This window comes from uncultured Aquitalea sp. (assembly GCF_945957525.1).
Taxonomy (GTDB): Bacteria; Pseudomonadota; Gammaproteobacteria; order Burkholderiales; family Chromobacteriaceae; genus Aquitalea.
On the sequence record NZ_CAMFLA010000004.1, the window covers coordinates 166,661 to 222,131 of the forward strand.

The following is a 55,471-nucleotide window of genomic DNA, read 5'->3' on the forward strand; positions in this document are numbered from 1 at the left end:
ATCAAGCGCGGCGAGATTTCCGCCGATGAGGCGCTGGCCGCCGCCCGCGACCGCATTGAGCGGTACAACCCCCGTCTCAACGCTGTGGTGCACCTGCCGGAAAAAGCCGAACCGGTTACCCCTGCGGACGGCCCGCTGGCCGGGGTGCCCGTTCTGATCAAGGACCTGGTGTCCGATGTGGCCGGCTGGCCCACCCTGGCCGGCAGCCGCGCCATGCGCGGGCACGTGGCGCGGCAGGATGGCGAAGTGATCCGGCGCTACCGCGCCGCCGGCTTGCAATTGGTGGGTAAAACCGCCACGCCGGAGTGGGGCTTGCACCCCTTCACCGAGTCGACGCAATACGGCGCTACCCGCAACCCTTGGCAGCCCACACTGACAACCGGCGGTTCCAGCGGCGGTTCCGCTGCCGCGGTGGCGGCCGGCATGACACCGATCGCCCATGGTGGCGACGGCGGCGGCTCAATCCGCATTCCCGCCTCGCATTGCGGCTTGTTCGGACTGAAACCGGGCCGGGGGCGCTCCCCCTGCGGACCGGTGTTTTCCGAATACTGGCAGGGTTTTGTCAGCGAGCACGCGCTGACCCGCTCGGTGCGGGACAGCGCCGCCATGCTGGATATCCTGCTGTCGGGTCACGACCCGCAAGACGTCAGTTATACCCCGCCCCCGGCATCCTCATTTCTGAGCAGCCTGGACACCCCGCCGCCGCGTCTGCGCATCGCCTTTACCCGCCAGCCTTTTCAGGGCGGCGAGCTTGCGCCGGATTGCATGGCGGCGCTGGACGACAGTCTGGCGCTGCTGGCCTCGCTGGGCCACCACGTGGAAGAGGCCCATCCTCCGCTGGCCAGCCCGGAAGCGATACGTCGCGCCATGCTGGTAATGGTTTCAGGGGAAATGGCGGCGCTGGCCGCTACCTTGCGGAAGCCGGACGGCTCGGCGCTGCGCTGGGAAGACATGGAAACCGATAGCTGGACGCTGGCGCGCTATGGCGAACTGCTCAGCGCGGGGGACTTTGCCCGCATGCGCCAGCTGGCGTTCGCCCAAGGCCGGATCATGGCGGCCTTCCACCAGCACTACGATGTGCTGGTAACGCCGGTGCTGAACGATCCGCCGCCGAATATCGGCGCCTTGCGCACCAGCAAGACAGAACAGGCTCTGTCAGACCTGCTGCTGGGCAAGCTCGGCCTGAACTGGACGCTGAAGCTGGGCAATGCGGTGGAAAAGAGCTCCAGACGGGTGATGGAACACATGGGCTGGACCATCCCTTTCAACATGAGCGGTCAGCCCGCCATGAGCGTGCCCCTGTTCTGGACTGAAAGCGGGCTGCCCATCGGCACCCAGTTTGTCGCCGCGCAAGGCCGGGAGGGCTTGTTGCTGCAACTGGCTCGGGAGCTGGAAATCGCCCGGCCCTGGTTTGACAGGCGTCCGCCCAAGGCCTGAGCGGCTCCACGCCTGAAATAGCCCGGCAACCATCAGGCTTGCCGGGCCGACGACCTCCATCAGGCCGAAGCAGCGCCAGGCCGTCTCTCAAAACGCACCTTCCGCCCAAGCCTGCCCGCCAAACAACGCGCCCCGCCACCAAGCATTGCAAGCTGCATGCGATGGATTTGATTTGCCAGTGCGGGTTAATGGGCTGGTTTGAGCCAGTCCGGATGCGCAGACAGCGCGGCGGCCGCTTCTTGCGACAAGCCCGCCAGCAGGGTGGACTGCGCCTTCACCACCTCCTCGGCGGCAGTGCCCGTCACCGGCTGACGCGCATGATATACGCCAGACCGCAGCGGGCGGCTTTGCCCCTTGGCCAACAGGCTCCAGCCGGCCTCCAGCTCCACCTCTTTGCCCGGCGCCAGCCGGAACACCCGCACATCCAGCAGCAAGGACAGATCGGTTTGCGCCAAACCGGCCTGCGGCCAGGCGTATACCGTAGCAAGGCCGGTCTGACGGGAGAGATCCAGCGCCACCGTCTGCGAGACTAGGCGCGGCAGGCTGGCCACCCAACGCTGTTGATCGGCCAACATGAGCCGGCCGTCGGCTTGCTCCAGCACCAGTTGCGGCCGGTCCACCCCGGCTGGCAGCGTCACCGGCCCCACCAGCAGACTGGCGCCGGCAACAAGGTTGGCCGAAGGCGGCGCTGCGGCGGACAAATCATGAAAAGCCGACGGCGCGGAGGCGCAGCCAGCCAGCGTTGTCAGGCACAGGGCGGTCAAGATTGCGAGCCGATGCGTCATTGCGGGTCTCCTTGCTTGCCGCGTATCAGGGCTTCAGGGTGGCGGTCCAGATAATCGGCCAGGGCGCGGAAACTGCGCGCGGTTTCGCTGACCTCCTGCGCTGCGTTGCGCACATCCTGCTGCAAGGGCGAATTGGCCTGCAGCGTTTGCTGGGTGTCGTCCAGGGTTTTCTGCAGTTTGTCCAGCGTTTGCGTGGCCTGCGGCAACACCTTGCCGTCGATATTGCCCATCAACTGACGGGTAGTGCTGAGCATGTCGCGCAGCTCATGAATGGACTGGTCGAGCCCGGTGCCGATCGAGTCCAGCGGCACTTTGTCCAGCTTGCGGGCAATGCGCTGCATCATGGCTTGCAGCTCTTCCAGGTCGCCCGGAATGGTGGGCATTACATCCATGTTTTGCTCATGACCCAACTGCGCCGGCTTGGCGTCTCGGAAGAAATCCAGCGCCACAAACAGCTGCCCCGTAAGCAGACTGCCAGAGCGCAATTGCGCGCGCAGCCCGTTGGCCACCATCTGTTTGAGCGACAGTTGCTTGCGCAGGCTGCGCTCCTTATCCAGATTGCGCGACATGGACAATAAGCGGCTGGGGAAAATACGCACATCCACCAGCATGTTGAAATCCTTGCGCGCCTTGTCATATTCCAGCCCGATGGCGGTGACCTCGCCAATGACGATGCCGCGGAAATCCACCGGCGCGCCCACCGAAAGCCCGCGCACCGACTGCTGGAACTTCAGCCGGATGGGGTACACCTCGTGGTCGGCCGTACGCATGGCCACTTCGCGGTTTTCCGCCAGGCCGAACACCGCGCCAACGGCGGCCGGCTGCTCGTCCTCCCCGGTGGAGGGCGACTCGAACGCAATGCCGCCCAGCGCGATGGCGGTCAACGACTGGGTATTCACTTTCAGCCCGTTGGCCGAAACCGACAGATCCACGCCGCTGGCGTGCCAGAACCGGCTATCGGGCACCACAAAACGGTCATAGGGCGCATTGACGAAGATGGTGAGGTCCACCCCCTGGCCGCTCTTGTCCAACTGGTACGCCACCACCTGCCCTACCGGCACACGGCGGAAATACACCGGCGCGCCGATATCCAGCGAGCCCAGATCGGCGGACTTCAACACAAACTGCCGGCCCGGCAAGTCGCCGGTGATGATGGGCGGCACTTCCAGCCCGGAGAAGTGCTGGCGGGTTTCCTTGCTTTGCCCGGCATCCATGCCGATGTAAGCCCCTGACAGCAGCGTGCCAAGGCCGGACACGCTGCCGCCGGCTATGCGTGGACGCACAATCCAGAAGCGGCTGTCGCTGGTGAGGTAGGACTCGGCTTCCTTGCTCATCTGCGCAGTGGCGACGATATTCTTGCGATCTTCGCTCACTTTCACCGAAGTCACTTCGCCGATATCCACATCCTTGTACTTGATACGCGTCTTGCCCGCTTCCAGGCCCTCGGCGTTGCGAAAGGCGATGGTGATGGTAGGCCCGCGCGACATGACGGCATGCACGGCCAGATAGCCGCCGATCAGTGCGGCCACCACCGGGATCAACCACACCAGCGAAGGTGACCAGCGCCGCCGCTCCACCAGCACGGCCTGCGGCAATTCTTGCTGCGCCGGCTCTTCCGGCGCGTCGTCACGCTTGTCGGTCATCATTTTCCTCAATGGGGTCCCAGATGAGCCTGGGGTCGAAACACATGGCGGACAACATGGTCAGCACCACCACCGCGCCAAAGGCCATAGCGCCGGGGCCGGCCTTGATGCTGGCCAGCGATTGCAATTGCACCAGCGACACCAACAGCGCCACCACGTAAATATCCAGCATCGACCAAGGGCCGATGGTTTCCAGCAAACGGTACAGCCGGGTACGCTGGCGCGGCGCCCAGCGCGAGCGGCACTGCACGGTGATCAGCAGCAACAGCATGGCCAGTATCTTCAACAATGGCACCAGCACACTGGCGATGAACACCACCAGCGCAAGCGGCCAGGAACCGCTTTGCCAGAGAAACACCACGCCGCTCATGATGGTGTCGTTCTGCGTGCCGGACAGCATGGCGGTTTCCATGATGGGCAGCAGGTTGGCGGGCAGATAGCAGATGATTGCCGCCAGCAGGAAGGCCCAGGCGTACTCCACGCTGCGCTTCTTGCGCGCCCTCACCTCGGCCCCGCAACGCGGGCACACAGCAGCCGCCCCGCGCTTTTCGCTGACGCCCCGGCACAGCAGCCCGCAAGCGCCGCAATGCCACCAGCCGCGCGCGGCGGCGGAACTCAGTGGGTAGCGCGACATGACTGATAGCGCTCCCATAGCAAGGCGGCGTCAAACCGGCTGGCGCTGGTGGCCAGCAAAATGATCAGGGCGAAAAACGACCACAAGCCGATGCCCGGATGCACTTGCGCCAAGTGCGCCAGCTTTACCAGCGACACCAGCACGCCCAGCAAAAACACCTCCACCATGCCCCAGGGATGCACCATCTGGATCAGGCGCATCACTTTGGGAAACCCGCGCGGAGCGCGACCCAGCGTCAGCGGCAGCAAGAGATAGAGCAAGGCCAGCAGTTCGATCCCCGGCAACAGCACCCCGGTAAACAGCACCAGCATCGCCACCGGCAGCATGTCCTGCCGCATCAGCTGCGAAGCCGTGCCCAGCAGGGTGGTGGCGGTGCGCACACCGCCCGCCTCCAGCCCGACCACCGGAAACACATTGGCCAATGTGAAGACAAACAGACCGGCCACTACCAGCGCCAGCGAGGTTTGCGGCTGATAGCCCCGGGCGCGGTGCAGCAAGCCGCCGCATCGGCAGCACGCGACGTTTTGCACATCGGAATGCGGCGCGTACTGCAGCAGGTCACACTCGTGGCAGGCGTGCAGCGCAGTCTGATGACGTTGCCCGAAGGAAGGATTCATGGAGCGGTATTGTAAACACAGGCATCAACATGGGAAACCGCCGGCGGGGTCGCCGGGCATGGCTTTGCGCGCTGCGGTGAAGCGCCACCAGGGCAAGGCCTCGCCGGTATCCATGAAATGAGTGACCGACATCAGCGTGTCCAGCACGCAAGGATCTTGCCGGCACTGGGTCAGCACACCCAGCTCGCGATACAGCGCGAGCGCATCCCTGCCCTTCAGCTGTGACGGTTCGTGGATGCCCAGCAATTGCAGATCAACCGCCATGGCCGGGCCGATATTGGGCAACTCTTGCAGATGGCGGGTGTGTTCTGGCGGTTTGCAACGATCCGGATGCATGAGGCGCTATCCAATCAGGCGAAGTGAACCTTCATTATGCATCAGCCGGCGCGGCTTCGCCCCGACCCGTGGCCGCTGGTTTTCTTATCCGCGCTCAAGGATTCGAGCCCGGGTCTTCGGCAAACTCGTGGCCTGTTCGCAACCCACCGGAGTTTCACCATGAGCCTGCCTGACGCCACTTTTGTATTCGACGCGCGCGGCGTCGCCAAACGCTTTCGCCATGCCGCCATCTTTGGCGCGCTGGAGTCGCTGCACAACGGCGAAGCCATGCGTTTCGTCAACGACCATGATCCCCTGCCGCTGCTGGAGCAGATCCGCACCCGCTACGGCCATCAGATCAGCTATCGATATGTTGACCGCACTGCTGACGGCGTGGTGATCGACTTTGCGGTCAGCCTGCCGGAAATCGCCGAACCGCAGAATGCCGGAGGTGGCTGCGGCGGCGGCGCTGGCGGCGGCTGCGGCTGCTCTGGTCACTGATACCCGCCCGGCCGCGCCTTGCGGCGCCGTTTCCACAGGTCAGCCCAAGGGCTGGCCTGTTTGCTTTTCTCACGCAAAAACCCGGTTTCTTTGTAACAACATGTTATCAGTCGCCAATCGGCGACAGAATTTTTTCTTTTTATTTTCAACAAGTTAATTAGAAAAAATCGAGAATGACAAGTCCGGTCCATTTGTAAGCAGCAGATTGCAAAAAAAACTAACATTTCGCCGCTGGCCGCCCGCCAATCCGTCTGCCTACACTGCAGCCATCAAAACAAGGAGGTGCAAATCATGAAAGCGAAAATCCTTACCGCCACCCTGCTGCTCACGCTGGCTGCCAGCGCGGCACAGGCCGGCTCCATGACTACGGACGCCATCCTCGGCGGCGCGCTGGGAGGCGCAGCGGGCGCAGCCGTCGGCTCCGCCGTGGGCGGCCGCAACGGCGCCATCATCGGCAGCGCCATCGGCGGCGCCACCGGTACGGCCATTGCCACCAAGGACGAATACCGCCGCCCGCCTCCGCGCCAATATCAGGTGGACTACCGCGAATCGCGCAACTACTGGGGCGATCGTCGCGAGGAAGAACGCCGCTGGGAAGAGCGTCGCTGGGACCACGACCACCGCGGCCGCTGGCACCATGACAACGGCTGGCACGGCCATCGCGACTGATCTCGCCCCGTCAAGACAAAAGCCCCGGCATGCCGGGGCTTTTTGTTGTGTCTTGGCCTATGGGCTCAAGCCAGCCAAGAAACCGCCATATCCCAGCCCAGCTTGCCGATCAGCACCGAAGTCAGCAGCAAGAACAGGATGCGCACAAAACCGGCGCCCTTTTTCATGGCGATCCAGGAGCCGGCCATCGCACCCAGCACATTGAAACCCGCCATCGGAATGGCGTACTGGAACAGCACATTGCCGGTTGGAATGAAGAAAGTGAGCGCCGCCACATTGGTGGTGAGGTTCACCACCTTGGCCGCGGCGGAGGCGTGGAGAAAATCGAAGGCAAAGCAGCGGATGAACAGGAAAATCAGAAAGCTGCCAGTGCCGGGGCCGAACAAACCGTCGTAAAAACCGATGGCTCCACCGATAGCCATGCCCATCGCCATCTCGCGGCGGCCAATGGCCACCGGCTTGTGCAGTTTGCCGAAGTCCTTTTTCCACAAGGTGTACACCGCCATCACGATCAGCAACACCAGCACCATGGGCCGGATATACGCCTTAGGAATGGCGTTGACCGTGGCCGCGCCGGCAAAGGACATGACGAAGGCGGTGGCCGCCGCCGGCAGCACCAGATTCCACGGCAGTTTCACGCGCTTGAGATAGCTGCGCGCGGCGGACAGCGTGCCCACCGCCGACGACATCTTGTTGGTGCCAAACAAGGTAGCGGCTGAATAATTGGGCAGAAAATTGAACAGGGCCGGGGTCTGGATCAGCCCCCCCCCGCCAACAGCGGCATCGATCATGCCGGCCATGAAAGAAAAGAAACACAAACAACCCAGCGTCAGTAACATGCCGTTCTCCAGAAACATGCCGGCATTGTAAGTCTTGCCGGCGCCGGCATGTTGCAATACCGTATTGCAATATTTGCAATAAAGAGCGCGATCACGATGAAACTGCTATGGGAATTGCGCGTGTTCTGCGCCGTGGTAGAGCGCAAGAGCTTTGTCTCCGCAGCCCGCCAACTAGGCACCTCGCCCAGCAGCGCCACCCGCGCCGTGCAAGCGCTGGAGGAAGCACTGGGTTCGCCCTTGCTGGCCCGCTCGCAAAAACAGGTGAGCCTGACGCTGGCCGGGGAAAGTTATTACGACACGGCCCGCCGCATGCTGGACCTGCAGGAAGAAGCGGAAGACGACCTGGCCGCCATGGCCGCGTCGCCGCAGGGGCTGCTGCGTTTTTCCGCCCCGGAAATCATGGCCAGCCACTTTTTGCCGCCGGTGCTGGATCAACTGGCGCAAGCGCATCCGCAATTGCGCTTCGACATCCTTTACAGCGACACAGTGCTGGAGCCGATTCGCGAGAAGCTGGATTTCAGCATTCGTGGCGCATATCCGGCTTCCAGCGAGCTGATCGGCTTCCCGCTGTGGAGCTATCAGCGCCGCCTGTACGCCAGCCCGGCGTATCTGGCGCGCTTCGGCCAGGCTGATGCGCCGGAGCAACTGACGCGCCATCGCATCCTGATCCACGCCGCGCCGCGCATTCTGAAAGCGTGGAACTTTGTCTCGGCGGAACATGAGATCAGCCTCAACCTCAACGCCGCGCACCGGGTCAGCTCCGGCGCCGCCGTCCTGCACGCCGCCTTGTCCGGCATGGGCATCGCCCGCATGGGCGACTGGCTGGCCGAGCCCCTCGTGCGCGCCGGTCAACTGGTGCGCCTGTGCCCTTCCTACCGCATCGTCTCCAGCAAAGGCGAAGACGCGCAGATGCACGCGGTATTCGCCAGCCGACGCATACCGCGTAAGGCGCGGATGGTGCTGGAGAGCGTGCGAGAGGCGGCGCGGGCGGCGGGTTTCGGCCAAGACTGATCCCGGCACTGCAAACCCGGAACAACAAAAAGGGCCTGCAACAGCAGGCCCTTTCCCGTGATGAAAGCAACAGGCTTACAGCGCGGCACGGTAAATCGCGCAGATCTCCTCATGCGTAGCCTGAACCGGATTGGTAAAGCCGCAGGCGTCTTTCAGCGCATTGTCGGCCAGCACCGGAATGTCGGCTTCCTTCACGCCCAGCTGAGTCAGGCCGGCCGGAATGCCCACTTTTTCCGCCAGCTTGCGGATGGCGGCAATAGCGGCCTCGGCACTGGCTTCGGCGCCCAGCGCCACCGCCACATCGGCCAGGCGCGCAGCAGCCACCTTGCTGTTGAAAGCCTGCACGTGCGGCAGCAATACCGCGTTGCAAACACCGTGCGGCAGATCATAGAAGCCGCCCAACTGGTGGGCCATGGCGTGCACATAACCCAGCGACGCGTTGTTGAACGCCATGCCGGCCAGGAACTGCGCGTAAGCCATCTGTTCGCGGGCTTCCATGTCCTTGCCGTCCGCCACCGCGCGCGGCAGAAAGGCAACGATCAGCGATACCGCTTTCAGCGCGCAGGCATCGGTAATCGGCGTGGCGATGGTGGACACATAGGCCTCAACGGCGTGGGTGAGCGCGTCCATGCCGGTGGCGGCAGTCAGTGCGGCAGGCATGCCCACCATGGTTTCCGGATCGTTTACCGACAGAATCGGCGTGGTGTGTTTGTCTACGATGGCCATTTTGATATGGCGCGATTCGTCCGTGATGATGCAGAAGCGGGTCATCTCACTGGCGGTGCCGGCAGTGGTATTGATGGCTACCAGCGGCAGTTGCGGCTTGGCGGATTTGTCCACGCCTTCGTAGTCCTGGATCTTGCCGCCGTTCACCGCCACCAGGGCGATGGCCTTGGCGCAATCGTGCGGCGAGCCGCCGCCCAGCGAAATCACCACGTCGCACTGCTTGTCCTTGAGGATGGCAAGGCCGGCGTTGACGTTGGCGCAGGTGGGGTTGGGATGCACGCCGTCAAACACGGCGGACTGGATATCCGCTTCGGCCAACAGGCCGGCCACCTTGTCGGCAAGGCCGGCTTTGACCAGGCCGCCATCGGTCACGATCAGCGCGCGGCGATAGCCATGACCCTTCATGGTATCCACCGCCTGCCGCAGACAGCCGGCGCCCATCAGGTTGAGGGAAGGAATAAAGAATGCGGTAGTAGCCATGGCGGATCTCCTGAGTCATTCGAAAGTCTGACCTTGATGATAAGCCGTATCATTTGCAACGATCTTGCCCAATATCAAATGCTGTCGGGATTATCCGCCATCAGCTGCTGCTCACGTTTCAGCGCAAGACGCCAGACTACCAGCTACCCGGGCCGCCCACGCGGTAAACGCACTGCGAAGCCGGGCCCTCAGGGGCGCAGGCTTTGTTTCACTTCGCGGAAAGGCACGCCATGATAGCGGCGGTAAAACCCATCCAGCGTGCCATCCTGCTGGGCGCGCAGCGTCTCCTTGTCCACGGCGTCGCGCCAGGCGGACATGCCGGGGCGAAAGGCGATGGGCTGATTCACGCTGGCCACCAGCGGTTGCAAGCGCTTCACTTTTTGCCCCATCGCCGGCGACAGCCCGGCAAGCGCCGTCGGATCGTCAAACACCACCTCCACCCGGCCATGCGCCAACAGCATGATGGAAGACTCGGTATCTTCGGCGGGCACGCGCCGCCACTTGTCCATCCTGATCAGCAATTGCGGATAGTCATATGCGGTCACCCAGGCCACCCGTTTGCCGGCGAAATCCTCCAGCCCGCGATAGCTGGCCGGCCCGTCCCGCCTCACCCAGGGAAACAACACCCAGGCCACCAGCAACTCGCGGCTGGTCATCCAGCCGGCCGGCACCTGGAGCGGCAGCATGAAACCCACCATATCGGCCCGCCCCTCGCGCATGGCGCGGGCACAGCCATCGGACGAAATGAAGCGATAGTCGAGATCGTCGCCGCGCTGATGCGCCACCTTATTGAGAATATCCACCACCAGTCCCGCCGGCTTGCCCTCCGCACGGTAGATGAAAGGCACCCACGGTTCTGCGCACACATGGTAAGTGGCGGCCTGCGCGGCCGCTGCCCACATCGCCAACATCAGGCTCAGCCATTTCATAGCATTGCGCCTCTGTTTTCTTAGCCTTTCCAAGATATAGCTGAAGCGCGCCTTTTTGCCCAAAGCATCGGATAATGCCGGTTTCAGTCCTGAGAGCGCGTCATGCAGAAACTCGATCATCACGCCTACCCTGCCTCGCCCTGGAAGAATGGCGGCGGCGTCACCCGCCAGGTGCTGATCAGCCCGCAAGGAGCCAGCCTGGATGACTTCGACTTTCGCATCAGCATCGCCGACGTCGGCAGCGACGGGCCGTTTTCACGCTTCGACGGCGTGGACCGCCACTTGCTGGTACTGTCCGGTGCCGGCATCGCACTGGAGACGCCGCAAGGAGAAATCCGGCTGGACTGCGCCAGCGCGCCCTATGCCTTCGCCGGCGAAACGCCCATTCGCAGCCGTTTGCCAGATGGCCGCATTACCGACTTCAACGTCATGACCCGGCGCGGTCGTGCTACGCAAACGGTACGTCAGTTCCAGCTGCACGGCCAGCTGACGCTCAAGGGCGACGGCCTCCCATGGCTCTTGCTGTTGGCCGAAGGACAAGCACTGCAGGCACGCAACGCTCACGGCCAAACCGCATCGCTCTCCCGTCTGGACGCGCTGCTGCTGACAAACCCTGATGAGCTGACCCTGAACGGCAACGGCTGCCGCGTCATCGTGGCCGAACTGAAACCGGCCACCGCTCCGAACGGCGACGCCGCGTGAACTACCTCGCGCACCTGCACCTGGCGCCGGACCATCCTGCGGCACGGGTAGGCAATCTGCTGGGGGACTTTCTCAAGCCCTCTGGGGCCGGGCACCTCCCGCCCGACCTGCAAGCGGGCATGGCCCTGCACCGGCGCATTGACGCCCTCACCGACAGCCACCCGCTGGTGCTGGCCAGCAAGGCGCGCATTGCGCCGGCCAGACGCCGCTACGCCGGCATTCTGGTGGACATCTTTTACGATCATTTCCTGGCCCGGCACTGGCGCCGCTTCGATGTACGGCCTCTGCCGGACTTCACCCGCCAGTGTTATGCGGAATTGCGCGACTTCCACCCCTGGCTGCCGCCGCGCCTGCGCGACATCCTGCCCTTGATGTCGGCCGAAGACTGGCTGCTGTCCTACCGCCGCACCGAGGGCATCGCCGATGTGCTGGCCCGCTTTTCGCGTCACCGCATCCAGCGCGCCAACCCGGTGGCGGACGGCATCATCGACCTGCTGGAAAACTACGACGGCCTGGAACAGGATTTTCTCGACTTCTATCCCAGCCTTATCGCCATGGACAAAACACCGTAAGCGCCGCATGGCTGCCCGCAGGAGCCAAAGAAAAGGCAAGCGATGAAGCCGGACAGCGCCATAGCGCCATCCTTCTCCAGCCGCCTGCCTTCAGTTTTCCCGGAATGCTTTATTTGTGCAGCAAGCCCGCATTGTTCTGCAGCAGTTCCACCAGCAGTTGCTCCGCGCCTTCCCACATGATCTGCACGCCCAGGCACATCAGAATGAAGGCCGACAGGCGCAGGAACACTACCGAGCCGGTCTGGCCCAGATAGCCCAACAGGCGGTCCGCATGGCGGTAGCACATGTACACCAGCACCGAGAGCGACAGCACGGCGGCCAGACTGGCCATGGGCACCAACACGAATTTCACCACCGGCTTGCCGGAAACAATCATCGACGCGCCCACCGTGATGGACACCGATACCGAACCCGGCCCCACCGTCAGTGGAAAGGTAAGCGGGTAAAACGCCCGCTGCTTCAGCTCGTCCTTGTTCTCCTGCCGCACCGGCTCGCTGGAAGGCTGGGTGGATTCGGCCGGGTTGTCGTTCAACATGCGCCAGGCGGCCATGCTGATGATCAGACCGCCGGACAACTGCACCACCGGCAACGATACGCCAAAGAATTCCAGCACAAAGCTGCCCACATACATGCTGCCCAACAGCAGCAAGAAGCAATAGATGGCGATACGGCGGGCCAGGTACGCACGCTGCTCGCGGGTATTGCGCGCCGTCATGGAAATGAAAATGGGCACCAGACCAGGCGGATTGATGATGGGCAGCAAGGCCGCCACCACAAACAGGTACTTGCTGATGAAAAGAGACACGAGGGGCATGTTGTTATTCTCCGGGCTTGTCGCCCTGTTTTAGACGGTGGATGTGGCGTGATTCTAGCACTGGCGCGGCAGGCGGCAACGTCCACGCGCAACGACTGGCAAGCAATCGGGGCAGGAAAAACAAAAAAGGGAAAGTCCGGGGACTTTCCCTTTTTCCACGGGCGCTCAAACCGGCCCGACCAAGTGCCGTTCTGTCAGCAGGCCGGCATCACCGTGCTTGCCTCATCTGGCGGACTCTGTCGCCAACTCACCCTGCTGGCGATCTAGCGACAGGCGCTGGTGATATTCGCGGTAATCGATATCCTCCAGCTTCACCATGCGCGTGCCGTGCTTCATTTTGTAGCTCAGCCACAGCACGACAAAGAGCGGGATACCCAGATAGGTAGCCACCACGCCATTCCAGTCCACCTTGGCGGCGGTGAAGGCGGCGTAGTTTTGCCCCAGCATGATCAGCAAGCACAATACAAACGCAAACATCGGGCCCAGCGGGAACCAGCGCGCGCGGTAAGGCAGATCGTCCAGGCTGTAGCCCTGCTTCACGTAGCCGCGACGGAAACGGTAATGGCTGATCGCCACCCCCAGCCAGGCGATGAAGCCGGTCATGCCCGAGGAATTGAGCAGCCACATGTAGACGGCGTCGCTCTTGAACAAGGAGGTCAGGAAGCACAGACAGGCCACCACCGTGGTGGCGTACAAGGCGTTGCGCGGCACCCCGTTGGCGCTGACGCGCCCAAACAGTCTGGGCGCCATGCCGTTGTGGGCCATGGCGTACAGCATGCGGGTGGAAGCGTACATGCCGGAGTTGCCAGCGGAGAGGATGGCGGACAGGATCACGGCGTTCATCACGCTGGCGGCCGCGGCAAGGCCGGCGCGGGTGAATACCAAGGTGAACGGGCTGGCGCCGACGTCCTTCATGTCGTTCTTCAGCAGCGAAGGATCATTGTGCGGCAGGATCAGGCCGATGATCAGGATGGACAGCATGTAGAACATCAGAATGCGCCAGAAAATCTGCCGCACGGCGCGCGGAATGGTGCGCCCGGGGTTGGCCGACTCGCCGGCGGCGACGCCGATCAACTCGGTGCCCTGGAAGGAGAAGCCCACCACCATGGCCACGCCGACAAAAGCTGCCAGCCCGCCGACAAAAGCGCCATCGCCTTGGGTCATCACTTGCAAACCAGGCGCCAGACGGTGCGGATCTGGCTCGGTCATGATGCCGAAGATCATCAGGAAACCAATGACAATGAAGGCAAGGATGGTGCCCACTTTCAGCATGGAACACCAGAATTCCGCTTCGCCGAACCCCTTCACCGAGAAGTAGTTCAACACGAAGATCACCGCCAGAAAGCCCCCGCTCCACACCACGCCGGGTATGTCGGGAAACCAGTAATGCATGATGATGGCGGCCGCGGCCAACTCCACCGCCACGGTAATAGCCCAGTTGTACCAGTAGTTCCAGCCTTGGGCGAAGCCGAAGGCCGGGTCCACGAAACGGGAGCCGTAAACCTGAAAAGAGCCGGATACCGGCATGAAGGCCGCCATTTCCCCGAGGCTGGTCATGAGGAAGTACACCATCACGCCCACCAGCGCATACGCCAGCAAGGCCCCGCCCGCACCTGCGCCGGAAATGGTAGCGCCGGACGCCAGAAACAGCCCGGTGCCGATGGAACCGCCAATGGCGATCATGGATAAGTGGCGAGCTTGCAGACTGCGACGCAGCCCTTGCTCTTCTTGATTGTTTTGCATAGTCCGTCCCAACTCTTTGTGTCTAATGGGGGAGTCGCTTGCTGGCCTGGCGGGTTTCTATATTACGCCCTGCTTATAAAGCCAGAAAGGTTCAAACCAGACACAATGACAGTTCACAACAGAATAATCCAGCCTGATTTTGTGTAATTTTGTAATCTTCCGAACATTCGCAATCCAACAATGACGAATGGCAACCCGGCTCGGCCCGCCTTGCCGCGCATCACCGGCCACATGCCGTCGGCCTGAGCCCCCGTCCCTCACCGCTCAGCCGCGTTTGGCGGCGGCTTGCTGCAAGCCGCGCAGGGCCGCCATGGCGTCTTGCGCACGCGCCAGCGGCACGAATATATGGTCGTGATGGTAGGCGGCCGCCACATTGGCGCTGATGCCACACCTGGTCAGTTCCGCAGCCATCGCCGCCGTCAGCCCCACCGCCTCAAGGCTGGAATGCACGCTGATGGTGATGCAGGCAAACGGCGGCGACGCCGCCAGACCATGCGCGCGGGCCGCGCTCTCCGTCAGCACTACGGTCAACCCCTCTTCTTCGGCAAACGTCATCAAGGGAGTGAATTGCGCCGCCTCGGCCAAGCCGGCGCCGGGTAAACAGCAAAACACATAAGGTTGTTCCCGCAGCGCGGGCGAGAGGCTGGCCAACAGTTGCTCCAGATCGGTGATTCCGCTCATGATGCTCTCCTGAATGAATACGTTTGGTTGAACAGTCTGGATCAGACAAGAAGAAGGCCATGCTGAACCCATCGCCACCATCAATCAAACTGATTATTTTCATAAGTCATTAGTGAAATTGATATCTCACGCAAGCAGCGGTGCCATGACCGCCCGCTCATCAACAGGAAAACCGACATGAACATCGCCCTTGCCATTCACGGCGGCGCAGGCACCCTGCGCCGGCAAGACATGAGCGCCGAACAGGAACAAGCCTACCTGGCCGGCCTGAACGCGGCGCTGGATGCGGGACTGACCATTCTGCAAAAAGGCGGCAAAGCGCTGGATGCCGTCAGCGCCGCCGTCTGCTCACTGGAAGACAATCCTCTCTTCAACGCCGGCAAGGGTGCCGTATTTACGCTGGGCGGCCGCATCGAAATGGAGGCTGCAGTCATGGACGGAGCGACGCAGGCCTGCGGCAGCGTCACCGGCGTCACCTCCGCCCGCAACCCGGTGTTGCTGGCCCGCGCGGTGATGGAGCACACCCCGCACGTGACCTTGGGATTCGACGCGGCGGACCGCTTCGCTCACGAGCGCGGCCTGCCCTGCGCAACGCCGGATTACTTCTTTACCGAACGCCGCTGGCAAGCCTTGCAGGAAGAAAAGCAGAGGTTGGCCGAAGGCGGCAAGGAAGAGGACGCGCCGGAAGACCGCAAGCACGGCACCGTGGGTGCCGTAGCGCTGGACAGCCAGGGTCGGTTGGCGGCGGCCACCTCCACCGGAGGGCGAACCGCAAAAATGGATGGCCGTGTGGGCGACACACCAGTATTCGGCGCCGGTACCTGGGCCGACGCGCATTGCGCGGTGTCCGGCACCGGACATGGCGAATACTTCGTGCGCATCGCCGCCGCGCATGATATCTCCGCCCGTCTCCGCTACGCAGGACAGGACATCGCCACCGCCGCGGAGGCGGTGGTCAACGGCAGCCTGAGAGCGCAGGGAGGCACTGGCGGCGTGGTTGCCGTGGACCATCAAGGCCGCGTCGCCATGCCGTTTAATTGCGAAGGCATGTACCGCGCCATGGTGGATGGCGCGGGTCGCCGCGAGGTCGCCATCTACCGCTGAAACGGGCTTGCGAAAGGTCATATGCCTTTCGCAGACAAATCAGCCATTTAGCGGTATAATGCGCGCCATCCTTCCGGACTACCCTTTATGGGTGGCGTCCAACCGCCTTGTCTCGGCTATGACGTCTGTCGCGTCTCCTGCCCTGCCTGGTTACCGAATCGAAGAGAATTCCGGCAATGGCCCGACGGCGTTCGCTTAGCGAACGTCCAGTCGCCTATTGCCGCACAGTCATACAGAAAGGAAAGCCATGTCTAAAGAAGACATGATCGAACTGCAAGGTGTTGTTATCGAAATGCTGCCGGAATCGCGCTACCGCGTGCGTCTGGACAACAATGTTGAAATCCTGGCCTACGGCTCCGGCAAGATGAAGATGCACCGCATCCGCGTACTGGTGGGCGACCGCGTTACCGTGGAAATGTCCCCGTACGACCTGACCAAGGGCCGCATCAACTTCCGTCACCCGACCGCTCCGGCCGGCGGCGTGCCCCACACCGGCGGCAAGCGTCGCTGATTCGGCGACAGGCCGCAGCGGCCTGCCGCTCTTGCGCCGGCGATGCGATGCCGCAGCCCCATTCGGGCATGCCGTCGCCTCCCGGCCCGCCGGCTGTTGCGAAAAGCAGCCACCTTTCCTCTCCTGCACGGCCCCAACCCTGTAAGCGCTTCATCTTGCAAGACTGCTTAAAACTGCGCAGTCAACCACCCCTGCTCCGAAACATCTGCTAATAAGTAGGGAAAAGCACGCAGACAATGCTGGAATCGACTCATGCCATGTGCTTAGATAAAAGTCGATCTTGCCTTGCGAGTCCGCCATGCCTCCCACGCCAAGCCGCCAGATACTGCTGGCCGAAGACAGCAGCAGCCAGCGCGCCTACCTCAAGGAGCTGTGCCTGTCCCTGCCGGACGTCGTCGTGCATGAAGCCGCCGACGGCAGCTGGGCCTTGCAATTAAGCCGCAAATTGCCGCAACTGGATCTGGTGATCACCGACCTGAGCATGCCCGGCATGGATGGTATCGAGCTGGTTGAACGCTTGTCGCGCCAGGCCAGACTCCCTTCGCTGCTGCTGATCAGCGGCCATGCGCCGGAACTGCTGAGCAACTGCATGCGGGCCGCCAAGGAGCTGGGCTTTACCGGCATCGGCTACCTGGCCAAACCCTTCAGCGACGATGCTTTTCTGGCGGAATTAGGCCGGCTGCTCGCCACCATCAGCCCTGCCGAGCAGGTGGAATACGGCATGCCGCTGATTGATATCATTACCGGCCTTGCCCACAACCAGTTCTGCGCCTTCTATCAGCCCATTTACGACCTGGGCACCGGCAAGGCAGTACAAATCGAGGCGCTGGCCCGCTGGCGCCATCCCAACAAGGGCATTCTCACGCCCGGCCACTTCATCAGCATGCTGGAGCATGAAGGCTTCATCCAACTGCTGACCAACCGCATCGTGCAAACCGGGCTGGATCTGCTTATCCGCAACCCTGCCGCGCGCGATTTGCGCCTGTCCATCAACTTGTCGCGCAGCCTGCTGGACGACCGGGAATGCCTGGATTGGCTGGTGAATCAGGTAGAGGCGCGCGGGCTGGAGTTCAACCGCGTGGTGCTGGAAATCACCGAAACCATGGCCTTTGCCGATTTCGGCCATACGCTGGCCACGCTGCTGCGACTGCGCATGCGCGGTTTCGAATTGTCGCTGGATGATTTCGGCACCGGCCACACCACCCTGGAACACGTGAAGAATCTGCCGTTGACAGAACTGAAATTTGACCGGGTGCTGATCAAGGATATTCATCAGGACACGCGCAGCCAGAGCATCATCGCCGGCATGGCGCGCATTGCGCGCGAGCTGAATCTGCGCATGGTGGCGGAAGGCATAGACGACGAGAACGACCTGGACTACCTCTGTCAGCACCATCCGGATATCGAACTGCAGGGTTTCCTGCTGTGCAAACCGGTGCCCGCGGAAGAGCTGCACAAACACCTCTACCCCTGCTGCCAGCAACGCAGCGCCTGAGCGCTGGCGCTGCGACAGGGCTCAGAAATCCACTTTGCCGCGCAGCGATTTCACATCGGCGCGCTGCTTCTTGCCTTCCAGACGCCGCAAACGCGAGGCCCGTGTGGGCTTGGTGGCCACGCGGGCGGGCTGCACCACCGCCGCTGCGTCCACAATACGCTGCAGTCGCTCCAGCGCGTCCTGCCGGTTCATGTCCTGAGTGCGGTGTTGCTGCGCCTTGAGAATGATCACGCCATCCTTGCTCAGGCGATGATCCGCCATGCTGAGCAAGCGCTGCTTGATCCACTCCGGCAAGGACGACGCCCGCACGTCAAAACGCAGATGGATGGCGCTGGATACCTTGTTAACGTTTTGCCCGCCCGCGCCCTGCGCCCGCATGGCGCTCAGCTCCACCTCGGCCGGGTCAAGCTGGTAACGCCCGCTCATGAGGCTGTCGCTTGCAGGGCGGCAATCACCGCCGCTGTCTCGCGCACCCGGCCAATGCGCGGAAAGATGTGCTTGACGGAGAAGGCGTGGCACTCGGCCAGCGGGCAGCTCATCGCGTCTTCGGCCAACACCAGTTCATAGCCATGCTCCCAGGCGCTGCGCGCGGTGGAATCCACGCCCACATGGGTGGAGATGCCGCCCAGCACCAGCGTGCGAATGCCGCGCCGGCGCAGTTGCAGATCCAGCTCGGTGCCGTAAAAGGCGCTCCATTGTCGCTTCAGGATGAAAAGATCGCGCGAGGTGTCGCCCAACTCGGCCGGCTGAGTCAACCAGTTGCCGGGCAACGGCGTGGCCGGGGTCGGCGCGTCCACCGGCGGCATCAGGCGGTCGCCGTCGTCGGGAGACCAGCCCACTCTCACCTGCACCACCAGCGCGCCCGCCTGGCGGAAGGCCTTCGCCAACCGTCCGGCCTTGTCCAGCACCGCCGCGCTGTCATAGGGCTCGCGCGCGAAACCGAGAATGCCTTGCTGCAGATCGATCAGCAGCAGCGCCGTCGTCCGGGGATCGAGTCTGTCCGCCATCAAGCTTCTCCCGTAAAAGATCAAAGGCGCATCTTAACACCGCGCCACCATGAAAAACGGCCATGTCTCGAAAGACACGGCCGTGGAGGAATGCTGCGAGGCGCGCCTGGAGCCGCCAACAGAACCTCGCCGAGAGCCTGACCAAGCGGCGCCGAGGCGGGCAAGGCAGGGCCGGGAGTTGTCAGCCGGCATTATTCCGGCAGCGCTACCTTGCCGTCCTTGCTGAACTGGTAATCGTGGAACACATGCTCGGCACTGAGGATGCGATAGCTGCCATCTTCATTACGGCGGGTGGTGTCCTTCAGGCGGTAGGTGTAGTGGCCGCAAGTCCAGCAGTCGAAATTGCGCATGTGCGTGCACAGACAGGTCTTGTCCCACACTTTGATGCGGCGCTCGCCCGGGTGGGCGGCCACTTCGCGGTTGTAAGCCTGGATGTAGGCGCAGCTGCCGTTGGCGTCCAGCAGGTAGCCGTAGGCTTCGCAGTTGGGGCGAATGCCATCGCCAATGGCCGGGCAGGACTTGATCATGCGCATCGGATAGCCGGTGGGCGACAGCTGGTTGACTTCGATATCGTCTTCGCTGGCCTTGAAGTATTCCTGCTGCACCTTCTCCGGCAAACCGCACTCGCTGGTGACGGTAAAGCGGGTGGCCACCTGCACGGCGGAGGCGCCGTTTTCCAGGAAGCCCACCGCGTCGGTGCCGGTGAAAATGCCACCAGCCGGAATCAGCGGGATATCCAGCTTCTCAGCGATCATCCAGTCGCGGATTTCCGCGACGATGGTGGCCAGATCGTACTCGCGCCAGTCCATGCCGAAGCCGAGGTGGCCGCCGGCCAGCGGGCCTTCCACCACCACGTAATCGGGCAGGCGGTTGGTACGGGAGGACTTTTTCAGGAACAGTTGCAGCGCGCGCAGCGAGGACACGATGATGCCGAGCTTGGCGTCGCGGAAGCGCGGGTGGTCTTCCATCAGCGCGAACGAACCCAAATGCAAGCCGGCCGCCAGCGTGATGCCGTCGATGCCGGCGTCCAGCGCCGCGTGCAGGCGAACGCGCAAGGTATCCTTGGGCGCGTTCATGGTGAGCTTCTCCATGCAGTTGATGAAGATCAGCCCGTCGCCGCGCTTGGCTTCCATGGCGCTGCCTACGTGCATCTTGGTGGCTTCCGCCAGCAGGCCGAGGTCGAACTTCACCACGGACTTGTCGGCGTTCTCCACGTTGAACTTGTACTGCTTGAGCTTATCCTTGACGTACTTGGTGTTGAAGCGGCGATCGGTAACGGTCGGCACCATGGCGTCGGAAATATGACCGACGCCACCCAGACGGGCAGCCTCCAGCGACAGTGCCACGGTCGAGATATCGACCCCCATGCCGCCCACCATGATGGGCACCAGCTCGTGCTTGCCCAGGCGCAGGCGAAAATCGTCAACACACTTCATTACAGGGACTCTCCTTATGCTGGGCGGCATTATCCCCGAGGCGGAGAACAAAATCCATTATTTTAGAGTTTTTGCTCGCAGCAGGTAAAAAGGCCGGCGGAGCAAGGCGGAGGGCTGAATGACGGGCAGTAGCGGCGGACATGTCTTGCCAGACTACGCCGACGCCGTGACAGAAAAAAGACAGCGCCCCACCCGCCCTCTCAAGGGCGCTCCGGCAACGGCAGCCGGCGCTCGTCCTTGAGCGTCTTCATGACGATGTGCGAGCAGATATCGCGCATCCCCGGCACCTTGTTGAGCTTGTCCACAATAAAAGCGGAAAAAGCCGCCAGCGAACGGGTGCGCACCAGCAATACATAGTTGCAGGGCCCGGTCACCACCCAGGCGGCCGTCACTTCGGGAAACGCCGCCACCTGCGACTGGAAATCCTCATGCCAGTTGTCGCGGCTGCGATCGAGCGTCACCTGCACCACCGCCTCCAGTTCAAAGCCCAGCGCAGCGGCGTCCAGCTCCGCGCGATAGCCCTTGATCATGCCCGCCTCCTCCAGCGACCTCACCCGCCGCAGGCAAGCCGACGGCGACAAGGCAACCTTGTCGGCCAGATCCTGATTGCTCAGGCGCCCGTTCTCCTGCAAGGCGGACAGAATCCGCCAGTCGATCGCATCTAGCTGCATACGCAAGAATCTTTCATACGAGCAATCAAAAACAGAATAGTCTGCGAAACCATTCAACTTCACAACATCAACTTGCAATTATTCCTGACAAAGCCAGTGCTAGCATAGTCTTCGTAGCGGCCCACCCCACCCGCCGTCCACCACCCTTGGAGCCAGCTCATGCTCTATGACATCAGCCCACCGCTTTATACCGGCATGCCGGTATGGCCCAGTGACACGCCCTTCGGCCAACATCCCGGCTGGCGCATCGGCCAGGACTGTCCGGTGAATGTGGGACGCCTTTCCCTGTCTGGGCACAGCGGCGCGCACGCCGACGCCCCGCTGCACTACCAGGCAGACGGCGCCCCCATCGGCGCCGTGCCGCTGGACGCCTATCTCGGCCCTTGCCGGGTGACGCACTGTCTGGACGCCGGCCCGCTGCTGGGCATGACGGCATTGCAGGAGGCGCTGGATCGTCAGCCCCACCCGCTGCCGGCCCGGGTGTTGATCCGCACTTGCCGCGCCATGCCGCAAACGCAATGGCAAGACGATTTCTGCGCCGTGTCCGCCGATGCGGTGCGCTGGCTGGCTGCGGCAGGCGTGCGGCTGATCGGCATCGACAGCGCCTCGCTCGACCCGATGCGGAGCAAAACCCTGGATGCCCACCACGCCGTGCGCCGGCACGGCATGGCCATACTGGAAAACCTGTTGCTGGATGATGTGCCGGAAGGCGATTACGAACTGATCGCCCTGCCCCTCAAACTGATGGAAGCCGATGCCAGCCCGGTGCGCGCCGTACTGCGCCGGCTGCCGGCAAACAACACAAAGGAGACAATATGATTAGCCGAGAACACTGCCTGGCCGCAGATGCCCGTGATCCGCTGGCCAGCCTGAAGTCGCGCTTCAGCCTGCCGGACGGGGTCATCTATCTGGACGGCAATTCGCTGGGCGTGCTGCCGCGCAGCGCCCGCGAACGCAGCCTGGAGGTGCTGGAGCAGGAATGGGGCAGCGGCCTCATCCGCAGCTGGAATACCGCCGGCTGGTTCGAGCTGCCGGGCCGCCTCGGCAACAAGCTGGGCCGCCTGCTGGGCGCGGGCGAGGATGAAGTAGTGATTACCGACACCACCTCGCTCAACCTGTTCAAGGCATTGGCCGCCGCCGTGCGCATCCAGCGCGAGCAGGCCCCGCAACGCAAGGTGATTGTCTCCGAACGCGACAATTTCCCCACCGACCTCTACATGATGCAGGGCATGATCGACTTCCTGCAGCAAGGCTACGAGCTGATGCTGGTGGATGACGATCATCCGCTGGAAAGCCTGCTGGACGACTCGGTGGCCGTGCTGGCGCTGTCCCACGTCAACTATCGTACCGGCGCCATGTACGACATGGCCGCGGTCAGCCGCCTTGCGCATCGCCACGGCGCGCTGGTGCTGTGGGATCTGGCCCACGCCGCCGGCGCGGTGCCGGTGGACCTCAATGGCGCGGAAGCCGACTTCGCCGTTGGCTGCACCTACAAATATCTCAACGGCGGCCCCGGCTCCCCGGCCTTCATCTGGGTGGCTCGCCGCCATCAGGACCGCTTCTGGCAGCCGCTGTCCGGCTGGTGGGGCCATGCAGCCCCCTTCGCCATGCAAAGCGACTACCAGCCGGCCGCCGGCATCCGCCGCTACCTGTGCGGCACGCAGCCGATTCTGTCCATGTCGCTGGTGGAGTGCGGCCTGGACGTGGCGCTGGAAGCCGACATGCAGGCCCTGCGTGAAAAATCGCTGGCGCTGACCGACCTCTTCATCCAGTTGGTGGAAGCCCGCTGCGGCCAGCACCCGCTGACGCTGATCACCCCCCGCGACCACGCCGCGCGCGGCAGCCATGTCAGCTTCCGCCATCCTGAAGGCTATGCCGTGATGCAGGCGCTGATTGCGCGCGGCGTGATCGGTGACTACCGCGAGCCGGAAGTGCTGCGCTTCGGCATCACTCCGCTCTATCTGGGCCATGCCGATATCTGGGACGCCGTGGAAGTGCTGCGCGACATCCTCGACAGCCGCAGCTGGGACCGCCCCGAGTTCCGCCAGCGCGCTTCGGTGACCTGATCCCGCCTCGCCGCCTTCGGCCAAGCTTCGAAGGCGGCGTTTTCCTGCAGCAACCCGCAACAACGGACTTGAGTGCATCCGGGGAGAGTCGCGTCCCGAGAAAAAGGCGCCAGTCCGTCAGGCTCGACACACATGGAGGAGAAACCATGAGCTTTGACAAGATCCAGGCGCGCGAAAGCGGCCTGCAACGCCGCCTGTCCGCGCGGCAAATGAGCATGATCGCCATTGGCGGCGCCATCGGCACCGGCCTGTTTCTGGGCAGCAAGTTCGCCATCGGCTTTGCCGGCCCCTCGGTGCTGCTGAGTTACGCCATAGGCGGCTTCATCACCTTGCTGCTGATGGGCTGCCTGGCGGAGATGACCATCGCCCACGCCACCTCAGGCTCCTTCGGTGCCTACGCCGAGCACTACATCAGCCCGCTGGCGGGCTTCCTGGTGCGCTACGCCTACTGGTCCTGCATTGTCATGGCGGTTGGCACGGAAGTGACGGCAGTGGCCGAGTACATGCGTTACTGGTTTCCGGCCGTGCCGTCGTGGAGCTGGATCGTCCTGTTTTCCGGCGCGCTGATCGGCGTCAACGCCATGAGCGTCAAGGCCTTCGGCTCGGTGGAGTACACCTTTTCCGCCATCAAGGTGTTTGCCATCCTCGCCTTCATCATTCTGGGCGCCTGGGTCGTGTTTGGCGGCGGTCATGCGGAATACGGCCTACATCTCTACACGGCCAATGGCGGTTTCTTCCCGCATGGCAGCTGGGGCATGTGGGTGGCGGTGGTGATCTCCATCTTCAGCTACCTCAGCGTGGAAATGATCGCCGTGGCCGCTGCGGAGGCGGAAAACCCGGAAGCCGCAGTGCGGCAGGCTTTCCGCGCCACCATTGTCCGCCTGGTGCTGTTCTATCTGGGCTCGCTGGCGCTGATCGTGGCTATCGTGCCCTGGGCTGACATCGGCAAGGGCAACAGCCCCTTCGTCACGGTGATGCAGGTGCTGAACATCCCCTACGCCGCCGGCATCCTCAATTTCGTGGTGATCGTGGCCGCGCTCTCCGCCATGAACAGCCAGCTCTACATCACCACCCGCATGATGTTCAGCCTGTCTCGCGGCGGCGACGCGCCGGCGGCGCTGGGCCGTCTCACCCCCAGCGGCGTACCGCGCAACGCGCTGTTGTTGTCCTGCAGCGGCATCGCGCTTGCCGCCGCCGTGTACGCGCTGTTTCCGGATCAGGCCTTTACGCTAATGATGTCGCTGTCGATGTTTGGCGCGCTGTTCACCTGGATGATGATCTTCCTCACCCACTGGTTCTTCCGCCGTCATCACGACAGCCACCCGGCACAGCCGTTGTCCTTCCGTCTGCCGCTGTTCCCCGCCTCCACGCTGCTAGGCTTGCTGCTGATGCTGGCCATTCTGGTCACCACCGCCTTTACCGACGTGTTCCGCATGACTCTGGTGTTCGGCCTGCCCTTCCTGATACTGCTGGTGGCGCTGTTTTATCTGGTGCGCAAGCCGGCTCAGGCAGAGCTGGCCCGGCAAGGCGGATAAACCCTGCCGACCCAAGGTTGGCCGATGAGCTTTACCGCTGTTCCGCATAAACAAAAAGCCACCCTTGCGGGTGGCTTTTTCATGGCCTGGCCGCTATGCCTTCGGCCAACCTTTGCCTGAGGCCATCAGGCGCGCAGGCGGCGCAGCACTTCTTCCTTGCCGATCAGCGCCAGGACGGCGTCCACGGACGGGGTCTGGGTGGTGCCGCACACCAGCACGCGCAAGGGCATGCCCAGCTGGCCCATCTTGATGCCTTCTTCGGCGCAGAACGGTTTGAACAGCTCGTGGATGCTTTCGGCAGTCCAACTGTCCAGCGCGGCCAGCTTGTCCGCAAAGCGGCCCATGCGCGCCACGGCGTCGCCGGCCAGATGTTTTTCCACATCGGCGGCAGCCGGTTCGCGTTTCTTGTAGAAGTAATCCACCTCAACCGCCAGTGCGTTCAGGTCCTGGATGCGTTCTTTCACCAGCGCCACCACATCCGCCAGAAGCGGGCCGGCAGCGGTATCCACCGCAGCGGCGGCCAGGCGCGGCGCAATCAGGTCGGCCAGACGCTGATTGTCGGCGGCCTTGATGTGCTGGGCGTTCAGCCACATGAATTTTTCCTGGTTGAAGCGGCTGGCCGAAGGGCTGACTGCTTCCAGGGTGAACCATTCGACAAATTGCTCCATGGAGAAGAATTCGTCGTCGCCATGGCCCCAGCCCAGGCGCGCCAGATAATTGAGCAGCGCTTCGGGCAAGATGCCCTTGTCGGCGTAGTCCACCACGCTGACGGCGTCGCGCCGCTTGGACATCTTCTGGCCATCCTCGTTGAGGATCATCGGCAGATGGCCGTACACCGGCAGCGGCGCGTTCAGCGCCTTGAGGATGTTGATCTGCCGTGGGGTGTTGTTGACGTGGTCGTCGCCGCGGATCACGTGGGTGATCTGCATGTCCCAGTCGTCCACCACCACACAAAAGTTGTACGTGGGGCTGCCGTCCGGGCGAGCGATGATGAGGTCGTCCAGCTCGGTATTGGAAAATTCGATGCGACCCTTCACCGCGTCGTCCCACGCCACCACGCCGTCCAGCGGGGTGCGGAAACGAATCACCGGCTCTACGCCTGCGGGCGGCTGCGGCAAGGACTTGCCGTCTTCCGGACGCCAGCGGCGATCGTAGCGCGGCTTCTCGCCGCGGGCTTCCTGCTCGGCACGCATGGTTTCCAACTCTTCCTTGCTGCAGTAGCAACGATAGGCGTGCCCGCTTTCCAGCAGTTGCTGGATCACTTCCTTGTAACGGTCAAAGCGCTGGGTCTGGTAAAACGGGCCTTCGTCGTAATCCAGACCCACCCAGTGCATGCCGTCCATGATGGCCTTCACCGACTCGGGAGTAGAGCGTTCCAGGTCAGTGTCTTCAATGCGCAGCACGAAAACGCCGTTGTTCTTGCGGGCATAGGCCCAGGAGAAGAGCGCGGTGCGCACGCCACCGATGTGCAGATAGCCGGTGGGGCTGGGAGCGAAGCGGGTACGGATCATGATGTGTCGGGTCCGGCAATGTCAGCGAAAGACCGCTATTGTACGCCGCCAACAAAAAAGCCCGCAAATGCGGGCCCGGCGGAAAACGTGCGCGGCATAGCGCCAGCGGGTCAGATAACGCCAGCCAGCATCGGCGCGGGCAGCATTTGCGCCAGCAGCCACAGCGCAGTGCCGGCCAGCATGGCGGCCATGCCGCAATTGAACACGCGCAAACGGCGCGGCGAATCCAGCCAGCGACGAATGGCAACGCCGCTGCCGGCCCACACCGCAATGCAAGGCAAGCCGACGACAAAAGTCAGCAGGGCAAACAGGAAGCCGGCCTTGAGCGGGTCCATGTGCGCCGGCAGAAACACCACAGCAATATTGAAACCCATCAGCCACACCTTGGGATTGAGCCAGTTGAACACCAGACCGCCGGCAAAACCCATCGGCCTGCTGTCGCTGTCGCCGTCCTGCGCACGGCCGGCGCGCGCCATCCCCCAGGACAGCCACAACAAATAGAGGCAACCCGCCACCGCCAGCCATACCTGCACCGCCGCAATCAGCGACACCAGGCTACCCAGAAACACCGTGAGAATGCCCACTTGCAATGACAAACCCAAGGCCATGCCCAGCATGGCCGGCATGGTGCGCGAGAAACCGTGATTCACGCTGGACGTGGCCAGCACCAGATTATTGGGACCAGGGGTGATGGACATCACCAGAAGATAGGTGGCAAGTGCGATGAAATTCATGATGCATTCCGGACAAGGGCTGCGTCCCGCCCGGCGCCCGGCGGCTTGTGGCCCCGGCGCACCCCGATAATTACCGGCGGCGACGCTTGATGTTTGTGACAACCGGCATGGTACGCCCCCGGCACAACCAGTAACAGATTCAGAAAAATTGAATTGAAACCATAACAGTTTTATATTGCGCAAACTGTTATGGTCAAATTGCCGGCAAACTGTGCCGATGCCACGCCCGGAGCCCTCATGAGCGAACAAACAGAGCCGCTGTACCAACAGCTGGTCAATGAATGGATCACCCTGATCCAGAACGGCGCCATGCAGCCGGGCCAGCGCCTGCCCTCGGTGCGCAAGGCCTGCGACATGCACAAGGTCAGCCCGTCCACCATCCTGCAGGCTTACCGCACGCTGGAAGACCGTGGTTTCATCGAAGCCAGGCCGCAATCCGGTTTTTATGTGAAGGCTTCGGCCAACCTACCCCTGCCGCGCATGCGCCGCCAGAGCGAAGCCGCCCCCACCGGCGAGGTGGTGGACCACATCGAGGCGGTGATGCGCCTGCAAACCTCGGCCGACTTCATCGACCTGTCGCTGGCCAGCCCGCGTGGCAGCGACTTCTACCCCACCACCCGCTTCAAGCACATCATGGGCCGCCTGTTGCGCCAGCAGCCCGAGCTGACCACCGACTATCCTTTCCCGCCGGGTTCGGAAAGGCTGCGCCGGCAAATCGCCCAGCGCGCCGTCAGCTGGGGCTGCGTGCTGGCGCCGGACGATATCGTCATCACCAACGGTTGCTCCGAGGCCCTCCAACTGGCGCTGCGCGCCGTCTGCAAGCCGGGCGACACCGTGGGGCTGGAATCGCCCACCTATTTCTATCTGCTGCCCCTGCTCAAGAGCCTGGGCTTGTCGGTGATCGAAATTCCTACCCACCCCGGCAGCGGGCTGGCGCTGGACGCGCTGGAACTGCTGTTGTCGGAAAAGCGCCTGCAAGCGGTCGTCGCCATGCCGACGGTACACAACCCGCTGGGCTGCACCATGCCGCCGGAAGCCAAGCAGCGACTGGCGAAGCTGATGAACGACTACCGCGTGCCGCTGATCGAGGACGCGCCGCACGCCGACCTGCACTACGGCGCGCAAACACCGGATGCGGTCAAGGCTTTCGACCACGATGGCTGGGTGCTACTGTGCTCCAGCTACAGCAAGACGCTAGCCCCGGGCTTTCGCATTGGCTGGATTGCCGCCGGCCGCTTTGCCGGCGAAGTGTTGCGGCTCAAGTGCGCCAGCTCCCTGGCGCAGCCGCGCCTGCTGGAAGAAACGTTGGCCGAATATCTGGAAACCGGCGGCTACGACCACCACCTGCGGCTGATCCGTCGCCACTTCATGAGCCAGATGGAGCGCCTGCGCGGCACCGTGGCCGCCCGCTTTCCGCAAGGCACCCGCGCCACCCTGCCCTCTGGCGGCTGCCTGCTATGGGTGGAGCTGCCATCCGGCATCGACACGCTGGATCTGTTCCACGCCGCCCTTGCCGAGCGCATCACCGTGGTGCCCGGCGTGATGTACTCCGCGCGCGGCCGTTACCGCAACTGCCTGCGCTTGTCCTGCTGCTACCCCTGGAACGAAGCCTACGAAAGAGCGCTGGTACGCGTAGGAGAAATCGCCAGCGCAATGGGAATGGGAAGCTTATGAGCGACAATGCATTGTCCGACAACGACAAAATGGCCTATGCTGGCCGCTGCGCCATTTTTCTGTAACAACCCCGTTTCTTTGCGAGTGATCCCATGTGCCAGCTGCTCGGCATGAACTGCAATACGCCCACCGACATCCTCTTCTCTTTTGAAGGTTTCCACCGCCGCGGCGGACTCACCGACCACCACGCCGATGGCTGGGGCATCGCCTTCTTTGAAGGGCGCGGCTGCCGCCTGCTGCTGGACGACAAACCCTCGGTGGAGTCACCCGTAGCGCAGCTGGTGCGCCAGTATCCGATCAAGTCGCGCAATGTCATCGCCCACATCCGCAAGGCGACCCAGGGCGTGGTGAATCTGGCCAATACCCATCCCTTCATGCGCGAGATGTGGGGCCAATACTGGATCTTCGCCCACAACGGCGACCTGAAAACCTTTCAACCCACCCCGGGTTGCCATTTCAATCCCGTTGGCACTACCGATTCCGAAGCCGCCTTTTGCCACCTGATGGAGCAATTGCGCAGCAAGTGGTGCAGTCCGCCCTCGCTGGATGAACTGTTTGACGAAGTCAGCCGGCTGGCGGCGGAACTGCACAGCCACGGCGTGTTCAACTTCATCCTCAGCAATGGCGAAATCATGTTCGCCCATTGCTCCACCAACCTGCATCTCATCATCCGCCAAGCCCCGTTCAACACCGCCCATCTGGTGGACAACGATGTCACCATCGACTTCTCCACCGTCACCACCCCGCGCGACCTGGTTGCCGTGGTAGCCACCCAACCCTTGACCGACAACGAAAACTGGCAGGCGCTGCCGCCCGGCCAGCTGGTCCTGCTGCGGGATGGTGCGGTGTTGCGAAGCAATGTGCCATTAGAAAAAAAATATTAATTCACTTTACACAAAAACTGAATTAACCTAGACTGCCGGTCATCGATCAGCGACTGGCAGTCGGCATGTCCGTTCTCCACGGCTTCTCGCCGACTTCCCCTGCATCAACACAATAAAAGCGGCCCGCGCCGCCCGTCTCAGCCTGCCCCGCGCCCGCGCCCGGCCAGGCTGCGGGCATGTCGCTGACCAGCGTCAGCCGCCCCTCGCCATCCACGGTGACGCGGGCGCATCAATCCTAACGAGGAAATACATATGAAAGCTTATGGCGCCGAATTTCTCGGCACATTCTGGCTGGTGCTGGGCGGCTGCGGCAGCGCTGTGCTGGCCGCGGCCTTTCCCGGCGTTGGCATCGGACTCGCCGGCGTCTCGCTGGCCTTCGGTCTGACCGTACTGACCATGGCCTACACCATCGGCCCCATCTCCGGCTGTCACCTCAATCCGGCCGTATCCGTCGGCTTGTGGTCCGCTGGTCGCTTTCCGGCCAGTCAGGTACTGCCCTACATCATCGCCCAAGTGGCTGGTGCCATCGCCGCCGCCGCCGTGCTCTACCTGATCGCCAGCGGCGCACCCGGTTTCAGCACCAGCGCCGGTTTTGCCGCCAACGGCTTTGGCGCGCACTCGCCCGGCCATTACTCCCTCTTGGCCGGCATGGTGTGCGAAGTGGTCATGACCGCCTTCTTCCTGCTGGTGATTCTGGGCAGCACCAGCGCCCGCGCCCCGGCTGGCTTCGCGCCCATCGCCATAGGCCTTGCACTGACGCTGATCCATCTGGTGAGCATCCCGGTCACCAATACCTCGGTCAATCCGGCGCGCAGCACCGGCGTGGCCCTGTTCACAGACAGCTGGGCACTGGAGCAATTGTGGCTGTTCTGGCTGGCGCCCATCGCCGGTGCCTTGATCGGCGCGGCCGCCTGGCGGCTGATCAGCGACGACCGCGAGGTCTGATCTCCTCCCGTCTGCCGGAAAGAAAGCGGGCCAGCTTGCGCGCAACAGACCATTGGCTGGCGCGAGAGGGGAAGTCGACCGGTCAAAACCGGTCAACACAGCCCCGGCTGCGCCGGGTTTTGTACTAGCAAACCGCATTGCTGCTTCAGCGTGAGAGCCGCCCTTGGGCGGCTTTTTTGCGCAGGGGTTTGCCGAAGGCCGGCAAGCCGTTATGCTGATGGCAAAGCCCTTGTCAAAAGAGGGATATACCGACTACGGAGCCGCCATGAGCAGATTCGACTTCAGCCACCCGCCGTTTGACGTTCTCTCGCCGGCCGAACAGCAAATCCTGGAAAAAGCCGCCGACATCCAGTTTTTTGGCGATGAAGAAGCCATCCTCGCGCATGGCGAGCCGGTGGGTGCCCTGTATGTGGTGCTCAAGGGCATCGTACGGGAAATGGCCGGCGACGAAGTGATTGCCTACTATCGCGAGCGCGATACTTTCGACGCCCGCGCCATGGTGGCAGGCCAGACGCCGCACCGTTTCGTGGTGCATGAAGAAGCGCTGGTGCATGTGCTGCCGCGCGATGCCGTCATGGCGCTGACCGAACAAAACCCGCGTTTCGGAGCTTACTTCTACGCCAGCGTGTCGGAGAAATTCGGTTCGCTGGCATTGCGCGCCGGCAACCGCGAGCTGCAAACCCTGCTTACCGCCACCGTGCGCGATGTGGGCGGACGCACACCGGTGTTTGTCGATGGCGATATCAGCGTGCGCGACGCCGCCCGGGTGATGAAGGAGCGCAAGGTCAAATCCCTGCTGGTGCGTCAGGATGGCCGGTTGGGCATTTTCACCACCACCGATTTTCGCGATGTGGTGCTCAACGCCACGCCCGGCGACACGCCGTTGGCCAAACTGTGCCGCTTTGAGCTGCTCACCGTCGACGCGGACGACTTCCTCTTCAACGCCTTGCTGCTGATGACCCGCCGCAATATCCGCCGGCTGGTCGTCACCGAGCAGGGCCAGGCGGTGGGCATCCTGTCGCAAGTGGACATCCTGTCCTACTTCTCCAACCACTCCCACCTCATCGCCCAACGGCTGGATAGGGCTGAAACACTGGAAGAGTTGGCCGAAGTGGCGGGCCAGATCACCCGGCTGGTGCAAATCCTGTCCGGCCACGGCGTCAAGGCGCCGCAACTGGGGCGGCTGGTGCAAACGCTCAACGCCCGCCTGTTCCTGCGCACCTGGCAATTGCTGGCGCCGCAAGATCTCATCGACAACAGCTGTCTGCTGGTCATGGGCTCGGAAGGACGCGGCGAGCAAATTCTCAAAACCGATCAGGACAACGCCCTCATCCTGCGCGACGGCTTTGTCTGGCCAGATATCAACCTGCTGTGCGACCGCTTTTCGGCCGCGCTGGCCAGTTTCGGCTACCCGCCCTGCCCCGGCCGCATCATGGTCAGCAACACGGAATGGCGACTGACCGAACATGCCTGGCGCGACCAGATCCACCAATGGATCTACAGCCCGGACGGCCTTTCCATGATGAACATGGCCATTTTCGTCGATGCGGAAGCCGTGGCCGGCGACGCCAGCCTGCTGGAAAGCTGCCGCCACTATCTGTTGCAGCAACTGCGCGACGACGCCAGCTTTTTCTCGCGCTTCGCCCGCGCCATTGAGCAATTCGACACCCCTTTGGGCCTGTTCTCCCATCTGCAAACCAAGGAGCGCGACGGCAAATCGCTGCTGGACCTGAAAAAGGGCGGCATCTTTCCGCTGGTGCACGGCGTGCGCGCCATGGCGCTGGAATACGGCCTTGCCGAATGCAATACCTTTGATCGCCTGCAAGCCTTGGCCGAAGCCGGCCATCTGGAACGGGATCTGGCCGCCGACATCAGCAGCGCGCTCACCTTCCTGCTGACGCTCAAACTGAGCCAGGGGCTGGAAAAGCTGTCGCTGGGCGCGCAGCCCGGCAACTCGGTAGAGCCCGACAAACTGTCCACACTGGAGCGCGACCTACTGAAAGACGCACTGGCGGTGGTGAAAAAATTCCGCACCCAGCTGCGCCATCACTATCGCTTGGGGAGCTTCTGATGCTAGCCCGGCTCAAGCGCCAATGGCAGCGCGGGCGACTCAAAGATCCGCGTTACGCCAGCTTGTTCGACACCCCGCCCTCCGACGAGCTCATCAGCCTGGATTGTGAAACCACCAGCCTGAAAGTATCGGATGCAGAACTGCTGTCCATTGGCGCGGTAAAGCTGCGCGGCAACCGCATCCTCGCCAGCGAGAGCTTTTACCTGCTGGTCAAACCCAGCGGCAAACTGGACAGCCGCAATGTCAGCGTGCACGGGTTGCGACCCATGGATGTGTCTCAGGGCGAAGAACCGCTGCAAGCGGTGGCGCAACTGCTGGACTTTATCGGCGGTCGCCCGCTGGTGGGCTATTACCTGGAATACGATGTGGCGGTGCTGAACAAATACGTGCGCCAGCTGGCCGGCATCGGCCTGCCAAACCGGCAGATTGAAATTTCCGGACGCTACTACGACTACAAATTCAAGCAAAACCCCGGCGCTTACATCGACCTGCGTCTGGCGGTGCTGGTAGACGATCTGGCCATCCCCGCCCTGCCCCGGCACGATGCGCTCAACGACGCCATCACCGCCGGCATGCTCTATCTGAGCCTGCAGCGACGAGGCTTCGGCTAAGACTCGCCAACAAAACCCCAACTCCTGCCTTGCACCTCCTTGCCGGCCAAAGAGTACTGCCTGCACCGGCGCACCCTGGCTCAGGGCTTCTACCGGCTTTTGCTGGCGACGCTGAAGCCGCAACTATCCGGCCCGCTTCGGCCAACCTTGGCGCAGGGGCAATAAAAAAGCGGGAGGTTTCCCTCCCGCACCCTCGCGTTGACCATGCCTCCAAGGCAGGTGGCACAACTCTGTTTCGGCTTAATAACCCATTTCGTCGTGACGAGTACCCACCAGCTCGCCGGCGCCCAGCGACATCAGCAGCAAGGCAACGCGCTCATGCACGATCACGGTATGGGTATTGCCGGAAAACTGCATGAAACGGCGCAGATCTTCCCGCACTTTGCGCGAGCCCGTCACATCGATAATCACATCCACGGTATCGCCCTGCTCGGCGATTTCAATGAAGTTGTCCGTTACCGGCACTTCATGTTCGCGCGCCAGCGCAATGCCCGGCAGGCTCAGATTGAGATCGGCCACGCCCACCATTTCTACGAAAGGCGCTGCCAGCAGCTGCCTCAACAGGGGCGTACCGGTTTCGCCCGCACCGATCATGCCGATTCTGAATTTTTCCATGTAACCCTCAAGTCACCGCAGGCGTTATGCCCTTAGAATAAGAGCCGCCACTCTAACAGCAAGCCGCCGGCGGTTTTATTGCTCAAGGTCAAACAGAATGGAATTCGGCAACACGGGGCTTTCGCCAACGACAAGGCCCGGCTTGGCCGGGCCCGAAAAAGAAACCAGAACAGGCTTGATGCCGGGTCTGGCGCGTCAATGCAGACTTTGTCGCGACAGGAATCGCAAATAGCCCACGCCCTCCAGCCAGAAACCGCCGTCGGCCAGCGGCGTGGCGTCTTCCAGATCGCCCAGCGTCAACACCAGCTCCTGTCCATCGAAGCGGGCTTCCAGCACGATGTCGTCCTCATCGGCAAACTCTTCCGACACGCCGTGCTGGTCAGGCTTGATGAACTGGTTGTTCACCTGGATGTAATCCGACTCGTTCAGTAAACGCAGGATGTCCATGGCAGCCTCCTTGATGATGCGGTGAGGGATACGTCTTCAGACAGTGTCCAGCGCCCGACGCCCGTCAGCCCGGGCGGCACTGTCAGGCCGCCAGAACACCGGAAACGCCCGGAACATCATCACAACCAGCCACGCTCGGCAAACGACGCCGTCTGGCTGCCCGTTACCACAAAGTGATCCAGCAAGCGCACGTCCACCAGCGCCAGGGCCTGTTTCAGACTGGCCGTCATGGCCCGGTCCTCCGCCGACGGCTCAACCGAGCCCGCCGGATGGTTGTGCGCCACGATCAGCGCCGCCGCATTGTGCGTCAGACAGCGACGGGCGATTTCCCGCGGATAAATCCTAGCCTCGGTGAGCGTGCCCTGAAACAGCTCCTCCACTGCAATCACCTGATGCCTAGCGCTGAGGAACACGCCCAGGAACACCTCCACATCGCGCCGGCCTATCGTCAGCCGCAAATACTGGCGCACGGCGTCCGGACTGCCCAGCACATCCTCCGTCTTCATTTCTTCGGCCAAAGCGCGCCGCGCCAACTCCCGCGCCGCCATCAGCTGCGCGTACTTGGCCGGCCCCATGCCGGGCTGCGCGCTGAATTCAGCCAAGGAGCAGGACAACAAGCGCGCCAGCGAACCAAAATGCCCCAACATACCGCGCGCCAGATCCACCGCCGACAGACCGCGCATGCCGGTGCGCAGAAAAATGGCCAGCAATTCCGCATCGCTCAGCGCTTGCGGGCCGAACGACAACAATCGTTCTCGCGGCCTTTCGTCTTCGGGCCAGTCATTGATCGCCATGCGTCATCCCTGTTTTGGCTATAGCCCGTCCTGGGGCCGAGGGCAATCATCATATCTTTACCTTTTGTAAACAGCCGCCCTCCCTTGGGCCAGCAACGAGGCTTCTGCCAGCGTCGAGAGCCGCACAGATTTCCGGTACACTTCGCCGTTATCGCAATCCCAGACGAGACCCCCATGACAGCCAGACGCATCCTGCTGGGCGTAACCGGCGGCATCGCCGCCTACAAGGCGGCGGAGCTTGTCCGCCTGCTGGTGAAAGCCGGCCATCACGTGGAGGTGGTGATGACCGAAGCCGCTACCCGCTTCGTCACACCGGTCACCTTCCAGGCCCTGTCGGGCCATGCGGTTTACACCGGCTTGTGGGACCCGCGCCCGGACAATGCGATGGCCCACATCGAGCTGTCGCGCCGCGCCGACGCCTTTCTCATTGCGCCGGCCAGCACCAATATGCTGTACAAGCTGGCGCACGGCGTTTGCGATGATCTGATCTCCACGCTGGCAGCCGCCCGCACCTGTCCTCTGATGGTGGCGCCGGCGATGAACCGCCAGATGTGGCAAAACCCGCCCACCCAGCGCAACGTGGCCCAGCTGCGCGCAGACGGCGTACAGGTCTGGGGGCCGGACGCCGGCCAGCAGGCCTGCGGCGAGGTGGGCGAAGGCCGCATGCTGGAACCCGAGGCGCTGGCCGAACTGCTGGAGGGTTTTTTCGCCCCCCGCCTGCTGAGCGGCAAGAAAGTACTGATCACCGCCGGCCCCACTTATGAAGCCATCGACACCGTGCGCGGCATCACCAACATCAGCTCCGGCAAGATGGGTTATGCGCTGGCGCGCGCCTGTCGCGACGCCGGTGCCGAGGTCACGCTGGTTTCCGGGCCTACCTGCATGGAACCCCCTCTCGGCATGACGCGCATCAATGTGGCCAGCGCGCGCCAGATGCACGATGCGGTGATGAGCGAAGTCGGCGCCAGCCATGTTTTTGTTGCCGTGGCGGCAGTGGCGGATTACCGGGTGAAAAACCGCTCAGAGCATAAAATCAAGAAAGGCGCAGGCGCGCCGGTCATCGAGCTGGAAGAAAACCCGGACATTCTCGCCACCGTGGCCGGGCTGCCCGCCGCGCCGTTCTGTGTGGGCTTCGCCGCCGAGAGCCAGAATCTGCTGGAGTTCGCCGAAGACAAACGCCGTCGCAAGAAAGTACCTCTACTGGTGGCCAACCTTGCCCAACAGGCCATGGGCTCGGACAGTAACCAGGTGGTGCTGCTGGACGACGAAGGCCAGCACCCCTTGCCCGAGATGCCGAAAGCCGACGTCGCCGCAGCCATCGTGGCGCGGATGGCGGCCTTGATGGCCAGCCGCTGAATTCCCACAACCGACCGACAGACCCACTTCGACAAGGTTGGCCGTGCCGCCAGCCTGCCCACTCCTTTTCAGGAAGCATTGCCATGAAACCCGTAGTAGACGTGAAAATCCTTGACCCTCGCCTCAAGGAAAACCTGCCCGATTACGCCACCAACGGCTCCGCCGGCCTGGACCTGCGCGCAGCCATCGACAAGGACATGCTGATCAATCCCGGCGAAACCCAGCTGGTGCCTACCGGCCTGTCCATCCACCTGGCCGATCCCGGCCTGGCGGCGATGATCCTGCCGCGCTCCGGCCTTGGCCACAAACACGGCATCGTATTGGGCAATCTGGTGGGACTGATCGACTCCGACTACCAGGGACAGCTGTTCGTATCTGTCTGGAACCGCGGCCACGAGTCCTTCCGCCTTACTCCCATGGAGCGCATTGCGCAGATGATCATCGTCCCGGTGGTGCAGGTTGCCTTCAACGTGGTGGACGATTTCGCCGGCTCCGAACGCGGCGAGGGCGGCTTCGGCAGCACTGGCCGCCACTGAATCTCCATGCCATTCGCATGAATGTCCGACAGACGTGGTGATCAAGCCTTATACTGCCGCATCAGCCAGTTGATCACCCGCCTGCCGGATCAAGCCCCATGGACGACACCTTGCACGACTCCCACCTGCCCGAACTGCTGGACGGGCTGATCGACCTCACCGCGCAAAGAGAGCGCCGCCATCTGCAGCTGACCCTGCTGACCACGCTGCGCGACCTGTTGCCCGGCGCTACCGTCTCCCTCTACAACTGCCGGTGGATAGACGGCAGACCGTGGTGGCGACCGTTGGCCGATAGAGATGATGCCGAGCTAGCGCCCTGGCGACTGCCCGGCGCCGCCCTGCTGCCCATCATCGAGCAGAAACTGCCGCGTCAGGACTGCTACCAGATGGACACCGGCGTTTGTGTCCCCCTTTACCATCAGGGCCAGGTCATCGGCGTGCTGCTGGTAAACATGGTGGACGACAGCGAGCCCGACACCCGGCTGCTGACCGCTCTGGCGCGCATTCACGAAAACTTCCTCGGCCTGCTGCATGTCTCGGACAGCGACGAACTGACTGGGCTGGGCAACCGCCGACTGTTCGACCAACACCTGTTCCGCGCGCTTTCCCAAGCCCCTCAGCGAGGACGCCGGTGCTTTCTCGCCCTGCTGGACATCGACCACTTCAAACAAGTCAACGATCGCTACGGGCATCTGATCGGCGACGAAGTGCTGCTGATGCTGGGACAGTACATGCAACGCCACTTTGGCCCGGAGGACGGACTGTACCGCTACGGCGGCGAGGAATTCGCCCTGCTGTTGCTGGCGCGCGACGGCGAGCAGGCGCTGTCCCAGCTAGAGGCCTTCTGCCGCAGCCTTGCCAGCAGCCATTTTCCCCAAGTACCACAGGTCACCGCCAGCATCGGCCTTGCCGCGCTTGAGGGCTGCCGCATGCCATCGGAAGCGCTGGAGAGGGCCGACAAGGCGCTCTACTACGCCAAACAGCATGGCCGCAATCAGGCCTGCACCTATGAAACGCTGGAAGCCCAGGGGCTGGTCAGCGTGGTGCAAGCGCCCAGCAGCGACATCGATCTCTTCTGACGCCTGCGCACGCAATCCGCACCGCCATATGGCGCGCTTGCCTGCCCCTCTTCTGTCTACGACGGCGAATCCCGCCACCCACGGTTTTGTCAGCGGGCCAAAGCCCCGGCGACGCAACGACAGCGCTATTGACATCCCCGTCGCGCCCGCCTTAAATGCCGGATTCACCGCGCCGTACGATACTGCGTAACCCTTACTCATCACTCAAGGACATTCACATGGCCATTACCGTCAACGGCGTCGAAATCACCGAAGCCATGGTGCAAGCCGAGCAGGACAACCATGCCGACGCGCCCAATCCGCGCGACGCCACCATCCAGGAACTGGTCCTGCGCGAACTGCTGGTGCAAAAAGCCCGCGAACAAGGCATCGACACCGTCAACGCCAATGCCGCCATCGGCGCGCTGCTGGACAAGGAAATCCAGGTAGACCCGGTGGACGAAACCGCCTGCCGCGAATTCTACGACCGCTACCCGGAACGCTTCAGCAGCGGCGAATCCGCCGTGGCCAGCCATATCCTGTTCCCGCTGGGCGCCGGCGACGAATTGTCCAACATGCTTGCCAAATCCAAGGCAGAAGGCGTGCTGGCGGAAGTACAGGCCAACCCATCGCGCTTTGCCGACCTGGCGCGCGAGCACTCCACCTGCCCGTCCGGCCAACAAGGCGGCAGCCTGGGCCAGTTTGGCCGTGGTCAAATGGTGCCGGAATTCGAGCAAGCCGTATTCAGCACCGACGCCGGCGCCATCACCCCGCACTTGGTGCAGACCCAGTTCGGCTACCACATCATTGCCGTCGAACAGCGCACCGAAGGCGGTCTGGTGTCGTTTGACGACATCAAGGAACGCCTGCAGCAATACCTGACCCAGATGGCCGGCAGCAAAAAAATGCATGAATACCTGGCCTCGCTGGTGGAAGCCGCCAAGATCGAAGGCTATGCCATGCCCAGCCTACAAGGCTGAGGCTATTCAAGCCTGAGCAACGCGGACCGGGTCCGATGTTTGCCGAAGACCAGAAAGCCGGAGGAACCCGGCTTTTTTTTGCGCCCGTCATTCCCGCAAGGCGACACGGCCATTGCCCCGCAAACTTGCCGTGATCGCAAGCCCCCCTGTAAGCCATGCCGCAAACCATCAGGCGCGCTACTTTACTATCGAACAGCACCAAAATAATGACATATTCATTTTTTGTGCAATAAATACGAATTAAAACAAAAACATAAATTTAAAGACATTTTAAAAAATAAGCTTGCCCTGCAAGAGAAATAACACTATAGTTGCTGGGTTATCTGAAACTGCAAAGGTTCAACGTGAACAACGACGGATGTAGTCGATCTTGCATCGCGACACCGCCGGGCAGGACGCAGGACTGACAGGACAAGCGTTTTCACTCCCCGAAAACCGTCCCGCTTTCCCCAGCAGCATTTCGCTGCCGCATCCCGCCCCGCATGGATGCGGCATTCATGGCGCAACAGCCGCCAAGCCGATTCCCCATTTCTCCTGCCATCCCGTATGGCACCGGCGATGTCGCCGCCAGATCCCCACGTCCTTCCTGCACGCTGACAGGAGGCGATGATGCCCAATACCCGACTCTTGACCGCCCTGCTGCGCAGCCGCGGCGCAAAGCAGGCTTGCCAGCCTGATGCCTGGCGACTGACCGTCTGCTGCGAGCAACCAGCCATGACCCGCTTGCGCCTGCTCTTGGCGCAAGAGGTTCAGGCTCACGGACTGACTACTGTCGGCATGGTGGCCACACCAGCCAGTCACGACAAGCCCGCCAGCCTGTGCCTGACACTGGGACAGACACCCGATGCAAAACAGCGCAGCCAGCGCCTGGCTAACCGGCTGAGCCAACTGCCCGCGATCCACCGGGTCAGCCTGAGCCAGAGCGCGGCACACTGATACCCGCACCCGCCAACAACTGCAAGGAGCCTGACATGTCCGACGACCCTCGACCGCGACCCCAGGCCCGCGCCATCCTCACCGGCTGATTCTCCGCACAGCGGGATCGCCGAAGAACCTGATCAAGGCCTCGCCAGCCTGTGCGAAACATGGCTGAAAAAACGGCATGCTCCCAAAGGGCACATGCGCATTTTGCAGCTGGCTTCCAAGCCGTATCACTATCGCGCAGCAGCGATCGAACAGGTTCAACAAGGCGCGGGCCACACCGCCGGCTAGCCGGCAGACCCCATCCCGCTTGAAGCGGCCACCGCGGAAACGCCAATGGCCGCACCGACAGGAGAACAGCATGCGCATCCTCTTCGACTGGCTGCTGCCGCGCCGCGCCGCGGCCCGCATTTGCCCACGGCCCGAAGCGCTTTATCACATTTCCCTGCAAGGCCGCAGCGCTGACATGCCACGCCTGCGTCGCCAGCTTTTTACCGATTTTCACAGCCTGGGGCTAAAAATCGGAGAATTGACGCAGACAGCTTCGCCTGGAAGTTTTGATGACGTTACCATAATCATGAAAGTCAGCTGCGCCGCCTCCACGGAAGAAGCCCTGCGACTGAGCTTGCAAAGGCTGAGCCGCCACCCGGCGGCGCAACGCCTGCACTGGAGTCGCCGCAGTCAGCCGACTGACGGCAACGCCATGCGAGCCAGCGCCCTGCTGCCCAGCGGCTGACTATCGCGCCCGCCCCGAATATCCGGGGCGGGCAGCTCCAGGGCGCAACGCCACCCTGCTTGCGCCGCAAACACTACCTCGCAAAAAACCTGAGCCCGGCACGCCGACACAGGCCGCACTTGCTGTCCGGCAATGAGGCGCAACGCAGGATCAGGATTCTTGTTAGCGGATGTCATCCATGCCAGTGCCCCGGCAGGGGCACGGCTGGCCCACGCACTCACCAGGAGAACGCCATGAGCGACGACAGTTACGGACCCATACCCGCCGGCAATGCCGGCATGCGCCACACACCAATCAGACAACACGCCACCGCGACAGCGCACCGACGTTGGCCGAAGACGGCCGCCGGCAGCTTGCCGCCAGGAGCACCCCATGCAGCAAAAAAACCTCAATCGCCGCAAACTGCGCGGCTTCATCGCCGGCCTTGACGCCAAAGCAGACGGCACCGTTCGCATCCAGGACGCCGCCTGCCAAAGCGTGGACCAAGTCCTGCAACACACCGGTGGCCACCCTGAAGGCCTGCTAAGCGCCGAAGCCGCCGACCGTCTGATCCGCCACGGTCGCAATGAAGTGGCCCACGACAAACCGCCCCACCCTCTGCGGCAACTGCTGCAAGCCTTCAACAACCCCTTCGTGATGGTGCTGCTGGCCCTGGCCGCCATCAGCTATGTGCTGGATGTGCGCCTGGCCGAGCCGGACGATCAGGACTGGACCGGCGTCATCATCATGACCAGCATGGTGGCCATCAGCGGCTTGCTGCGCTTTGTGCAGGAATTCCGCTCCGCCCGCGCCGCCGAGCAACTCAAATCGCTGGTGCGCAGCAGCGCCACCGTTCAACGCCGCTTCACCGCCACAAGCCCGGCTGTGCGGCAGGACATCCCGATGCAGGACGTGACCGTTGGCGACATCGTTCACCTGCAAGCCGGCGACATGATCCCGGCCGATCTGCGGCTGATCGAATCGCGCGATCTTTTCATCAGCCAGGCCGCGCTGACCGGCGAAGCACTGCCGGTGGAGAAGTACGACACGCTGGGCGCGGTGGCCGGCAAATCCGCCGCCGCAACGCATGAGGACAAGCAGGACCTACTCTCCCTGTCCAACGTCTGCTTCATGGGCACCAATGTGGTGAGCGGCACCGCGCGCGGCGTGGTGGTGGCTACCGGCAGCCACACCTACTTCGGCGCGCTGGCGCGCAACGTCACCTCGGTCAAGCGGGTGGAAACCAGCTTCGACCGCGGCGTCAATAGCGTGTCATGGCTGCTGATCCGCTTCATGCTGGTGATGGTACCGGTGGTCTTCATGATCAACGGTCTGACCAAGGGCGACTGGCTGTCCGCCCTCACCTTCGCCCTGGCGGTGGCTGTTGGCCTGACCCCGGAAATGCTGCCGATGATCGTTTCGGCCAACCTCGCCAAGGGGGCCGTGGCGATGGCCCGCCGCAAGGTGGTGGTGAAACGCCTCAATGCCGTACAGAATTTCGGCGCCATGGACGTGCTGTGCACCGACAAGACCGGCACACTGACCCAGGATCGCATCATCCTCGAACACCACCTGGACGCCACCGGTCGCAAGGATGAAAGCGTGTTGCGCCTGGCCTGGCTCAACAGCGCGCACCAGAGCGGCATGAAAAACCTGATGGACAACGCCGTGCTGGAACGCGCCGCCGCACTGGGACACAAGCCCGACGACGCCGGGCTGAGCAAGGTGGATGAACTACCGTTCGACTTTGTGCGTCGTCGCCTCTCGGTGGTGCTGCGCCGCACGGACGGTAGCCAGCAGATGGTAAGCAAGGGCGCCGTGGAAGAAATGCTGGCGGTCTGCAGCCACGTGATGCAAAACGGCGCCGTCGCGCCGCTGGACGCCGCCGCCCGTCAGGCGCTGACAGCACTGGCCAGCGAATACAACGCCGATGGCTACCGCGTGCTGCTGGTGGCCAGCCGCGACATCTGCCCCACCGAAAGCAAGGACCGCTACCTGCCGGCCGACGAACACAGCCTGACCGTGCACGGCCTGCTCACCTTCCTCGACCCGCCGAAAGACTCCGCCGCCGAAGCCATCAAGGCGCTGCGCGACTATGGCGTGGCGGTGAAAGTACTGACCGGCGACAACCCGGTCATTACCGCCAAAGTCTGCCGCGATGTAGGACTGGACCCGGGTGCGCCGCTGATCGGCGCCGATATCGCCGCCATGGACGATCCCGCGCTGCAGCGCGCGGTAAAACACACCACGGTCTTCGCCAAACTGACGCCGCTGCAGAAATCCCGCGTGGTCAAAGCCCTGCAAGCCAACGGCCACACCGTAGGCTTTCTCGGCGACGGCATCAACGATGCGCCCGCGCTGCGCGACGCCGATGTCGGCATTTCAGTGGACAGTGGCGCGGACATCGCCAAGGAAACCGCCGACATCATCCTGCTGGAAAAGAGCTTGCTGGTGCTGGAAGAAGGCGTGGTGAAAGGCCGCGAAACCTTCGGCAACATCCTCAAGTACCTGAACATGACCGCCAGCTCCAACTTCGGCAACGTGTTTTCGGTGCTGGTGGCCTCGGCCTGGCTGCCATGGCAGCCGATGCTGGCCATGCAGCTGCTGTTGCAAAACCTTATCTACGATCTGTCGCAGATGTTCCTGCCCTGGGACAAGATGGACCCGGACTTCCTGAAAAAGCCCCGCAAATGGGAACCGGGCAATATCCGCCGCTTCATGCTGTGGCTGGGCCCCACCTCTTCGGTGTTCGACATGACCACCTTTTACCTGATGTGGACAGTGTTCGGCGCCGGCGCGGCCTGGCACTTGCACGGCGGCGACGCCGGCCAGCTGATCATGAACTCCGGCTGGTTCATCGAAGGGCTGGTATCGCAGACACTGGTAGTACACATGCTGCGTACCCGCAAGATCCCGTTCTTGCAGAGCACGGCCTCGCTGCCGGTGATGCTGTCCACCACTACGGCCATCGTCATCGCCTGCTGGCTGCCCTTCTCGCCGCTGGCAACCAGCCTGGGCTTCATCCAGCTGGACGGCAGCTACTTCCTCTGGCTGCTGGCCACCATGGCCGGCTACATGACGCTGACGCAACTGGTGAAAACGATCTACATCCGTCGCTACGGCCAGTGGTTCTGACCCGTTGAAACGCAACAAGGGCCGCCCATAACCTGCGCGGCCCTTGTTGTTTCATGCAAAACTGACTGCGACTCCCTGCGCCCGCCTTGCAATTAACAACAAAATAAATAATCTCATTAAATCATTTACACACAAATAAAGCCCTGCTAGCCTGCACGCACGGTCACCCCTGACGACCGCTCTACAGGGAGAACACTCTATGCATCTGCTCTGGTTTCTGATTGTTGGCCTGGTGGCCGGCTGGCTGGCCGGCCTGTTGGTCAAAGGCGGCGGCTTCGGTCTTTGGGCCGATATGGGCATTGGCGTAATTGGCGCCTTTGTCGGCGGTTTTCTGTTCCGCACCCTGGGCATCGCCACCGGCGACGGCCTGATCGGTAGCATTCTGGTGGCCACCATCGGCGCGGTAGTGCTGCTGTTGCTGGTCCGCATGTTCAAACGCGCCTGAAACTTCCTCAAACCAGCCGAAACGCCGCGGCCTTGCGCATGCCTGATGTACTGCAAACGCTATCCGCGCCGTGGGCATCGACCCGGGCGTCGCCCGGCTTTGCCAACGGCTCTCAGGCTACATAAAAAAGAGCCTGCCGCAGGGCAGGCTCTTTTTTTCAGCAGCGCGGGCACGCTTAGCCGCGCGGCGGAATCTGCAAACCTCGCTGCACGGCCGGGCGCGCCACAAACGCCGCCAGTACGCGCTGTACCTGTTTGAAGTCGGCATAACCCACCAGATCGCCCGCCTTGTAGTACTCCACCAGATTGCGCACCCACGGCAGGGTGGCGATGTCCGCGATGGTGTACTCATCCCCCATCAGCCAGTCCCGTCCTTGCAGGCGCTGATCCAGCACACCCAGTAAGCGGTGCGCTTCCGCCACATAGCGATCGCGCGGGCGCTTGTCTTCGAAATCCTTGCCGGCAAACACATGGAAAAAGCCCACTTGCCCGAACATCGGCCCCACGCCGCCCATCTGGAACATCAACCACTGCAGGGTTTCATAGCGGCGCGCCGGATCAGCCGGCAACAGCTGACCGCTTTTCTCCGCCAGATACAACAAAATGGCGCCGGACTCAAACAAGCCCAACGGCTGGCTGCCGGGGCCATCCGGGTCGAGAATGGCGGGTATCTTGTTATTGGGATTGAGCGAAAGAAACTCGGCGGAAAACTGGTCGTTGCGTTCAAAGCTGACCAGATGCGCCTCGTAAGGCAGGCCGATTTCCTCCAGCATGATGGACACTTTCACACCATTGGGCGTCGGCAGCGAATACAGCTGGAGGCGGTCGGGGTGGGCCGCCGGCCACTTGCGGGTAATCGGAAAGGCGTCAAGCTGGCTCATAGTCGCTCCTGAGCAAGAGGTGGGGAAAGACAAAAACTATAGCGCCCTTCGCCGCCGCTTGTCGCCCCACCCGGCATCAGGGTTTTGGAACTTGCCGCCTCGCCGCGCACTCCATCCCTCCTTCAACGCCATGCGAGACCGTCATGCCCCGTCTGTTCATCACCGCCCTGTTGCTGGCCAGCGCCGGCGCACAAGCCGCGCCGCAGGATTACCTCTACACCGGCTCCGGCGATTTGCCGCGCCTGAACAGTCTGCTGCAGCGCCCGGACATCGCCGGCGCACAGGTGGTGTACAACTGGAAAATGCTGGAAACCGCCCCCGGCGTTTACGACTTCTCTCGCATCGAGGCAGACCTTGCCCTCACCCGGCAATCCGGCAAGAAGCTGTTCATCCAGATACAGGACCGCTTCTTCGCCCCGGACGCCCGCCATCTGCCCGACTACCTGCTGCAAGATCCCGCCTACCACGGCGGCCTCGCCCCGCAATGGGACAATCCGGGCGAAGGCAAAGCCAAGGCGCAAGGCTGGGTAGCCATGCAGTGGCGCGAACCGGTACGCCTGCGCTATCAGGCCTTGCTGAGCGCGCTGGCCAAGGCTTTCGATGGCCGCGTAGCCGGCGTCAACCTGCCGGAAACCGCCATCGACATCGACCCCAAACGGCAGCAGGACGGTTTTTCCTGTGATGCCTACTTTCAGGCGGAGCTGGACAATATGCGCCACGCCCGGCGCGTTTTCACCCATTCCGCCGTGGTGCAGTACGTCAACTTCTGGCCCTGCGAATGGCAGAACGATCACCGCTACATGTCCCGCCTGTTCGCCGAAGCCAAAGCAGTGGGCGTCGGCCTTGGCGGCCCTGACGTCGTCCCCTGGAAAAAGGGCCAGATGGCCAACTCCTACCCTTTCTTTCACAGCAACAAGGGGCAGTTGAGCCTGGTGGCCATGGCAGTGCAAGAGCCCACCCTCAGCTACACCAATCCCAAAACCGGCAAACCTTTCACACGACAGGAATTCAGCCGGTTTGCCGAAGACTACCTCGGCGCCGACATCCTGTTCTGGAGCCCGGACTCGCCATGGCTGAAGCGCGCCCCAAAACACAAGCCTTCCTCTTGAGGCAACATGCAAAAAGGCTGGCAAGCCGCCTGCAGCGCCTCGATGACAAGAGGGCAAGCACCTACTATGCTTTTGTCCTTGCCTTTACGCTAGGACAATACCCATGCCTTACGCCCCGGTCTGGCGACGCGCCATTGCCTTTCTCATCGACTGCCTGCTGTTGATGCTGCCGCTGTGGGTGATCGGCTTCGCCTTCACTGACTGGCTTACCATCATCGGCAACTGGGGCCGGCTGATCACGCTGGCGCTGGTTTGGCCGTATTTCGGGTTGCTGGACAGCATTGATGGCGGCGGTCAGTCCTTCGGCAAGAAATTCCTCAAAATCGAGGTACGACGGCAAGACGGCCCCCTGCCAAGCATCCCGCTCAGCTTCCTCCGCAGCGCGCCGGCAGCGCTGCTGGTTTCCTGCAATGGCATTGGCTTTGCCTTTGAATGGATAAACTGGCTGGCAGGCTTTGTCGCGCTCTGTTTTTTCTGGGCTACGGTTTACATGGCGATTTGCTATCGCAAACAGGGGATGCTGCCGCATGACTTGCTGAGCCGCACCACGGTGGTCATGGAAAACAATCGGCACTTCACACTACCGGCCACCAAGCGCTGGCAGCCGGCAGGCCTCATCGCCACCCTGCTGCTCACCCTACTCGTCAGCGTCTACCTGAAGCACAAGCTGCCGCTGGAAAATCCCAGCAATATCATGGCCGCCTTGCAAGACATCCACACTAAAGCCGACTTGGGCAATGCCAGCCTCAATCTTCAACAAACCACCATCAACGACAAGCACTACCTGTCACTCAACGTCAGCCCGCTCGACAAGCAGCAACTGAGCGAAGCCATGGCCGCCCGCGTCGCCAACGCCGCCTTGTCCAGCGGGCACATCATGCTGCCGCCGGGCGGTCAGTTGATCGTCAACCTGGGCCATGGCTTCAACCTGGGCCTGGCCAGCGGCATGACCTGGAGCAACTTCCACCACACCCAAGCAGAATGGGCCGCCCTCGCTCCCTGAGCCCTTGCCACCCAATCAGTACGAAGGCCGTTGGGGGGCGCAAAATGGGGTTCCCGCCGCGTGGCGGCCTACACGAACGCCGAGAGCAAAATGCTGCTGAACGCCAGAAGAACGCCGCACATATAGATAGAAAGCGTGCGGCGGTAGTAAGCCACCACATCGCCGGCCGGCACGATATTGAGCATGCGAAACAAGGCGACGAACAGAAACACCGCCCCGGCAAGGCTGCCGAAAAACACGATGCGGTCGTCCAGCCGCGTCAGATTGAAATCGCTCTCGGTCACCCACTGACCGAGAAAGCCGATGAGAAAGCCCAGGATCACGCCGATGGACGTCACCATGGGCTGGCGATAATCCTTCAAATCGATGGCGGGTTTGTCGCTCATTGCGGGTTCCATGAATTCATTTGGCAGGCATGGTGGGGCCGGAAGAGGCGCTTGTCCATTCACCATGGCGCAAGCCAGCGGCGAATCAGGCAAGCGCCGCCTAGTTGGCCGAAGCCGGCTGATCCGGATCGCTGGTTTCGCAATTGTCGGGATCGTCCTGCAACACGATGCGGCGGATGCGGCCTTTGTCGAAGAAAGGCAATTCGCGACACCAGCGCGCGCCCTTGGCGGTGGCGGTCTTTTTCCAGCCGGGCTCCTCACGCCGCACCACCCGCCACTGGCCGCTGGCGGCATCCTGCCGCCACACCTCCAGCGCCGCGCGCTCCGGCATGAAGTCATCCTTGGCCTCGCAGTCTTTCAGGTCGGAAAAAGACAGGCGCAAACGCCCGTCCACCCCCTGCTCCACCCGGTCGCGAAACACGATGGCGCCATTGTCGTAGTCTGGCACCACGTAACAATAACGCCGCACCGCGCCATCCATCACTGGCAACACATAACTGCTCTGACTCTCGCCCTCCACCAGCTTGCCGCCTTGCCAGCGCCAAGTGGTGACGCCATGCTCGCAGCAACTGGCCCGCCAAGCCGTCCATACCACCTTGTTGGCGGCGTCGAACATCGGCGAACTTACTTCATTCAGCTCCGGCGCTTCGACAAACCTGCGGGTTTTCGGGTTATAGAGCCAAAACTGATAGGGAATATTCGGACCGGCGGGCAAAGTCTGCGCCAGCATCAGATCAGGCCAGCCGTCAAAATTGGCGTCCACTGTCTCAGGCAGGAACATGGAACACGTACCCTGCGAATCAGTAGCCAGCTCCTGCACCAGCCGTCCCTTGTCATACAGGCGGATGGCGCTGACGGACGGCACATCGTTGCAACGGTCGTCGTCCTTGGGCTGGCCACTGGCCAGCAGACGAATCTCATAAGGGAAGGGTCGGTTCTCACGCCACTGCGTCAACAGCAAGGGCGCCCGGCGCTTGCCGTCCGGCGACAGCCAGTCGCCGCTGAGGGCCTCGCCCTGCAACAGGCCGCGCCACTGACCGCTGGCCTTGCCCTGCGTCTTGCCATCGCCGATATCCCTTTCGGCCAACATTACCCGACCATCCGGCAACAGCTTCCCGGTCAGTTGCAAGCGGCTGCGCTTGGCTTCGGTACACGGCAAATAGCAGTACTGTCCAGAGATAGTGCCGGCCAAGCGCGTGAGACTCACCGTCACCGCCTTGCCGGCAATGCTGCCTTGATAGTCCCGGCTCCAGAACAACAACTCCACAGCATCACCAGCGCGCGCCGGCATGGACGACAGCAGTGCGCACAGCCCCGCCAAACAGCAAAACAGACTCAGCAACCCGGGCCGATGGGACATGACGAGCTCCGCAAGGCAAAAAACCGCTTATACCCGAGCAGCATGCAGTCCGGCAAGGCACGGCGCAACGTACCGTTTACTTCAGCGGCAGATAGATGTCCGTTACCAGATCCGCCTCCGGCGTATCCGGCAACAGATTCAGGTAGTGGAAATACAGTGGAAAATCTCGCAACTCCTCGCCGCTGGAGGGCAACCAGTCGCGATAAAGCGGATAGATGCTGTCGCCCATGCGCGCATGCGAGCCAAGATGCCGCACCCGAGCGCAACGCCCGCCCGGCAAGGTTTTGCCGATAACCCCCCATTCATTGCCCGGCACGCTGTCTTTGATTTCGCCGGCGATATCGAAGCGAAACAGCGCCGGCTCCGTGGTGTCCGGATTGTCGAAGGCAATGCCGAAAGTGCGGGCGCTGTCCTTGGGCGACAAACCGGTAGCCTTGCGCCATTCGATGAACTTGGCTACCGAGTCGTTGAGCCGTTCCACCGGCCCGCGATGTTCCTTCACCGCAATCAGTACGGTATCGGCATGGATGATTTCTACGTGCACCTTGATGTTCCTTTCCGGGGCGCGGAATTGATAGCGCAGGTGCCAGGCCTCCCAGTCCGGCCCCCGCCTGAAAGCGCTGGGCGACACTCCGAAAGTATTCCTGAACGCCCGCGCAAAAGATTCCGGGTTTTCAAACCCGGCGGCCAGCGCGATGTCGATCACCCTGGAGCGACGATCAAACGCCAGCCGGTAACTGGCCTGCCGCAGACGCAGCAGCAGGATGTACCGGCCAAGACTGATCCCGATATATTGGGTGAATTGCCGATGGAAATGAAACTTGGAAAAATGCGCTACCTGGCTGAGCGATTCCACATCCAGCGCTTCATCGAGATGAGCCTCGATGTAATCCAGCACCCTGTTGAAACGCGCTGCATAGGCCGTTTGACGAGCATCTTTCATCCATTCCTCTCCGTTGACGCACAAACTATGCCGCAGCGGCGCGCCCGCTGTCCTGACCGGAATTGCTGTTTGTCTCCCCCGCCGCCCGGCATGGCAAAAGCAAAAAAAGAAGGCTTAATATCATCGCCATTCATTTTGCATTCCACTTTGCCTGCTTGTGAAAGCGCGTCCGATGACAACCAACGCACAGAGAGACAGCGCCATCGCAGCCGCACTGGCGGCCGGCGCCAAACCCCACGAATGCAACCCGCTCCTCTACCCGCTTTATTGGAAACTGGGTATCAACATTCCTCCCCCCATCTTTGCACCGGTATGGCTGACCGCACCGCTGTACGGCATGACATCCGCCCTAGTGTGGGGGATATTCATGTGGCTCAGCACGTGGTCGCAAGACCCCGGCATGGGCTGGGAAAAGGCACTCGGAAGAGCCGCTATTTTCGGGGCGTTCACGGCCATCGCAACGGGATGCCATCTCTTCTACCGTAAGCGCAAGCTGAAGCTGCCCGCGTGGACAACATTCGGACCAAACTGAAACCGGCTTACCCGGAACATGCCGCCCCCTATTGCAAAAATTCGCCCTACCGCCTAGTATCGCTGCCCATCATTCATTTCAACTTGCAAAGGAGACACGCCATGAATCACCAGCGCACCCTTTGCAGGTCTCGCCAAGCTTAACTACTCGCGCTGCATTAGCGCGCTTCAAAAGCCCGGCCAAGGCCTGCCAATCCCCCCTCCTAATTTCTTTTTCAGGATTGGCATATGGGCAATTCCATACAGCATTTAGCTGATGGCGTACATTTGATCGCCTCAGCGAAAACCTGGATCGAAGGTAAAGCGATCCAACAATTGCATCACACCGCATCCCTGCCGGGCATGCGCCGCGTAGCCGGCATGCCGGATCTTCACCCTGGCCGTGGTTACCCTGTTGGCGCCGCATTTTTCTCTATTGGCCGCCTTTACCCCGCACTGATCGGCAACGATATAGGCTGCGGCATGGCTTTGTGGCAAACATCGCTACCGCGCACAAAGTACTCGGCCAGCAAACTCGAAAAAAACCTGGGCAATATCGATGGGCCGCTCGAAAGCCACTGGCAAGAGCGTATTGCCTCTTTGGGCTTGCCCTACAGCGGATATGAAACAGCGCTGGGCACCATTGGGGGAGGCAATCATTTTGCCGAGCTGCAAACATTGGATGCCATTTATGTGCCGGCCATGCTGGAAAGCGCGGGCCTAGATAAAAGCAAACTGTTGCTGCTGGTGCATAGCGGGTCTCGCGGTTTTGGCCAAGCTATTTTGCAACGGCATGTCGAAACGCATAACCATCAAGGGCTGGAAGAAGGCTCAAGCGCCTGCGCGGATTATCTGGCGCAGCACGAAGCCGCCCTGCGCTATGCCCACGCCAACAGACAATTGATCGCTCGGCGCATGCTGGAACGACTCCGGGCTGAAGGTGATTGCCTGCTGGACATTGATCACAACCTGTTAAGTTGCGAAACCATCAATGGCGAGACAGGCTGGCTGCACCGCAAAGGCGCTACTCCGGCCACACAAGGACTGGTGGTCATTCCCGGCTCCCGAGGAGATTACAGCTATCTGGTGAAACCGCTACCTTCGGCAAACAGCCTGTTCACATTGGCACACGGTGCGGGCCGAAAATGGATGAGAAGCGAATGCAAAGAACGCCTCGCCTCTCGATACAAACTGCAGCAACTCAGCCGCACCGTGCTTGGCAGCCATGTCATTTGCGATGACCGCGAGCTGATCTATGAGGAGGCCCCGGAGGCTTACAAGAATATAGAAACCGTCATCGACTCCCTGCAATCTGCCGGGCTGATCGAACCAGTGGCGCGTCTGAAACCAGTGCTGACTTACAAAACCCGAAGGGAGAGCAACTCATGCTGCTGATTGAAATCTCCGCCGCGCAAGGCCCGCAGGAATGCGAACTGGCAGTAGTCAAGGCGTGGCGACGCTTGTTGGCCGAAGCTGCAGCGCTCAACGTTCAGGTTCAGCTCATCCAGCAGATGCCTGGCAGCCAGCACGGTACATGCCTCTCTGTTCTACTCGCACTAGAGGGGGAGCAGTCAGCACCACTGGCCAGGCAGTGGCAAGGCACCGTGCAGTGGACATGCCAAAGTCCCTACCGCCCCAAACACCCCCGGAAAAACTGGTTCATCGGTGTTGCCGCCTACGAGGAGACCGCACAGTCCGCCAGTCAGGATATACGCTTTGAAGCCTGTCGCGCCTCGGGACCGGGCGGCCAACACGTCAACAAGACCGACTCCGCCATTCGCGCCACTCATATTGCGAGCGGCATCAGCGTCAAGGTACAGACAGAACGCAGCCAGCATGCCAATAAGCGTCTGGCAGTTTTGCTGATCCACAAAAAACTCAAGGAACTCGATGCGCAGCAGCGTGATGCACGCAACGCTGCAAGAAGGCAGTTTCATCATGAAGTGGAGCGAGGCAACCCGCGCCGCATCTTCAAAGGGGAACGCTTTGAGCCCGTAGCGTCAAGCTGACCGACATACCCCATGGCACCCGACACGGCCCTTTGCACGGGCCGTGTCTTGCCTTCCCCCAGCATCCACCACCAACACAATCAAGCTCGGATTAACTCCGCCCTTCAGCCCAGGCCAAGCGGCAAGCCAAAGCAACAAACACCCCGCTCAGCAGATAGCGCGGCCAGCCCGCCTTTTTGCGCAGCAGCCGTTTGGCCATCTTGTCCGCCAGCAGGATCACTACGCCGTTCACCGCAAGCCCTACCAGATTCAGCACGCTGGCCAAGGTCATCATCTGCACAAGCACGCCGCCCCGCTCCGCTTGCACAAACTGGGGAAATAGCGCCAGCACAAACAAAGCCATCTTGGGATTGAGCAGATTGGTTAACAGCCCTTGCAGCACAATGCGGCGACTTGGGATTGGCGCAGGCTCGCTGTCAGTCTGACTTGCAGGTTTACCGAAGAGGGTCTTGCCCGCCAACCACAAGAGATAAGCGGCGCCGGCATAACGCACCGCGTCATACACTGCGGGCGCGGCCAGCAGCAGGCCGGACAAACCCAGCGCCGTCGCCAGCGCATGACAATAGGTGCCAAGCTGGATGCCCGCCAGCGTGGCCAGTCCAGCCGAACGCCCTTGGCTCACGGATCGGGAAACAATCAGCAGCATGTCGGGCCCGGGCGTAGCCGTCAGCGCAAGGCAAGCAAGGGAGAACAGCAGGAGTGTATCGAGGGAGGGCATGACGGGCCTTTCTGCGCAAAGCGCGAAAGGAATAACATTCTAATTTCCCGCCTCGGCATCAACAAGCCCTCTCGCCCTGCCCCATCGCCGCCAAACTGGCCGTATTTATCGCTCAAAACAAGGCTCGCATGGCAAAGACCTTGCAGAAATCGTGGCTTTGCGGGCTTTTTAGTCTAGCATTATGAAAAAAACATCCCCGTCGGGCTGTTTGCTTGAAGATGCCGCCAGTGCTCCCGCCGGGAATCACAAACCATCAAGCCCGCCACTAACCACCGAGTCCACTGAATCATCCCGACAACACGGAGGCTCCACCTTGTCTGACCTACTCAAAAAGATTGATGCAAGAACCAAGCTGGCAGGCAACAACAAGCTGGAAATTCTCCTGTTCTCGCTGGGTCACGATGAGCGCACCAAGCGCAAAGAAGTATTTGGCATCAATGTCTTCAAGGTGCGCGAAGTGATGCGCGCCCCGGAGATCACCAGCGCGCCGGAAATGCCGGCGTCAGTAGAGGGCATGGTGAGCCTGCGCGGCAGTCTGGTGCCTGTCATCGACCTGGCCAAGTACACCGGCATCGTGACCAACAGCAAGCCTGAAATCATGATAGTGACCGAGTACAACGGCAAGACGCAGGGCTTTCTGGTAGAGGCCGTGGACACCATATTGCGACTCGACTGGTCCGTCATGCGCGTGCCGCCCGACATGATCACCAGCCGCATGGCCGGCCTTGTTACCGCCGTCACCGAGCTTGAAAACGGCGCACTGGTCATGATGGTGGACGTGGAAAAAATCCTGGCGGAGACCTCGCTGAGCGACGACGCTCACCTGTTTCTCAACATCGAGCCGGTCAAGGAAGAACGCATGGTTTTCTTCACGGACGACTCCGCCGTTGCCCGCAAGCAGGTGCAACAAACCCTGGAGGCCATGCAACTCAAGTACACCTCGTCTATAAATGGCATGCGTGCCTGGGAAGAACTGCAGAAAATGGCCGCACAGGCGGAACTGGCCGGCAAGCAATTGAATGAAACCCTGCACCTGGTGTTGACCGATGTGGAAATGCCGGAAATGGATGGTTACATGCTGACCAAGCTGATCAAGACCGACCCCCGTTTCAGCGGTATTCCGGTGCTGATGCACTCCTCGCTTTCCGGCAATTCAAACCAGAAACTGGGCGAATCGGTAGGCGTTGACGCCTATGTATCAAAGTTTGAGGCACAAAAACTGGCGCTGAAGCTGCGAGAGATGCTGAAATTGCACTAGGCAACAACAACAAACAACATACAGGCCATTCAAGGGAGGAAAACAATGTCAAACAAAGACCTGTCACTGCTTGCCACTGTGGATGCGCGCACGAAACTGGCTGGTTCCAACAAGATGGAAATCCTGCTTTTTTCGCTTGGCGCGCGCGAAACCTTCGGCATCAATGTATTCAAGGTGAGGGAAGTCTCCCAGGCGCCGGCCATTACCAAGTCTCCCAACATGCCGTTTGGCGTAAAAGGCGTCATATCGCTGCGCGGCAATATCATCCCCATCATTTCATTGGCGGCATTCATTGAGACCGAAAACAACGCCAAGCAATACGACACCATGATCGTCACCGAATTCAACAAAAGCACGCAGGCTTTTCTGGTGGACTCGGTGGACCGCATCATTCGCGTTGACTGGAACCGGGTGCGCGCGCCAGAGAACATGACCACCACCGGCGCCGTGGGCAACAACATGATTACCGCCATTACCGAGCTTGACGACGGCAAGCTGGTTTCCATTCTGGACGTGGAACAAGTGCTGGCCACGGTGGTGGGCGAAACCCGCCTGCCGGATATCCCCGCCGCGCAATTGGAAGCCAACCAGTACATGTTTTTTGTCGACGACTCCGTTGTGGCCAGAAAAGAAATCGCTGGCCTGCTCGACAAAATGGGCATCAAGTACCAGCAGGCCAACAATGGCCGGGAAGCCTGGGACAGGCTGCAAGTGCTGGCCAGCCGCAATTTTGACGAAGGCGAGTCTTTGCAGGACTACCTTAAAATCATCCTGGTTGACGCGGAAATGCCGGAAATGGATGGTTACGTACTTACCAAGCTGATCAAATCCGACGCCCGCTTCAGCGGCATTCCGGTCATCATGCATTCGTCCCTGTCATCCAACGCCAACAAGGCCATGGGCTCCAGCGTCGGCGTGGATGCGTACGTCGCCAAGTTCG

Annotated in this window: 56 protein-coding genes and 1 pseudogene (2 of these 57 cut by a window edge); 32 read left to right on the plus strand and 25 right to left on the minus strand. The window is 62.0% G+C overall.

The annotated features are described in order from the left end of the window. Positions 1-1,437, plus strand: the 3' portion of a protein-coding gene (locus Q0P52_RS05675) for an amidase (protein ID WP_293765290.1). 54 nt of this gene lie to the left of the window's left edge; only the last 1,437 of its 1,491 coding nucleotides appear in the window; its start codon lies off the left edge, out of view; the stop codon is at positions 1,435-1,437. Positions 1,438-1,622: 185 nt separating this feature from the next. Here the strand turns inward: Q0P52_RS05675 and Q0P52_RS05680 are convergent, their stop codons facing one another. From Q0P52_RS05680 to Q0P52_RS05700, 5 genes are read right to left on the minus strand one after another with little or no spacing between them, the layout of a single operon-like run. Next, entirely contained in the window at positions 1,623-2,222 is a 600-nt protein-coding gene (locus tag Q0P52_RS05680) for a PqiC family protein (protein WP_293765292.1), read from the minus strand. Beyond that, the gene (locus Q0P52_RS05685) at positions 2,219-3,865 is read right to left on the minus strand and encodes an MlaD family protein (protein WP_293765293.1); all 1,647 of its coding nucleotides are present in this window, start codon (positions 3,863-3,865) and stop codon (positions 2,219-2,221) included. The genes Q0P52_RS05680 and Q0P52_RS05685 overlap by 4 nt, the downstream gene beginning before the upstream one ends. Beyond that, positions 3,849-4,499, minus strand: coding sequence for a paraquat-inducible protein A (locus Q0P52_RS05690; protein WP_293765295.1), 651 nt, complete (start codon positions 4,497-4,499; stop codon positions 3,849-3,851). Before Q0P52_RS05690 ends, Q0P52_RS05685 begins: the two co-directional genes overlap by 17 nt. Next, the gene (locus tag Q0P52_RS05695; protein ID WP_293765297.1) at positions 4,481-5,116 is read right to left on the minus strand and encodes a paraquat-inducible protein A; all 636 of its coding nucleotides are present in this window, start codon (positions 5,114-5,116) and stop codon (positions 4,481-4,483) included. Before Q0P52_RS05695 ends, Q0P52_RS05690 begins: the two co-directional genes overlap by 19 nt. Before the next feature lie 24 nt (positions 5,117-5,140). Beyond that, positions 5,141-5,452, minus strand: a complete 312-nt coding sequence (locus Q0P52_RS05700) for a helix-hairpin-helix domain-containing protein (protein ID WP_293765298.1) — start codon at positions 5,450-5,452, stop codon at positions 5,141-5,143. A 159-nt stretch (positions 5,453-5,611) separates the two neighbouring features. Between Q0P52_RS05700 and Q0P52_RS05705 the strand changes: the two genes are divergently transcribed. Both Q0P52_RS05705 and Q0P52_RS05710 read left to right on the plus strand, forming a co-directional pair. Then, on the plus strand, positions 5,612-5,932 hold the full coding sequence (locus tag Q0P52_RS05705; RefSeq protein WP_293765299.1) for a DUF2249 domain-containing protein: 321 nt from the start codon (positions 5,612-5,614) through the stop codon (positions 5,930-5,932). Between the two features lie 291 nt (positions 5,933-6,223). Next, positions 6,224-6,601, plus strand: coding sequence for a glycine zipper domain-containing protein (locus Q0P52_RS05710; protein ID WP_293765301.1), 378 nt, complete (start codon positions 6,224-6,226; stop codon positions 6,599-6,601). 65 nt (positions 6,602-6,666) lie between these two features. Here the strand turns inward: Q0P52_RS05710 and Q0P52_RS05715 are convergent, their stop codons facing one another. Continuing rightward, positions 6,667-7,440, minus strand: a complete 774-nt coding sequence (locus tag Q0P52_RS05715) for a TSUP family transporter (RefSeq protein WP_293765386.1) — start codon at positions 7,438-7,440, stop codon at positions 6,667-6,669. A 96-nt stretch (positions 7,441-7,536) separates the two neighbouring features. On the opposite strand from Q0P52_RS05715, the gene Q0P52_RS05720 reads away from it, so the two are divergent. Further along, positions 7,537-8,451, plus strand: a complete 915-nt coding sequence (locus Q0P52_RS05720; RefSeq protein ID WP_293765303.1) for a LysR family transcriptional regulator — start codon at positions 7,537-7,539, stop codon at positions 8,449-8,451. Positions 8,452-8,526: 75 nt separating this feature from the next. Here Q0P52_RS05720 and yiaY read toward each other — a convergent pair whose 3' ends face one another. Next, positions 8,527-9,657, minus strand: coding sequence for an L-threonine dehydrogenase (yiaY, locus tag Q0P52_RS05725; protein ID WP_293765305.1), 1,131 nt, complete (start codon positions 9,655-9,657; stop codon positions 8,527-8,529). Between the two features lie 188 nt (positions 9,658-9,845). Then, positions 9,846-10,586, minus strand: coding sequence for a transporter substrate-binding domain-containing protein (locus tag Q0P52_RS05730; protein ID WP_293765306.1), 741 nt, complete (start codon positions 10,584-10,586; stop codon positions 9,846-9,848). Between the two features lie 102 nt (positions 10,587-10,688). On the opposite strand from Q0P52_RS05730, the gene Q0P52_RS05735 reads away from it, so the two are divergent. Together Q0P52_RS05735 and Q0P52_RS05740 are read left to right on the plus strand one after the other, a co-directional pair. Further along, positions 10,689-11,288 (plus strand): HutD family protein, encoded by a 600-nt coding sequence (locus Q0P52_RS05735; RefSeq protein ID WP_293765308.1) that lies wholly within the window; start codon positions 10,689-10,691, stop codon positions 11,286-11,288. Beyond that, positions 11,285-11,860, plus strand: a complete 576-nt coding sequence (locus Q0P52_RS05740; RefSeq protein WP_293765309.1) for an ACP phosphodiesterase — start codon at positions 11,285-11,287, stop codon at positions 11,858-11,860. The genes Q0P52_RS05735 and Q0P52_RS05740 overlap by 4 nt, the downstream gene beginning before the upstream one ends. A 109-nt stretch (positions 11,861-11,969) precedes the next feature. Here Q0P52_RS05740 and Q0P52_RS05745 read toward each other — a convergent pair whose 3' ends face one another. From Q0P52_RS05745 to Q0P52_RS05755, 3 genes are all read right to left on the minus strand, one after another. Further along, positions 11,970-12,674 (minus strand): MarC family protein, encoded by a 705-nt coding sequence (locus tag Q0P52_RS05745; protein ID WP_293765311.1) that lies wholly within the window; start codon positions 12,672-12,674, stop codon positions 11,970-11,972. Positions 12,675-12,896: 222 nt separating this feature from the next. Continuing rightward, complete coding sequence (locus Q0P52_RS05750; protein ID WP_293765312.1) at positions 12,897-14,417, minus strand: amino acid permease; 1,521 nt, start codon at positions 14,415-14,417, stop codon at positions 12,897-12,899. Positions 14,418-14,681: 264 nt separating this feature from the next. Next, positions 14,682-15,098, minus strand: coding sequence for an ACT domain-containing protein (locus Q0P52_RS05755; protein WP_293765314.1), 417 nt, complete (start codon positions 15,096-15,098; stop codon positions 14,682-14,684). A 177-nt stretch (positions 15,099-15,275) separates the two neighbouring features. Between Q0P52_RS05755 and Q0P52_RS05760 the strand changes: the two genes are divergently transcribed. The 3 genes from Q0P52_RS05760 to Q0P52_RS05770 all read left to right on the plus strand — a co-directional run bounded on the left by Q0P52_RS05760 (position 15,276) and on the right by Q0P52_RS05770 (position 18,208). Next, positions 15,276-16,202 carry an isoaspartyl peptidase/L-asparaginase gene (locus tag Q0P52_RS05760; RefSeq protein WP_293765316.1) on the plus strand — a complete coding sequence of 309 codons (927 nt, stop codon included), beginning with the start codon at positions 15,276-15,278 and terminating at the stop codon, positions 16,200-16,202. Positions 16,203-16,449: 247 nt separating this feature from the next. After that, positions 16,450-16,713, plus strand: coding sequence for a translation initiation factor IF-1 (gene infA / locus Q0P52_RS05765; protein WP_293765317.1), 264 nt, complete (start codon positions 16,450-16,452; stop codon positions 16,711-16,713). Between the two features lie 298 nt (positions 16,714-17,011). Then, a complete protein-coding gene (locus Q0P52_RS05770; protein WP_293765319.1) occupies positions 17,012-18,208 on the plus strand; it encodes an EAL domain-containing protein in 1,197 nt (398 codons plus the stop codon). Between the two features lie 21 nt (positions 18,209-18,229). Here the strand turns inward: Q0P52_RS05770 and arfB are convergent, their stop codons facing one another. From arfB to Q0P52_RS05790, 4 genes are all read right to left on the minus strand, one after another. Then, the gene (gene arfB, locus Q0P52_RS05775; RefSeq protein ID WP_293765320.1) at positions 18,230-18,634 is read right to left on the minus strand and encodes an alternative ribosome rescue aminoacyl-tRNA hydrolase ArfB; all 405 of its coding nucleotides are present in this window, start codon (positions 18,632-18,634) and stop codon (positions 18,230-18,232) included. Beyond that, the gene (locus tag Q0P52_RS05780; protein WP_293765321.1) at positions 18,631-19,215 is read right to left on the minus strand and encodes a hydrolase; all 585 of its coding nucleotides are present in this window, start codon (positions 19,213-19,215) and stop codon (positions 18,631-18,633) included. Before Q0P52_RS05780 ends, arfB begins: the two co-directional genes overlap by 4 nt. Before the next feature lie 191 nt (positions 19,216-19,406). Continuing rightward, positions 19,407-20,651, minus strand: a complete 1,245-nt coding sequence (locus tag Q0P52_RS05785; RefSeq protein WP_293765322.1) for a nitronate monooxygenase — start codon at positions 20,649-20,651, stop codon at positions 19,407-19,409. A gap of 200 nt (positions 20,652-20,851) precedes the next feature. Continuing rightward, entirely contained in the window at positions 20,852-21,322 is a 471-nt protein-coding gene (locus Q0P52_RS05790; RefSeq protein WP_293765324.1) for an Lrp/AsnC family transcriptional regulator, read from the minus strand. A gap of 159 nt (positions 21,323-21,481) precedes the next feature. Between Q0P52_RS05790 and kynB the strand changes: the two genes are divergently transcribed. From kynB to Q0P52_RS05805, 3 genes are all read left to right on the plus strand, one after another. After that, positions 21,482-22,141 (plus strand): arylformamidase, encoded by a 660-nt coding sequence (gene kynB / locus Q0P52_RS05795; RefSeq protein ID WP_293765326.1) that lies wholly within the window; start codon positions 21,482-21,484, stop codon positions 22,139-22,141. After that, the gene (gene kynU / locus Q0P52_RS05800; RefSeq protein ID WP_293765328.1) at positions 22,138-23,388 is read left to right on the plus strand and encodes a kynureninase; all 1,251 of its coding nucleotides are present in this window, start codon (positions 22,138-22,140) and stop codon (positions 23,386-23,388) included. The genes kynB and kynU overlap by 4 nt, the downstream gene beginning before the upstream one ends. A gap of 146 nt (positions 23,389-23,534) precedes the next feature. After that, positions 23,535-24,923, plus strand: coding sequence for an amino acid permease (locus Q0P52_RS05805; protein WP_293765330.1), 1,389 nt, complete (start codon positions 23,535-23,537; stop codon positions 24,921-24,923). A gap of 125 nt (positions 24,924-25,048) precedes the next feature. Here Q0P52_RS05805 and gltX read toward each other — a convergent pair whose 3' ends face one another. Further along, the gene (gltX, locus tag Q0P52_RS05810; RefSeq protein WP_293765332.1) at positions 25,049-26,434 is read right to left on the minus strand and encodes a glutamate--tRNA ligase; all 1,386 of its coding nucleotides are present in this window, start codon (positions 26,432-26,434) and stop codon (positions 25,049-25,051) included. A gap of 110 nt (positions 26,435-26,544) precedes the next feature. Continuing rightward, positions 26,545-27,168 carry a LysE family translocator gene (locus tag Q0P52_RS05815; protein ID WP_293765334.1) on the minus strand — a complete coding sequence of 208 codons (624 nt, stop codon included), beginning with the start codon at positions 27,166-27,168 and terminating at the stop codon, positions 26,545-26,547. 237 nt (positions 27,169-27,405) lie between these two features. Between Q0P52_RS05815 and Q0P52_RS05820 the strand changes: the two genes are divergently transcribed. From Q0P52_RS05820 to Q0P52_RS05840, 5 genes and pseudogenes are all read left to right on the plus strand, one after another. Next, on the plus strand, positions 27,406-28,842 hold the full coding sequence (locus tag Q0P52_RS05820; RefSeq protein ID WP_293765336.1) for a PLP-dependent aminotransferase family protein: 1,437 nt from the start codon (positions 27,406-27,408) through the stop codon (positions 28,840-28,842). A gap of 92 nt (positions 28,843-28,934) precedes the next feature. Further along, a pseudogene (locus Q0P52_RS05825) lies at positions 28,935-29,708 on the plus strand (class II glutamine amidotransferase); the annotation flags it as partial. Between the two features lie 270 nt (positions 29,709-29,978). Next, complete coding sequence (gene aqpZ / locus Q0P52_RS05830; protein ID WP_293765340.1) at positions 29,979-30,671, plus strand: aquaporin Z; 693 nt, start codon at positions 29,979-29,981, stop codon at positions 30,669-30,671. Positions 30,672-30,936: 265 nt separating this feature from the next. Beyond that, positions 30,937-32,742, plus strand: coding sequence for a putative nucleotidyltransferase substrate binding domain-containing protein (locus Q0P52_RS05835; RefSeq protein WP_293765342.1), 1,806 nt, complete (start codon positions 30,937-30,939; stop codon positions 32,740-32,742). Then, a complete protein-coding gene (locus Q0P52_RS05840; protein ID WP_293765343.1) occupies positions 32,742-33,353 on the plus strand; it encodes a 3'-5' exonuclease in 612 nt (203 codons plus the stop codon). Before Q0P52_RS05835 ends, Q0P52_RS05840 begins: the two co-directional genes overlap by 1 nt. Positions 33,354-33,593: 240 nt before the next feature. Here the strand turns inward: Q0P52_RS05840 and Q0P52_RS05845 are convergent, their stop codons facing one another. From Q0P52_RS05845 to radC, 3 genes are all read right to left on the minus strand, one after another. Continuing rightward, positions 33,594-33,968 carry an oxidoreductase gene (locus Q0P52_RS05845; protein ID WP_293765344.1) on the minus strand — a complete coding sequence of 125 codons (375 nt, stop codon included), beginning with the start codon at positions 33,966-33,968 and terminating at the stop codon, positions 33,594-33,596. A 195-nt stretch (positions 33,969-34,163) separates the two neighbouring features. Next, on the minus strand, positions 34,164-34,415 hold the full coding sequence (locus tag Q0P52_RS05850) for a hypothetical protein (RefSeq protein WP_293765345.1): 252 nt from the start codon (positions 34,413-34,415) through the stop codon (positions 34,164-34,166). Between the two features lie 119 nt (positions 34,416-34,534). Next, a complete protein-coding gene (gene radC, locus Q0P52_RS05855; RefSeq protein WP_293765346.1) occupies positions 34,535-35,209 on the minus strand; it encodes a DNA repair protein RadC in 675 nt (224 codons plus the stop codon). Positions 35,210-35,383: 174 nt separating this feature from the next. Here radC and coaBC point away from each other — a divergent pair, with 174 nt between their 5' ends. The 8 genes from coaBC to Q0P52_RS05895 all read left to right on the plus strand — a co-directional run bounded on the left by coaBC (position 35,384) and on the right by Q0P52_RS05895 (position 44,355). Next, on the plus strand, positions 35,384-36,565 hold the full coding sequence (coaBC, locus tag Q0P52_RS05860; RefSeq protein ID WP_293765347.1) for a bifunctional phosphopantothenoylcysteine decarboxylase/phosphopantothenate--cysteine ligase CoaBC: 1,182 nt from the start codon (positions 35,384-35,386) through the stop codon (positions 36,563-36,565). 83 nt (positions 36,566-36,648) lie between these two features. Next, positions 36,649-37,101: a dUTP diphosphatase gene (gene dut / locus Q0P52_RS05865; RefSeq protein WP_293765348.1), complete on the plus strand. Its 453-nt coding sequence runs from the start codon at positions 36,649-36,651 to the stop codon at positions 37,099-37,101. 98 nt (positions 37,102-37,199) lie between these two features. After that, positions 37,200-38,180 (plus strand): GGDEF domain-containing protein, encoded by a 981-nt coding sequence (locus tag Q0P52_RS05870; protein WP_293765349.1) that lies wholly within the window; start codon positions 37,200-37,202, stop codon positions 38,178-38,180. A gap of 218 nt (positions 38,181-38,398) precedes the next feature. Then, on the plus strand, positions 38,399-39,139 hold the full coding sequence (locus tag Q0P52_RS05875; RefSeq protein ID WP_293765350.1) for a peptidylprolyl isomerase: 741 nt from the start codon (positions 38,399-38,401) through the stop codon (positions 39,137-39,139). Positions 39,140-39,748: 609 nt separating this feature from the next. After that, a complete protein-coding gene (locus Q0P52_RS05880; protein WP_293765351.1) occupies positions 39,749-40,075 on the plus strand; it encodes a hypothetical protein in 327 nt (108 codons plus the stop codon). 346 nt (positions 40,076-40,421) lie between these two features. Beyond that, positions 40,422-40,796 carry a hypothetical protein gene (locus Q0P52_RS05885; RefSeq protein WP_293813679.1) on the plus strand — a complete coding sequence of 125 codons (375 nt, stop codon included), beginning with the start codon at positions 40,422-40,424 and terminating at the stop codon, positions 40,794-40,796. A gap of 372 nt (positions 40,797-41,168) precedes the next feature. Next, positions 41,169-43,910 (plus strand): magnesium-translocating P-type ATPase, encoded by a 2,742-nt coding sequence (gene mgtA, locus Q0P52_RS05890; RefSeq protein WP_293765354.1) that lies wholly within the window; start codon positions 41,169-41,171, stop codon positions 43,908-43,910. Between the two features lie 199 nt (positions 43,911-44,109). After that, positions 44,110-44,355, plus strand: a complete 246-nt coding sequence (locus tag Q0P52_RS05895; protein WP_293765356.1) for a GlsB/YeaQ/YmgE family stress response membrane protein — start codon at positions 44,110-44,112, stop codon at positions 44,353-44,355. A 175-nt stretch (positions 44,356-44,530) separates the two neighbouring features. Here Q0P52_RS05895 and Q0P52_RS05900 read toward each other — a convergent pair whose 3' ends face one another. After that, positions 44,531-45,235, minus strand: a complete 705-nt coding sequence (locus Q0P52_RS05900; RefSeq protein WP_293765358.1) for a glutathione binding-like protein — start codon at positions 45,233-45,235, stop codon at positions 44,531-44,533. 143 nt (positions 45,236-45,378) lie between these two features. On the opposite strand from Q0P52_RS05900, the gene Q0P52_RS05905 reads away from it, so the two are divergent. Together Q0P52_RS05905 and Q0P52_RS05910 are read left to right on the plus strand one after the other, a co-directional pair. Beyond that, a complete protein-coding gene (locus tag Q0P52_RS05905; protein ID WP_293765360.1) occupies positions 45,379-46,344 on the plus strand; it encodes a hypothetical protein in 966 nt (321 codons plus the stop codon). A gap of 103 nt (positions 46,345-46,447) precedes the next feature. Beyond that, positions 46,448-47,347 (plus strand): RDD family protein, encoded by a 900-nt coding sequence (locus Q0P52_RS05910; protein WP_293765362.1) that lies wholly within the window; start codon positions 46,448-46,450, stop codon positions 47,345-47,347. Between the two features lie 68 nt (positions 47,348-47,415). Here Q0P52_RS05910 and Q0P52_RS05915 read toward each other — a convergent pair whose 3' ends face one another. The 3 genes from Q0P52_RS05915 to Q0P52_RS05925 form a co-directional block, all read right to left on the minus strand. After that, positions 47,416-47,733 carry a hypothetical protein gene (locus Q0P52_RS05915; RefSeq protein WP_293765364.1) on the minus strand — a complete coding sequence of 106 codons (318 nt, stop codon included), beginning with the start codon at positions 47,731-47,733 and terminating at the stop codon, positions 47,416-47,418. Between the two features lie 100 nt (positions 47,734-47,833). After that, on the minus strand, positions 47,834-49,093 hold the full coding sequence (locus tag Q0P52_RS05920) for a hypothetical protein (RefSeq protein WP_293765365.1): 1,260 nt from the start codon (positions 49,091-49,093) through the stop codon (positions 47,834-47,836). Between the two features lie 76 nt (positions 49,094-49,169). Continuing rightward, positions 49,170-50,036: an AraC family transcriptional regulator gene (locus Q0P52_RS05925; RefSeq protein ID WP_293765367.1), complete on the minus strand. Its 867-nt coding sequence runs from the start codon at positions 50,034-50,036 to the stop codon at positions 49,170-49,172. A gap of 172 nt (positions 50,037-50,208) precedes the next feature. Between Q0P52_RS05925 and Q0P52_RS05930 the strand changes: the two genes are divergently transcribed. From Q0P52_RS05930 to prfH, 3 genes are all read left to right on the plus strand, one after another. After that, positions 50,209-50,568 carry a DUF6404 family protein gene (locus Q0P52_RS05930; protein WP_293765368.1) on the plus strand — a complete coding sequence of 120 codons (360 nt, stop codon included), beginning with the start codon at positions 50,209-50,211 and terminating at the stop codon, positions 50,566-50,568. 227 nt (positions 50,569-50,795) lie between these two features. Further along, positions 50,796-51,941 carry an RNA ligase RtcB family protein gene (locus Q0P52_RS05935; protein WP_293765370.1) on the plus strand — a complete coding sequence of 382 codons (1,146 nt, stop codon included), beginning with the start codon at positions 50,796-50,798 and terminating at the stop codon, positions 51,939-51,941. After that, positions 51,932-52,555 carry a peptide chain release factor H gene (prfH, locus tag Q0P52_RS05940; RefSeq protein ID WP_293765372.1) on the plus strand — a complete coding sequence of 208 codons (624 nt, stop codon included), beginning with the start codon at positions 51,932-51,934 and terminating at the stop codon, positions 52,553-52,555. Before Q0P52_RS05935 ends, prfH begins: the two co-directional genes overlap by 10 nt. A gap of 91 nt (positions 52,556-52,646) precedes the next feature. Here the strand turns inward: prfH and Q0P52_RS05945 are convergent, their stop codons facing one another. After that, complete coding sequence (locus Q0P52_RS05945) at positions 52,647-53,273, minus strand: LysE family translocator (protein WP_293765373.1); 627 nt, start codon at positions 53,271-53,273, stop codon at positions 52,647-52,649. A gap of 313 nt (positions 53,274-53,586) precedes the next feature. On the opposite strand from Q0P52_RS05945, the gene Q0P52_RS05950 reads away from it, so the two are divergent. Further along, entirely contained in the window at positions 53,587-54,531 is a 945-nt protein-coding gene (locus Q0P52_RS05950; protein ID WP_293765374.1) for a chemotaxis protein, read from the plus strand. Positions 54,532-54,576: 45 nt separating this feature from the next. Further along, positions 54,577-55,471 carry the 5' portion of a chemotaxis protein gene (locus Q0P52_RS05955; protein ID WP_293765375.1) on the plus strand. Its footprint extends 47 nt past the window's final position, so the window shows 895 of its 942 coding nt (coding positions 1-895); its start codon is at positions 54,577-54,579; the stop codon falls past the right edge of the window.

Excerpts from the sequence above, each read along its gene's own strand:
- Q0P52_RS05680 (WP_293765292.1), bottom strand. The coding sequence starts at position 2,222 with ATGACGCATCGGCTCGCAATCTTGACCGCCCTGTGCCTGACAACGCTG.
- Q0P52_RS05685 (WP_293765293.1), bottom strand. The coding sequence starts at position 3,865 with ATGACCGACAAGCGTGACGACGCGCCGGAAGAGCCGGCGCAGCAAGAA.
- Q0P52_RS05690 (WP_293765295.1), bottom strand. The coding sequence starts at position 4,499 with ATGTCGCGCTACCCACTGAGTTCCGCCGCCGCGCGCGGCTGGTGGCAT.
- Q0P52_RS05695 (WP_293765297.1), bottom strand. The coding sequence starts at position 5,116 with ATGAATCCTTCCTTCGGGCAACGTCATCAGACTGCGCTGCACGCCTGC.
- Q0P52_RS05700 (WP_293765298.1), bottom strand. The coding sequence starts at position 5,452 with ATGCATCCGGATCGTTGCAAACCGCCAGAACACACCCGCCATCTGCAA.
- Q0P52_RS05705 (WP_293765299.1), top strand. The coding sequence starts at position 5,612 with ATGAGCCTGCCTGACGCCACTTTTGTATTCGACGCGCGCGGCGTCGCC.
- Q0P52_RS05710 (WP_293765301.1), top strand. The coding sequence starts at position 6,224 with ATGAAAGCGAAAATCCTTACCGCCACCCTGCTGCTCACGCTGGCTGCC.
- Q0P52_RS05715 (WP_293765386.1), bottom strand. The coding sequence starts at position 7,440 with ATGTTACTGACGCTGGGTTGTTTGTGTTTCTTTTCTTTCATGGCCGGC.
- Q0P52_RS05720 (WP_293765303.1), top strand. The coding sequence starts at position 7,537 with ATGAAACTGCTATGGGAATTGCGCGTGTTCTGCGCCGTGGTAGAGCGC.
- yiaY (WP_293765305.1), bottom strand. The coding sequence starts at position 9,657 with ATGGCTACTACCGCATTCTTTATTCCTTCCCTCAACCTGATGGGCGCC.
- Q0P52_RS05730 (WP_293765306.1), bottom strand. The coding sequence starts at position 10,586 with ATGAAATGGCTGAGCCTGATGTTGGCGATGTGGGCAGCGGCCGCGCAG.
- Q0P52_RS05735 (WP_293765308.1), top strand. The coding sequence starts at position 10,689 with ATGCAGAAACTCGATCATCACGCCTACCCTGCCTCGCCCTGGAAGAAT.
- Q0P52_RS05745 (WP_293765311.1), bottom strand. The coding sequence starts at position 12,674 with ATGCCCCTCGTGTCTCTTTTCATCAGCAAGTACCTGTTTGTGGTGGCG.
- Q0P52_RS05750 (WP_293765312.1), bottom strand. The coding sequence starts at position 14,417 with ATGCAAAACAATCAAGAAGAGCAAGGGCTGCGTCGCAGTCTGCAAGCT.
- Q0P52_RS05755 (WP_293765314.1), bottom strand. The coding sequence starts at position 15,098 with ATGAGCGGAATCACCGATCTGGAGCAACTGTTGGCCAGCCTCTCGCCC.
- Q0P52_RS05760 (WP_293765316.1), top strand. The coding sequence starts at position 15,276 with ATGAACATCGCCCTTGCCATTCACGGCGGCGCAGGCACCCTGCGCCGG.
- infA (WP_293765317.1), top strand. The coding sequence starts at position 16,450 with ATGTCTAAAGAAGACATGATCGAACTGCAAGGTGTTGTTATCGAAATG.
- Q0P52_RS05770 (WP_293765319.1), top strand. The coding sequence starts at position 17,012 with ATGCCTCCCACGCCAAGCCGCCAGATACTGCTGGCCGAAGACAGCAGC.
- arfB (WP_293765320.1), bottom strand. The coding sequence starts at position 18,634 with ATGAGCGGGCGTTACCAGCTTGACCCGGCCGAGGTGGAGCTGAGCGCC.
- Q0P52_RS05780 (WP_293765321.1), bottom strand. The coding sequence starts at position 19,215 with ATGGCGGACAGACTCGATCCCCGGACGACGGCGCTGCTGCTGATCGAT.
- Q0P52_RS05785 (WP_293765322.1), bottom strand. The coding sequence starts at position 20,651 with ATGAAGTGTGTTGACGATTTTCGCCTGCGCCTGGGCAAGCACGAGCTG.
- Q0P52_RS05790 (WP_293765324.1), bottom strand. The coding sequence starts at position 21,322 with ATGCAGCTAGATGCGATCGACTGGCGGATTCTGTCCGCCTTGCAGGAG.
- kynB (WP_293765326.1), top strand. The coding sequence starts at position 21,482 with ATGCTCTATGACATCAGCCCACCGCTTTATACCGGCATGCCGGTATGG.
- kynU (WP_293765328.1), top strand. The coding sequence starts at position 22,138 with ATGATTAGCCGAGAACACTGCCTGGCCGCAGATGCCCGTGATCCGCTG.
- Q0P52_RS05805 (WP_293765330.1), top strand. The coding sequence starts at position 23,535 with ATGAGCTTTGACAAGATCCAGGCGCGCGAAAGCGGCCTGCAACGCCGC.
- gltX (WP_293765332.1), bottom strand. The coding sequence starts at position 26,434 with ATGATCCGTACCCGCTTCGCTCCCAGCCCCACCGGCTATCTGCACATC.
- Q0P52_RS05815 (WP_293765334.1), bottom strand. The coding sequence starts at position 27,168 with ATGAATTTCATCGCACTTGCCACCTATCTTCTGGTGATGTCCATCACC.
- Q0P52_RS05820 (WP_293765336.1), top strand. The coding sequence starts at position 27,406 with ATGAGCGAACAAACAGAGCCGCTGTACCAACAGCTGGTCAATGAATGG.
- aqpZ (WP_293765340.1), top strand. The coding sequence starts at position 29,979 with ATGAAAGCTTATGGCGCCGAATTTCTCGGCACATTCTGGCTGGTGCTG.
- Q0P52_RS05835 (WP_293765342.1), top strand. The coding sequence starts at position 30,937 with ATGAGCAGATTCGACTTCAGCCACCCGCCGTTTGACGTTCTCTCGCCG.
- Q0P52_RS05840 (WP_293765343.1), top strand. The coding sequence starts at position 32,742 with ATGCTAGCCCGGCTCAAGCGCCAATGGCAGCGCGGGCGACTCAAAGAT.
- Q0P52_RS05845 (WP_293765344.1), bottom strand. The coding sequence starts at position 33,968 with ATGGAAAAATTCAGAATCGGCATGATCGGTGCGGGCGAAACCGGTACG.
- Q0P52_RS05850 (WP_293765345.1), bottom strand. The coding sequence starts at position 34,415 with ATGGACATCCTGCGTTTACTGAACGAGTCGGATTACATCCAGGTGAAC.
- radC (WP_293765346.1), bottom strand. The coding sequence starts at position 35,209 with ATGGCGATCAATGACTGGCCCGAAGACGAAAGGCCGCGAGAACGATTG.
- coaBC (WP_293765347.1), top strand. The coding sequence starts at position 35,384 with ATGACAGCCAGACGCATCCTGCTGGGCGTAACCGGCGGCATCGCCGCC.
- dut (WP_293765348.1), top strand. The coding sequence starts at position 36,649 with ATGAAACCCGTAGTAGACGTGAAAATCCTTGACCCTCGCCTCAAGGAA.
- Q0P52_RS05870 (WP_293765349.1), top strand. The coding sequence starts at position 37,200 with ATGGACGACACCTTGCACGACTCCCACCTGCCCGAACTGCTGGACGGG.
- Q0P52_RS05875 (WP_293765350.1), top strand. The coding sequence starts at position 38,399 with ATGGCCATTACCGTCAACGGCGTCGAAATCACCGAAGCCATGGTGCAA.
- Q0P52_RS05880 (WP_293765351.1), top strand. The coding sequence starts at position 39,749 with ATGCCCAATACCCGACTCTTGACCGCCCTGCTGCGCAGCCGCGGCGCA.
- Q0P52_RS05885 (WP_293813679.1), top strand. The coding sequence starts at position 40,422 with ATGCGCATCCTCTTCGACTGGCTGCTGCCGCGCCGCGCCGCGGCCCGC.
- mgtA (WP_293765354.1), top strand. The coding sequence starts at position 41,169 with ATGCAGCAAAAAAACCTCAATCGCCGCAAACTGCGCGGCTTCATCGCC.
- Q0P52_RS05895 (WP_293765356.1), top strand. The coding sequence starts at position 44,110 with ATGCATCTGCTCTGGTTTCTGATTGTTGGCCTGGTGGCCGGCTGGCTG.
- Q0P52_RS05900 (WP_293765358.1), bottom strand. The coding sequence starts at position 45,235 with ATGAGCCAGCTTGACGCCTTTCCGATTACCCGCAAGTGGCCGGCGGCC.
- Q0P52_RS05905 (WP_293765360.1), top strand. The coding sequence starts at position 45,379 with ATGCCCCGTCTGTTCATCACCGCCCTGTTGCTGGCCAGCGCCGGCGCA.
- Q0P52_RS05910 (WP_293765362.1), top strand. The coding sequence starts at position 46,448 with ATGCCTTACGCCCCGGTCTGGCGACGCGCCATTGCCTTTCTCATCGAC.
- Q0P52_RS05915 (WP_293765364.1), bottom strand. The coding sequence starts at position 47,733 with ATGAGCGACAAACCCGCCATCGATTTGAAGGATTATCGCCAGCCCATG.
- Q0P52_RS05920 (WP_293765365.1), bottom strand. The coding sequence starts at position 49,093 with ATGTCCCATCGGCCCGGGTTGCTGAGTCTGTTTTGCTGTTTGGCGGGG.
- Q0P52_RS05925 (WP_293765367.1), bottom strand. The coding sequence starts at position 50,036 with ATGAAAGATGCTCGTCAAACGGCCTATGCAGCGCGTTTCAACAGGGTG.
- Q0P52_RS05930 (WP_293765368.1), top strand. The coding sequence starts at position 50,209 with ATGACAACCAACGCACAGAGAGACAGCGCCATCGCAGCCGCACTGGCG.
- Q0P52_RS05935 (WP_293765370.1), top strand. The coding sequence starts at position 50,796 with ATGGGCAATTCCATACAGCATTTAGCTGATGGCGTACATTTGATCGCC.
- prfH (WP_293765372.1), top strand. The coding sequence starts at position 51,932 with ATGCTGCTGATTGAAATCTCCGCCGCGCAAGGCCCGCAGGAATGCGAA.
- Q0P52_RS05945 (WP_293765373.1), bottom strand. The coding sequence starts at position 53,273 with ATGCCCTCCCTCGATACACTCCTGCTGTTCTCCCTTGCTTGCCTTGCG.